Origin of the sequence: uncultured Roseobacter sp. (assembly GCF_947499265.1) — a bacterium.
Taxonomy (GTDB): domain Bacteria; phylum Pseudomonadota; class Alphaproteobacteria; order Rhodobacterales; family Rhodobacteraceae; genus Roseobacter.
Window position 1 is genome coordinate 1 of the sequence record NZ_CANMNK010000007.1, and the last position, 56101, is coordinate 56101.

A 56101-nucleotide genomic window follows, 5' to 3' on the forward strand; every position below is an offset into this window, starting at 1 on the left:
CAGAGGCCGCGGCCTGAAACACACACCCCCGCCCCGCCGCTTCGCGCGGGGCAGGGGCCGGGGGGCTAGAGGGTGATCACCTCACCAGACTTTGAGACCAGGGTAACGCGACCGAGATCGGTTCGCGGTTTTTGTATTTCCTTGATCTGATCGGTTTTTGCCAGGGTCAGCGCGGTGGATAGGCTGTCGGCAAGCGTGGCTGTTTGCGCCTCAACAGAGACGGTGGACCATTGCGGATCTGCAATGGGGTGCAGGATGTGATCCGCGCGCCCGAGCGACATCGCCCCGGGGCTGGATGTTGCAATGGCCGCATCGGTCAGCGTGCGGGTGCCCAGATGCCCCAACGCGGGATCGCTCAGCCCCAAACGCCAGGGACCGCCCATGGCACGGTATTCGCCGATGTTGACCATTACCTTCTGCAGACCCTGGTCCCGCAAAAGCTCGGTGACCAGATCGGTCGCAAAACCTTGGGCGATGCCGTTGAACGTCAGTGCCTGCCCAGCGTCCAGCGTGATTTCACCCCGGTTAAAGCGCACGCGCTTCCAGCCAACGGCGTCGCGGGCTGCTGGAATGCCCTCGCCTGAGGCAAAGGCCCGCCAGAGCGGTTGTACCGTTGGGTCAAACAAGCCGCCCGTCAGATCAAAGGCCTGATCCGCCGCCTGCATCAGCGCGAAAAAACGGGGATCGGGGTTGCGCAACACGCCGCGCCTGTTCAGGTGCGAGAGTGCGGAGCCTGGATCGTAGAGGTTAAAAAGTTTTTCAATCTCCACTATCTGGGCGCGGGCCCTGTTCAGGGCGATCTCAGTATCTTGCCGCGGGCCGCGTAGGGTGATGGCGACATCGGACCCAAAAGCGCGGCCCTGCCATGTATTGGCCTGCGCCAGCCTGGGCGCACAGGCAAATCCGGCGGTGATGGTGAGAAAGCGGCGGCGGGTCAGGGTCATTCTGCGGCCACCTTTTGCAGCGGACGGCCTTTGCCGGCGAGGATGAGGGGCACGCATTGGTTGCGGTCATCATGGATGGTCACGCACTCCAGGCACTGGAAACACTCGGAATACTGGATTTCGCCGGTTTTCCTGATGGCGCCGTAGCTGCATTTCACGCGGCAGAGCTGGCAGGGTGTGCCACATTCCGTGCGCCGGGCAATCCAATCCCGCCCGCGCAGCAGCCCGCCGATGGCCATAACCGCCCCGAGCGGACAGAGGTAGCGGCAGAACCCTTTGAAAAGCACCATGGACAGCACCAAGAGCCCAACCGCATAAGCGACATAGTACCATTCGCGGATGAAAAAGGTGGTGATGGCGGTCTTGAACGGCTCCACCTCAATGGCCTTGTCGAGTCGGGCGGGGGTGGTGAAAAGAAGCGCGATCAACCCCGCGAGGACGACATATTTCAACAGTTTCAGGCGATCATCCCAAACCGCGTTGGGCTCGATCTGGGGCAGGCGCAGGATGCGGCCCAGATGGGCGGTGAATTCCTGCAGGGCGCCAAACGGACACAGCCAACCGCAAAAGAGACCGCGACCCCAGAGGACGAAACCGAGGATCGTGACACCCCAGAGCGCCAGTGAGAAGGGGTCATAGAGCAGGAATGCATAGCTGCCACCTTCAAAGGCGGTGCGGATAACCGCAAGTGGCGTGGCAATCGACAGCTGCCCCTGACCCCACCAGCCGATGAAACCGGTGACAAAAGCCAGAATGCCGAGACGGATCGGCGTGAAATACCGATGCCCGGCCAGCCGGTTGAGCGAAAGACCCAGCAGCATCAGCAGGCCGGCCAGAAAAACACCCAGAACGATCAGATCACCCGCGCGGTTGCGCAGGGCATCCACCCAGGGTGGGGCGGGTTTGATCACGTCCTGACGGGCAAAGAAACGGTCAGGCGCTTGGTAGGGTACCTCAAAGGTGACCGAGCCGATCTCGGGCTGGAACACACCGTGCGCGCGCAGCGCCTTGACCTGCAGCTTCCATTCTGCAGTGGGGTCAAAGCCCAAACGCCGGTCGGTACGCAGGATCAGTGCCGTCCCATCGCGGATTTCTTCCGGCACATCCGCGTTCATTTCCACGTAGATATCTGCATCCCGGAAGGCGATGGGAAAGCCGCCCTGTTCGGCGCTGATCAGATCCGGTGCGGTATTGCGCACGAAGTCATCCGTGATCAGCCCGTGACGCGCGGTTTCCACCACCAGCACCGGCTCGTCCATGGTCGAGATTGACATGAATTGCTGCAGCTCGGCCAGGCTGTCCTCGGACAGCACTGCGCGGGCAATCGACTGGGGGCCAAGGTCAACGACCCAGAGATCGAGGTATGTCTCCTCTGGATAATCCTTGGCGTCAGGGTCGTCGTCCTCCCAGAGCGTGCCGTCGAAGGCTGCGTCGACCTCTGCGTTGGTGACCACCTTGCGCACGGCGATGCCCTGCGTCACCAGACCCTCCCAGGTCAGCTCTTCGGTGACCTCCTGATCGGGGTAGGCGGGCGGGCCGGTGGCAATCCCGCTCATCTTTTCGCGCGCCACTTGCAGGGTTGCGGCAAGCACGCTCTCATGCGCGATGCGCACACTCGCCGTGGCTTTGGTGACGCCGTCCAGATAGACCAGCGCCGAGCCATCGCCGCCTGACCCGTAGGGCGTGCCAACCACCAGACTGTCGGTGATCGAGTGGCCGCGATATTGCTCAAAAAATTTGTGGAACGGCGCTTGCCCCAGACCGGAGACAAAGATCGGCTCGTTATGGGACAGAAGTTGCACGTCCAGAAACCGACCGTTCAGATCAAGCACGACCAGCACGTTGATCGGGGCGCCGGAGAACCCGGGCAAAGGGGCCATCGGTTCGGTCTCGAACACATAACCGGCCTCGGCCCCGCCGGAATTCAGCAGCTGCCAGACACCGTTTTCACTGATCTGTTCGCCTAGCGACATTGGCGGCACGATATAGGGCGCAAGGATGTCCCGCGACAACGGCTCGGCCAGGCCCTGAATAGCACCTGCCACCCAGAACGTGAAAACCGTCAACGCCTGCACTGCGCGTCGTAGCGCCGTCTCTCTCCCTGTCATATGGGTGATCCTAGGCCCGGGTCTGCGCGCGTCCTATGGGACTAAGGTATGACGTGTCGCTGGCACAATATTTCGCCGCGCACAGGCGTAAATTGGCTCGTGAATGCCAGACCATGGACCGACGCAAATTCTCTTGCAATACTTCGCGCGTCTGGCAGGGCCTTGAACCGGGCCGGGCATACGGAATTGCGAAGGTAAAGAATTGGAATGGCACGTTTGAAATCTGCGCGGCAAGACAGACAAAACAGGCGTCTGATGGTGCTGCTATTTGGCTGTCTCTTTCCGCTTTTCCTTATGTTTTCTTTCGCCGTTTCAGCGCAGGAATTCTTCACCCTGAAGGGGCACGGCGGTCCGGTCAAAGGTATTTCGGCAGGCGAGGACGGTACGATCCTTACCGCGAGTTTCGACAATTCGGTGGGCCTCTGGCGCGATGGCGCGCCGCAATGGCTGGAAGGGCATACGGCGGCGGTAAATGCCGTTGCCTATCTGGGGAAGGGGCGGGTGGTTTCCGCTGGTGATGATTTCACGCTGCGCCTCTGGGAAGCTGCAACCGGTGACACCCGCGTGCTTGGCAATCACACCGCCAAGATCATTCAGCTGGCGCTTTCTCCTGATGGGCAGCGGGTTGCCTCTGCAAGCTGGGACCGGACCATAAAGATATGGTCGCTGGAGGAAGGCGCGGCGCCGATTGAGATAACCGGCCACGCCAATATCGTGAATGACGTCGCCTTTTCACCTGATGGCAAACGGCTTTACAGCGCATCCGCGGATGGGACACTCCGCGTTTGGGACGCGGGCACCGGCGAGGCCCTGCGCCGGTTGGTCAATCACGGGTTCGGGATCAACACTCTGGTCGTCAGTGCAGATGAAACATGGATCGCCTATGGGGCTGTGGACGGCACCACACGTCTGGCCAGCTTGCCGGAGGGTGACCCGCTGCGGGATTTCACCGCGGATCGGCGGCCCATTCTGGCGATGACCTATCACGCGGGCGCGGCGCGCATAGCAGTGGGGGACGCGCAGGGCTACATCATGCTGATCGACACCGAAGACTGGCGCATTTCCAACGATTTTCGGGCCACCCTGTCGGGTCCGATCTGGGCTCTGGCCTTCGCGCCGGATGGTCAGAACATCCACGCGGGCGGGCTTGACGATGCCATGTACAGTTGGCCCGTCAAGGACCTTGGCGCGGCACCGCAAATGGCCAACACCGAGCGCAGTTTTCTAAAAGCGCCCGAAGAAATGACCAATGGCGAACGGCAGTTCCAACGCAAATGTTCGATCTGCCATGCGCTGGGGCCGGATGGTCAGCGGCGCGCCGGGCCCACATTGCATGGGCTTTTCGGGCGTGCGGCGGGCACTGTGGACGGCTATACCTACTCACCGACATTGCAGACATCTGATATCGTCTGGTCGGATGACACGATTGATTTGCTGTTCGATCTGGGTCCGGATCACTACGTGCCGGGCTCGAAAATGCCGATGCAGCGGATCACCAAACCGCAGGACCGCGATGATCTGATCGCCTTTCTGAAGCAGGAAACCAGCCCCTAGCCCTTGCATCATCTGTCAGCTGCGACGCCCATCGAATTGGCGCACGTTGATGTCCGCGGATTCCAGCGCGCTGCGGACGGACGCTGCGATCTGAACGGCCGTGGGCGTGTCGCCATGCAGGCAAATCGTATCGATATTGGTCTCGATGCGCTTGCCAGTCTCGGTGATGATGGCCCCGGCCTGCACCATCTCCACCATGCGTTTGCCGGCGACCTTCGGGTCATGGATCACCGCGCCCGGCAGGCTGCGGTCTACCAACGTCGCGTCGTCGTTATAGGCGCGATCGGCGAAGATTTCTCCCGCATAGGCGCAGCCCAGCTTGCGCACGGCGTCTTCCTGCGCTGTGGCGCAGAGCACCATGACGATCAGATCAGGATCAACGGAAAGCGCTGCTTCGTAAAGGTCCCGCGCCAGGCTCTCGTCCTCCGAGGCCATGTTTGCCAAGGCGCCGTGCACTTTGAGATGACGCACCTTTGCGCCCAGCGATTTGGCCATGCCAAGGGAGGCGGCCACCTGATAGCGGATCGAGTTTTGCAGCGTCCCACCTGGCACCTGCATGCGGCGACGCCCGAAGCCTTGCAGGTCGGCAAAGCCCGGGTGCGCCCCGATGCCAACACCGTTTTCCATCGCCAGACGCAGGGTCGCGGCCATCACATCCGGGTCGCCCGCGTGCGCGCCACAAGCGACATTGGCCGAGGTGACCGTTTTCAGCAGGGCCGCGTCATCTCCCATTTTCCAGGGGCCGAAGCTTTCACCCATATCTGCATTCAGATCTACGCGGGTCATGAGACGTCTCCTTTTTCAGGCAAATGGATCGGCAGTGGCGGAAACTGCGCCGCTGATCAACTGATAGCTCAGCAGGTCGGCAATGTCAGAGGGATCGCGCACCAGCGGTTGTGCTTTTGTGGCGAGCGCCTTGACCTCGTTGCGGGCGCGTTTTTCGATCTCGATCGCCTCTGCATGCGAAATGAACTCGAATTGCACGGGCGCGCCCACAGGCGCCTGCGCCACCTTGGGCAAATCGCAAGGGATCACGGTCCCGATCCGGGGATATCCACCCGTCGTCTGGCTCTCGCACATCAGAACGTAGGGCGCACCATCGCCCGCGATTTGAATGTCGCCGGTGGTGATGACCTCTGAGACGATGCTCAGACCATCGGTGGCATAAAACCCGTTTTCATCGGTGTGCATGCGCACGCCTTGCCGGTTCCCACGGGCATCCCGCTGAAACGATGTGGCGGCGAACCGGTTCCGGGTCTCTTGCGCAAACTGATCGGATTGAAACGATGTGATGATGCGGATCGTGCCGCCCTGCAGTCGGGGGTCTGGCGTCAGGAAGTAACCGCTGCGGGCGCTGGCGTTTGCACTGATCGGAAGGGTGTCGCCGATGTGACACAAAGCGCCGATCTGCGCGTTGAGGTGGCTGGCGCGCGCGTGCATGACCACGGGGGTCTGGAAACCACCCGCGACGTGCAGATACCCGTAGGTTCCGGCCTGTGCCCCGCCAATCACCAATTTGGCCCCGGCGGGCAACGCATGGGACGCATGCCATGTCAGCGGCGCGCCATCGAGGGTTGCGCCCATGCGTGCGCCCGTCAGGGCGATGACCGTATCGACGGTCGCCTCAAACGTGCCTCCCATGCCAACCATTTCAAGCGCCGCGCAATCGGGAGATTGGCCCAGCAGCGCCGCCCCTTCGTGCAGGGCGAGCCGATCGGCCGCCCCGCCGCGTGTCAGACCATGCGCCAGATAGCCCTCACGGCCCATGTCCTGAAGGCTCATCGCAGGACCCGCGGAGAGGATTTTGAGATGGGCGTTCATGCCAGGCTCTCACGGTCTGCGCCACCATAGCGGTCATCAGCGCCGATTTTATCGAAGGCGCCGCGGTCGATGGCCGGGAAGCTCAGCTCATCGCCGGGCGAGAGCGCGAAGGGCTTTGCCGCATCCAGAACGAAGTTGCGAAAAGCCGTCTGGCCGACGTGGCGCCACCCCGTTGGCGTCGGCGCGGTGAAGATGATCAGCTGACGGATGGCTAAGACCAGCGCGCCGGACGGCACACTTTTAGTCAGGTTTTGCTGACGCGGGATGTTCCAGACCTCGTCAAGTTCGCCCAGATAGGGCTGGCCCGGCGCAAACCCGAGGGTCAGAACCCGCACCCGGGCGCTCGAGAGTTGCCGGATCGCCGTGTCCGGATCGAGGCCCGTAACCTCTGCCGCTTCCGCAAGCTGTGGCGCAAGGTCGGTGCCGTAGACCGTTGGCACATGCCACCTGGTGCGGCCACCGGGCAGGGGGGCTGCGGTCCAATCCTGCTTGCCGAGCAGATCACGCAACCTCTCCTCGACCTGTGCGGCGGGAATGCTCACCAGATCCACCGCGACAAACACAGAGACAAGCGACATCATGGTTTCGCTGACCTCTGGCCAGTTTTCAGCCTCCAGCGCTGCGCGAAAAGCAAGGGCGGCGCGATTGGCAGGCTCGCTCATCGCGGTGCCAAAGCTGACCAGCAGGCCGGAAAGACCGACGGTTTTGATGGTAGGCCCGTCGGTCATTTCAAGGCCCCGCTTTGTACAACCAGCGCAACAGGATGGGCGTCAGGTACATCGGCAATTGCCAGCAGCCGACAAAGACCATCAGCGGCGCGAGTACCTCTGGCGGCAGCGCCACCAGAAAAAGTGCGATATTGCGATTCCCCGCACCGATGGCCAGTGGCCCGGCGACATGCGCGAGTGGTGATCTGCGCAGGATCAGATAGGCGAAGATCTGTGCGCCGTAGCTGATGGCAAAGGCCAGGAGCGCCCAAAGAGCGACGCTGCCGGGATCGCTGCGCAGGGCCGGGTTCAGAGCTGCCATCAGCCCCACGACAATGGCCGAGAAGGCCAGAACCGACAGCCCATCGAGAGCTTTGATTTGCCGCTCGGAGGGGGCGGGGAAGAAAAGCTGGCGCAGGCTGAAGCCGATGATCGTGGCCACGGCGATGACCACTAGCAGGGTGAGCGCCGCGCTGGTGATCGCGGCTGGTGTACCGAGGTGTGGCATCAACCACAGAACCGGTAGCACCGTCAGCGGAAAGGTGGCGGTGCCCAGCACCAGAATTTGCATCATGCGACCGGCATTCTGGCCCAACAGCAACGCCAGATTGGGCGAGCCGGAAATGGCGGGCGCTGCTGTCGCCAGCACCATCGCGGTGACGGCGGGTGCCTCCGCAAGGCCGCAGATCCAGCACAGCATGAACAAGGCAACCGGGAGCATCAATTGCAATACCGCAACCGATCCCAGCCCCCAGCGCAGATCCGACAGCGCCCCCATGGCCGCACGGTGCCCAATGCGCAGCGCGGTGATCGTGAGCAGCACCGCCACCATTTCCGGCAGCCATGGCTGCATCGTGGCGGCCAGACCGGGCAGTGCCAGCCCGGCCAGCAGACCCACGATCAGGCAAGCGCGCGCATTGTCGGAGATGAACCATAGCAGTCTTGTCACTTCCGCTAGCTCGGGGTTTGTCGCAGGTTTTCAGGCAGCCATGTTGCGATCTCGGGGAACCAGATCAGCACGAAAACCATCAGCACCATGATCAGGAACATTGGCAGTGCGGCCTTGGTGATGTAGCCCATTTCATGGTCGGTCATCCCCTGCAGGACAAAGAGATTGAACCCGATGGGTGGGGTGATCTGCGCCATTTCCACGACCACCACCACAAAGATACCGAACCAGATGAGATCGATACCGGCCTCGCGCACCATCGGCTCGACAATGGCCATGGTGAGCACCACGGCGGAAATCCCGTCGAGAAACATGCCCAGGATGATGTAGAAGACCAGCAACGCCATCAGCAGCTCGAACCGCGCCAGTTCCATCGCTGCGATGCTGTCGGCCAGCGCGCGGGGCAGACCGGTGAAACCCATCGACAGTTTCAGAAAGGCCGCGCCCGCAAGGATCAGCGCGATCATGGCCGAGGTCCGCATGGCCCCCATCAGGCTGGCCCTGAACGACGCGGGCGTCAGCGAGCCCTGCGCGGTCGCCAGCAGGAGCGCGCCGATGACACCGATGGCGGCAGCCTCGGTCGCGGTCGCGTAGCCTGCGTACATCGATCCGATGACCACGGTGATCAGTGTCAGCACCGGGATCAGGAAACGGGAATTGCTCAGCTTCTCGCCAAAGCTCATGCCCGTCTCCATGCTTGGGTTCCAGGAGGGCGACACCTTCGAGACAATGGCCACATAGGCCATGAACATCGTCGCCAGGATCAGACCGGGAAAGACGCCGGCGAAAAAGAGCTTTGTGATGCTCTCGTTCACCGTCACCCCATAGACGATGAGCGCAATGGATGGCGGGATCATCAACCCCAGCGTGGCAGCACCCGCCAGTGTGCCGATGACCATATTCTCGGGGTAATTGCGCGCGCGCAGCTCCGGGATGGACATCTTGCCAACGGTGGTCAGCGTTGCAGCGGAGGACCCGGAAACCGCGGCAAAGACCGTACAGGCCACGATGTTGGTATGCACCAGCCCGCCCGGCAAACGGGCAAGCCATGGCGAGAGGCCTTTGAACATGTCTTCGGAGAGCCGCGTGCGGTAGAGGATTTCGCCCATCCAGATGAAGAGCGGCAAGGCGGTCAGCGTCCAGCTGCTGGAGGAGGCCCAGATCGTCGTGATCATCGTGTCGCCGACGGGGCGTGTGGTGAAAAGTTCCATACCGACCCAGGCGACCCCCATCAGGGCCAGCCCGACCCAGACGCCGGTGCCAAGCAGCAGGAAAAGAACGACGAGAAAGAGGATGATGGCGTAAACTTCGGTCATCTGCTCACACCTCGAAACTATCGTCGACGGTATCGCGGGTGATCCGGTGATCGCCTTTGAAAATCACGTGCAACAGGTTGTCGGTGAGGGCGATGGCCATTAGGCCGCCACCGATCACCATGACCGATTGCGGGATCCAAAGCTGCAGGGCGTCCTGCCCCTGGCTGACCTCATTGAATTTCCAGGACCAGTAGACGAACCAATAGGCGTAATAGGTGAAATACCACGCGACCGCCGCACCCACGGCAAAACACCAGATTTCCAGCAGTCGTTTTGCGCCCGCGGGCACCGAATTTAACAGAATGGAAACGCGGATGTGCGCGCCCTTGTTCAAAGCGTTGGCGAAGGCCAGAAAGCTCGCCGCCGCCATCGCGTAACCTGCGTAATTCGGCGCACCGGGGAAGATTTCGCCCGTCCAGCGGGCCACCATCTGTGCCACGATCAACGCAAGGATTGCGATCAGGCACAAAGCTGCGGCAATCCCGGCGATCAGGTACAGAAAATCAAGCGTCTTGCGGATCGCAGTCACGGCACCACTCCCACTCAAATGAATGATATCAAAAGGGCGGTCCCGACAATCGGGACCGCCATTGCGCGATTATTGCATCGCTTTGAAGTCGTCGACGAGGGCCGCGCCGTCGTCTCCGGCGGCGTCAAGCCATTCGGACGTCATGGTCGCACCGATCTCGCGCAATTCACCCATAAGCGCATCGCCTGCGGGCTGCACGGTCATGCCCCCCGCGGCCAGCCCGTCCATTGTGAATTGGGTGTAGGCTTTGGAGGCTTCCAGCCCACGCGCCGCCGCTTCGTCGGCGCAAGCGCGGATGGCGGTTTTGTTTGCATCGGATACATCTGCCCAGACGTCCTGGTTCACCATCACGTAATTGCGCGGCAGCCAGGCGTCGACTTCGTAGAAATGCGTCAGGCTTTCCCAGACTTTGCGGTCATAGCCCGTGGCGCCGGACGAGACCATGGATTCAGCAACGCCCGTGGCAAAGGCCTGACTGATCTCGGCGGCTTCAACCGTCACCGGCAGCATGCCCGTCAGCTCGGCCAAACGGCTGGTGGTGTTGTTGTAGGAACGGAACTTGACACCGGCCATGTCGGCGACGCTGTTCACTTCTTTCTTGAAATATAGACCTTGTGGCGGCCAAGGCACCGCATAAAGCAGCTCCAGGTTCTGTTCATCCAGCAGCGCTTCGATCTTGGGCTTTGCCGCTTTGTAGAGCTTTTCGCTGTCGTCAAAGGAGGGCGCGAGGAAGGGAATGCTGTCGAAACCAAAGACAGCGCTTTCGTTCTGGTGACCTGAAAGCAGACGTTCGCCAATCTGCACCTGACCGGTCTGGATCGCGCGTTTGATGTCGGCGCCCGCAAAGAGCGACCCACCGGCATGCACTTCGATGGTGATCTCGCCGTTGGTGCCCGCGCCCACGCAGTCCGCAAAGGCCACACCGTTTTCCGAATGGAAGTTCGACGCGGAATAGGCCATGGGCATATCCCATTTTTCGGCCGCGAACGCGGGAACGGCCGTGCCTGCCGTCAGGGCGAGCGTGGCGGCACCCGCCAAAAATCTTTGTGTCAGTTTCATTGGTCTCTCCGTTGGTTGGTTCTTTAGATAGGCGCGGGTCTTGTGCCCGCTGGCGTTTGGTATGCTTTGAGATCTGGTCTCAGGCGCATTGGACCTGCCGCGAATCTTCGTCAGATTGATTCCCTGGCGTCAATACTGCGCAACTTTTGCAATACGTCAACAAAATGTTGACAAATTATCAGTATTGCGCAGTCTATAGGGTATGTCTGATCCTTTTCTTGGCCCCGTCGTCTCCTCTGCACATCTGGCAAGTGGCTCGTTTGCGGAAATCTCCGAGTTGGAGTTTGGCCTGACGCTGGCCAACAACGCCTTCCACCGATGGATGGTGCGCGCCATTGCCATGGCTGGGTATCCCGAACTGGGGGCGTTGGATGTGCTCGTGCTGCATTCCGTCTATCATCGCGACCGGCCCAAGAAATTGGCGGATATCTGTCTGGTGCTGAACGTCGAGGATACCCATACCGTCAACTATGCAATCAAAAAGCTGATCAAGGCGGGGTTGGTAAAAGACGGTCGTCAGGGCAAGGAAAAGACTGTGGCCGCGACGCAAAAGGGGGCGGAGACCTGCGTGCGCTACCGTGAGATCCGCGAGGGTCTGCTGCTGCGTGCGGTGGGGGAGTTGGGGTTGGAGCCCGAGCAGGTCAGCCATGCGGCATCGCTTTTGCGTCTGATGTCCGGGCAATATGATCAGGCGGCGCGAGCCGCCACAACCTATTGAGGCGCGCGCAACCAGCCGTCCTCAAATGACAATTTGCTGACGTCCGCCAGCCGAACGATCCGCGCAAGTTCGGCCTCAAAAGCCGCCACGCGCCCCTTGCCCCATCGCACCTTGGCTTCCGGCCAAAGCGCCCGCACGTGAAGCGTATCACGGTCGCGAAACGCCTTCATATCGACGCGACCCACCAACCTGTCCCCCTCCAGTATCGGGAAGACGTAGTAGCCATAGCGACGCTTTGCCTCGGGCACGAAAATCTCGATCCGGTAGTCAAAGCCAAAGAGCCGTTCCGCCCGCTTCCGGTCGCGCAGCGCCGGATCAAACGGGCTGAGAACCCGCAGCCGGGACGTCGGCTCCGAGCTCAAAGCCGGATCAGAGGCGATATCGGGTCGGGCAAAACCGGGGCGTAAGGCGCCACCGACGCATTCGATTTCAACAGGTTGCAGCCGACCCGCCGCAAGCTCTCCCGCACACCAGTCTTTGGCTTCGGCGATGGTGATGTGATCCCAAAAGGCGGCAAGCTCGGTCGGTGTCGCGAAACCCAGCCGGTCCAGCGCGCCAGAGCAGCACCAGTCAATCGTTGCCGCCGTATGCTCGGGCTCTTGTCGGGGCTGGCAAAGGGCATCATCAATCACCCGTTCCGTCAGATCATAGCGCTTGCGAAACCCATCGCGCCCGACCACGCAAAGGGCCCCGCTGCGCCACAAGTATTCCAATGCGGTTTTCGAGGGGTGCCAGTCCCACCACCCGCCGGAGCCACGTTTTTCGCCCGCGCCGACATCAGAGGAGCACAAGGGCCCTTCCTCGCGGATCTGGTCCAGAACCGGTTGGAATTGCGCCTCGAACCCATCCCGCCGCCAATCCCGCCATTGATTGCGCAGCTTTGCCGCATCCCGTTCGCGCCGCAACTGCCACCAGTGATAATAGTCCATCGGGATCACGGCGGCATCATGCGTCCAGTGTTCAAAAAGGGCACGATCCTTTTCGTAAAGACGTTTCAGCGCCTTGGGCCGATAGCGTGGCCGTCGGGAAAACAGGATCAGGTCATGGGCGCGGGCGACCGTATTGATGCTGTCGAGCTGCACAAACCCAAGACGCGCGATCAAGGAGAGCAACTCAGCGCCCTGTGCCACGCCTTGCGGCGTTTCGCTGAGCGCATGCCGATCCAGAAACAGCCGGCGTGCGGATGTGTTGCTGAGGGTGAGTGTATTCATCCGCGTTGGTTGCGGCGCAGCGTTTCCCCATAGGAAATCTTGGGTGTCAGGGTGATGCGTGCGGGCTCCCCCGGGTCTGCATCTTCGGGCAGTGCGCTGCGTTCCAATATGATCTGCGCAGCCGCCGCCCCAATCTCTGATCGGCAGGCATCCATCGTGGCCAATTTCCGCGGCAGACCTTGCAGCAATTCAACGCCGTTAAATCCGGCAAGTCCGATTTGCCCTGGGATATCAACGCCCTGGTCAAGCAGGTAGAGCAGGCCCCCGGCACCAATCATGTCATTGGAATAATATAGGAAATCGAGATCAGGCGCACGTTCCAGCATCGATTGCGTCATCTCGCGGCCCTTTGCCAGCGCCGATCCGCCGGAATAGAAATCGCGGGCCTCGATCTCGATGCCCTCTTTGGTCAAGCCTTCGGTCAGCCCCTCAAAGCGTTTGCGCGCCCGGTGGTCGAGCGGCATCTTCGTGCCCATGAACCCGATGCGGGTATAGCCTTCCTTGAGGATCGCCGCGGCCATCATCCGACCGGCCCGGCGGTGCGAAATACCGACCATCGCATCCACTGGATTGCCATCGGTGTCCATGATTTCAACAACGGGAATACCCGCGTTTTGCAGCATCGCGCGCGTTGCATCGGAATGCTCCAGCCCGGCAATGATCACGCCAGATGGCCGCCAGGACAGCATTTCGTACAAGACCTGCTCTTCCTTTTCGGGCATGTAGTCGGTCACCCCGACAACCGGCTGCAGTGGCGTGTCTTCAAAGGCCTGATTGATCCCGGTCAAGACTTCTGGAAACACCATATTGGACAGGGAGGGGATGATCACCGCCACGAGATTCACACGCTGCGAGGCAAGCGATCCCGCGATCTGATTGGGCACATACCCAAGGGTCTTGGCGGCTTGCAGAACACGTTCGCGCGTCGTAGCAGACACATCGCCGCGGTTGCGCAGGACCCGGCTCACCGTCATCTCCGACACCCCGCAGGCTTCTGATACATCACGGAGGGTCAACGGGCGCTGCTTGGGTCTTGTCACAATATATTCCCTGTACTGTCGCTCCTTGGTAGCGCAGGTGAACCCTGCCTATCAAGCATCTGTCGCACAAGCATTTAGACCAATGACAAGCCGGAAAACTTGTTCTAAACCCATCCGGGTCGGTCCCGTGGCTCAACTGGATAGAGCAGCCCCCTCCTAAGGGGCAGGTTGCAGGTTCGAATCCTGCCGGGGTCGCCAAATTCTTTTAACTATCAATGATATACAACTCAGCTTGACTGGGGAGCGATAGGAAAATACCCTTCCACAAAGCTTACACATTTACACATTTTGGGGCGTTTGGACGTTGGCGACCGAAAAGCACACGATTCTTGGCGGAAAGGTTCACGTCTACCAGCGGGAAAACAGTCCATTTTGGCAGTGTTCATCGTACCTGAACGGGAAGAACCGCCGCACTTCCACCAAGGAAGAAAGTCTCAAGCTTGCGAAGGAATTCGCCGAGGATTGGTACCTCACTTTGCGTGGAAAACAGTCTCGCGGAGAGCTTACGAATGAGCGCACGTTTACATTCGCCGCCGATAAATTCCTTCAAGAATTTGAAGCCGACACTATGGGAGAACGCAGCGCAAAGTGCCTGACCAATCACCAAAATCACGTCCGACTGCACCTGAACCCGTTCTTCGGAAAACTAGGTTTGTCCGAGATTACAACGACAAAAATTCAAGAATACCGTCTGGCAAGGATGCAATCGACCTACCGGGGGAAGCACCCAGCAGCGGCAACAATCCAAAAGGAGACGGTGACGCTGCGTATGACATTAAAGGCGGCGGTACGGCATGGTTGGCTGGCACATATGCCCGATATGTCTGCTCCGTACCGCACGTCAACCAAAGTCTCGCATCGTGCTTGGTTTTCGCCTGATGAATATAAGCAACTGTACACGGCCACGCGGGCCAATATCAAAGCTATGATCAACGCAAAGCATCGCCACCTTGCCGAGCAACTGCACGACAAGGTTTTGTTCATGGCAAATACTGGTATTCGTCCTGATGAAGCCAACTGGCTTGAATACCGGGATGTCGAGATCGTCGAAGATGATGCCACCAGCGAGACGATCCTCGAGATCGAAGTGCGCGGCAAGCGCGGTGTTGGATATTGCAAAAGCACCACCGGTGCTGTTCGTCCATTTCAGAGAATGGTTGAGCGTAATCAGCCGGAGCCGACCGACCGTCTCTTCCCTGCTGATCACAAAAAGCAGTTCAACCGAATTTTGGATGAGCAAGGCTTGAAGTTCGACCGACAAGGAAATCGACGCACTCTCTATTCCTTGCGGCACAGCTACATCTCATTTCGATTGCTTGAAGGGGCGGACATCTATCAGATTGCCAAAAACTGCCGGACAAGTGTCGAGATGATTGAGAAGCACTATGCGGTGCATCTCAAGAACAGTCTCGACGCATCGGCCATAAACGTTCGCCGCACCAAACAGTCTGGCGCAAGTCGCCGCTCGATCTAGTTCGCCAAGTATCCCATCAACCGACCTTTCCATCTTCCTTTTTTAAAAAGTCTTATGAGTATTAATTTTGGATATTCTTCAATTCGTATTCTTAGTGTCAAATTTTTGGACAACTGGCCGTCCAATATCTTTACATCTAGATGTCCAAAATTTTGACATCTGAATGTCGTCGCTACCGCCTAAGGACTTTTGCTTTGAGGTTGAGTTCGTAGAGGTTCGCCCGTCCTTGACCTCGACGCTTGATCACAATGAATCCCTTGCGCTCAAGCTCTTTGACATGGGTGTTGACGCTCTGCCGAGAGATGCCGATATCCTTTGCCAGACGTTCTTGCCCAGGAAAGCAAAAATCGTTGTGCCAAGCGTAAGACAGGAGCAGGGCGTAAACCAGTTTTGCTCCCGCCGAGATTCCGTCGCTTTTCAAAATTGCGTTAGGAACTTGAGTGAACCCAGCTTGCGAAAGCGCATCGCTACCCTTGATGACAATGTTCTTTTCACTAATGACAGCGCTGATGTGTCGAGATTTCATAGGCGTTTAGTATGCCTAGAGTATACCCCGTAGGTTCGCTGTTAGCGAAGCGGATGTGAACAAATAGGCTTTACTGAGATTGAATATCAGGGCGTACAATATCCTGCCGCCTCTCCCCTACCCAGCTCGGCTTTTCCGATCTGCTAGCTTCTTTGATCGCTTGGGCCTGCCCATTCTCGGCATTCAAGCGAAATGCTTCGATCACATTTGCTAGCGCCTCATCAGTCGTCCTGCGATGCTTTAGCTCCTCACGTAAGAACGTGATCTGTTCCTTTGCATCTTCCAGCTGTTCACGTAATTGCGCCTCGATTAGATCGCCCTTGTTCGAACTGACATGCGCTGGTTCGGGCTGGTGCGACCCGGGTTGGTCTTTGTAAATATCGCTATCTCGAACGGTTTTCGGAGTGAACAGGTTAGGCGTGGTTTGAACCGGTTCGGAACCGTTCCGTGCCTCAAACTCAAGCTCTTCATCGATCTTTCGATCTAGGGAAGTGAGTTCAATCAGCCAACGATGACCGGTTGCGATATCCTCACGGCGCGCACAGATATCTCCGTTATCAGGGTCTTGGTGAGATCGCTTGGCCCACTTGCGGACAGTTTTTGGGGTTCTTGTAAGTCCACGCATTTGGCAGTGATCCACCGCGGCCTGGACATCCAGCCATTTCTCTTGAAGTAAGGAACCGGTCTGGGATGGTTCGTACTGGTGCAAATGTTCGAGTTCATTTGACATGTGCAAATAATAGCACGAGTTAACGAATGGGAGGGCCTAAACACTAGCGGCCCAAAGGAGGCTTCCGACGCGGGTGTTCGGTGCTGCAAAGTGGCCCGTTCAACCTGCCGTTTGTTGCGTTTGCAAAAAAGCGGGCTTTTGCAACTCTCATCGTTTTGGCGCTTAACCTATGCCAGCTGCTAGTTGTCACCGAGAAACCGGGAAGCCAGAAAGCTGCCGCTGTTCAAAAATCACCCTCAGCACATTGAAGACATGTGATACCATTCCTGCGCCACATGTTTACTACTGAATTACGATCATCGACCACAAAGGATATCTGGGCACCTTCCTTCTGAAGTTGATCTAACAGTTCTTGTTTGATGACGACATCTGACCGAAAATCGCCTTTTGGGCGCATCAAAAGTCTATCAAACGGGATTGAGTTCCAAGTAAGCCAGGTTTCGGTTATCTTGCGGCTTTCTTCGCCACGACCGGAGACAAGAATGATCTGGAAATTGTGGCTTTCCCACAGTGTTCTGTACAGACTGACTACAGGCCGGTTAGGGGTGTCATCGCCCATTTTCGAATTGAAAGACCGCCAATCTGGGTTGGCACCGTCAAGAAAATGCCGACGATGTCGTATGTCAGCGATTGTACCATCAATATCAAACAGAATTGTCGGCTTCATTTACTTCGCCAAAGGTGGTTTTCATAAGGCATCCATCAGCCCCTCTTCTATCAGCACTTCCTTAATGGCCACCAGATTTGTGAGGTGCTTCTTGATGTTAGAACGAATTTCGTTCTTCCAATCATCCGTAAAATGAATTGGCGGATCGCTGTTTATTGAAGCGAGTACCAATACCCCATCTTCAAATTTTTTCTTGGAATGAGCCAATATATTCCTTTGATTGACGACCTCTTTCATCATTTTATTAAAAACATCTTTGATTGCCGTGATCCGTGCGATCTTCGGCGCATCAGGCACTTCAACAGCCTTCAGTTCCTCAAGTTTGTCTCTTAGCAGGCCATTTACAAAGCCATGCTTCTTGCCAAAATCTAATATAGGCTTATTCAATATACGGTCTCTGAAAAGGTCGGACTTTGTGCCGAAAAGAGCTAAAATTATTTCAGTTAGCTTGTTTTCAAGGTCTATCGCCTCAGAGATTATCATTCCCCGCATGATCGCGACGTTTTTGCTTCGCTCATGGAACCGATTTATCACAGACTTGATTTTTTCGTCGGCCTCTCCTTTCACGCAGGTGTGGACTCCCATGATTTCCTTGCAGTTTTCTGTAACTGTCTCATCTTGAGAATAGAAAATGATCTCTGTGAGTTCACCTGAAGCTCGGAGTTCATCTATGAGTTGGCGGCCATCACGATCTCCGTTGATGTTCCAATCTAGAACCAAAAGATCAATTGGTTCAGATGCAAGCTTTCTCTCTAGGTTTTCTCCATCACCTTCGACCTCGATGTCGAAATTGAACAACTCAGCATATTCGATTTCCAGCTGTTCGCAAAGGGATGCTGGTAAGTCATCGTCATCATCGATCCAGAAAATTCTATAGTCTAAGCTCATCTTGAAAACCTCAACTTAAATACCGCGCCAGACAGTTGGCTAGCTTTAACCAACTCAATGCTCCCCCTGCGCTTTTCCATTAGCTTTTTGGTCTGCCCAAGCCCAAGCCCAGACCCCGAAGTGGTTGTGAAGCCGATCTCGAAAATCCGATCCACGGATTTCGCCACGATGCCCTTGCCGTCATCTGCAAAAGTAACAGTCAAATTCTTTTCGTCCCCTTCAATCACATCGATGAGAATTTTCTTCGCCTTGGCCCGTTTGGCATTGCTTATGAGATTATCAAAAATAATGGAAATTTCGAGCGGTTGAAATTTGGTCTGAAACCCAATAGCGTTTCGATTTCTAAACTCAAAAATCATATTCTCACCATCTTCGTTTTTGATCACCCCGGTGCATATATTCTCAATGTATTCTTCCAGATATTCGCACAGATCAGCCTCAACGTTCGAGCCTTTCAAGCTGAAGTTAGCCTTTGTGACGAATTTTGATGTTGTGAGTATTTTGCGTGCTTGAGAGCTGATATTGCTAAGGGTCTCAAGAATTGTATCTTCAGAATACGACTGGCCCTTGCGAATTCTTAGAGAGAAGTTTTTCACATAGTTTTCTATAGTCTCTGCTGCGATACCGATATGGTGTACGAAGCTCACAGTGTCAGTAATGTCAGTGTTGGCCATTGACCTGAGGAATAAGTTTTCCGAGTAGGCCTTTTCGGTTTCTTTACGTGCTTCTTCAGCTTCTTCTTTGGCCTCGTCAGCTTCCGCTTCCGCTTCACGCCGGGCTTCCTCAGCCTCCTTAGCCTCCTTTTCTGCCTTGAGACGCTCTTTTCTAGCTTTTTCGGCCTCGGCTTCCGCCTCGCGTCTTGCTTTGTCGAGTTCTGCTAGTCGCGCTTCTGCCCGAATAACTTCATTTTCGATGTCTTTAGATGAATTACGCAATGCGATCTTTTTGAAATTCCGCAATAGACCTTGAATGCTTTTCTCCGAAAGCTCTTCAAAAATATCTACAACTGCTGGATCGTAGTGAACGTCCAAAATTTCATCTGACTTCGTCAAATCTTGAATGAGCGCGATGATTTGGGACTTAACGTCGGTACCCTCTTGTAGGGCGCTATCAAAGTCGGTGCCAAGGTTACCGTACTTGACGATATCGACTGCATAGGCCTCCAATCGTTTCAAAACATGTTCTACGAAAAACTCTCGCAGAAGCTCTGTGGCTTCGTTAGCGACAAGGCCGCCATCGCGACTAGACGCTTCTTGAAATTCTGGGTTGTCCCCGCTGATTTCAATTCGTCCAAAGACGTCTCTTGAACCCAGAAATCGCGAGGTCCCCTGCGTCTTTCGGCTATCTAACTGAAAGTTGTCATGTCCCGGGTCACCCATGGGGTTTATGCGAAATCCGTTCTTGTAGACGAAAACTGACCCAAACCTAACAGGCTGAGTCCCCATATATTTAGTGAAGGCAGACTTCGCGCCTCTATTAAGCGCAAACAAGCTTACTTCGATGTCGTGAAGTGTATACTCATCGAACTTGTAGGGATTTCGCTCCGTCAGTTCGAAGATCAATGTTCCTCGGTCTTCCAACCGAGTTTTGATCTTTTCTCCATCCCCAGAAATCGCGACATTAATAAATGTCGTTTTGATGCCTATTTTTTCAAAAAGAAAGTTCTCAATAGGGCCGTTGACTTTGTTCCACGGCTCGTCATCTTTGACGCTCTTGTCACTTTCCTCATAGTCCGGTGCATATAGATTGATGGCAAAGTTCTCTGCATCATTTTCTTGGTTCGGATTAACCAGTTTCTCCAATGACCGCCTAAGTTTCAGAACACGCTCTCGGTCCCAATTTTCGCGCAAATCGTTGATTTCCAAAATGGTGCCGCTGGTCAATTTGTAAGGCGCGGAAGTTGCAGTTTCGTATGAAACACCAACTTCTTCGAACTCTTCCTTAGCATCTTGCTCGAATGCTTCCCAGTTTACGGACAGAAGGTTGATCGTCGGCGCGGTCTTCTTTTTTGTGTAGATCTTTAGAGACTTACCCAGCCGGTCGCACGAGAACCGTCCTATACCTTTGGCTCCAGCGTGAATTCTGGTGCTTTGAATCGCGTCTCTGTAGTCTTCGGTTCCGTCCTTCTTTGCTGAGTAAGCAACAAAAAGCCACTTGTTCTCCAGATCAGGGAGGTCCATACCCTTGCCGTCATCTTTAATTATGAGTTTTGGGGACGATGTTCTTAGATCTTTGAACGTGACGTCGACTTGTTTTGCATGGGCGTCGAACGAGTTCTTGACGAGTTCAAAAACAGCGATGAATTCGTTAGTAATTAGGTCTTTTCCGATGATGTTTTTGAGAGCTGAACTGACTCGAAACTTTTTTTCAACCATGTGTCTTTGCCATTTCGATAATCTTTAAGCCAAGCGCTTCAGCCATCAAGGGAGGGACAGCATTCCCGACTTGTGTGTAACGAGGGCATTCCTGCTTCCGCCTAACTCCACCAGTTGTGTATTTCCCCAAAAACTCGAACCAATCAGGGAAAGTCTGAAGACGGGCGCACTCGCGAACCGTAAGGATACGCGGCTCGCTGTAGTGTAGTAGATCATCAGGAAGTGTTGTGATGGTTTTTGACAGTTCATCGGGGTGGAGCGGCGTGAAGCATTGTTTCTTGATGTTATATTTTTCGCGAAATTCTCTAGGTAGAGATTTACCTTTAGGACAACTCTCCAAAATTTCCTTGAATCTCAAAAGTGTTTTGGGCCGATGTCTCGCCAATCTGAGGCTATTGGCCCTCTTTCCTGCAGGTAGTCCCTTTCTCATTAGCTTTTGGAATTCCGAATGAGTCTCAGCTCGGTAGTTGATCTGTTTGAAGCCATTGGTGTCTTCGCTGCTGTGAACACCAGAGGATTCTACTTCTAAGTCTGAGATAGCTTCCTTCGCACTAATTTTGTGACCATTTAGTTTTTTTCGCGCCCTGAAATTCGCAGCGTACTCACTGATGTTTTGGAAAGGATCCTCGATGCCAGAGTTTTCGTCGGCAAGATCGGCTCGTACAGCAACAAGAATGAAGCGTGGTCGGGGTTGAGGGACACCAAAACTAGAAGCGTTTATGACGGATGAGAACGTGCGGTATCCACCCCAACTCAAGCCCTCCAGCTGCTCAACTACTTGCTCTGAGTGGGTTTGCTTCTTCGCACCTTGGAACTTCGCAGTGAAGCCTTTGACATTTTCAAAGACTAAAAATTTCGGGCGGATGATGTTTACGATTTCAAGGTATTCATTTTTCAATTGATTACGTGGGTCGCCTTCTTGCCGACGGCCAGCGAAAGAGAAACCCTGACAAGGCGGGCCGCCTGCAATGAGGTCAATTTTGCCTTTAAGCGCAATCAGTTGTACTCGGTATTGTTCGAGTAACTCCGAGGTGCTGATTGGCTCGTGAGGCAACCATTCCGGCCAGTCGAACTTCAGTGCTTTCTTACGGTTGAAATTATGGGCGAACGTCTTGAAAGCATCCTCGCTTTTCTCGATGGCAAACACACCTTTCCATCCAGCCTTAGTCAGGCCAAGTGATAGGCCGCCACAGCCAGAAAAGAGATCGATGAATCGCATACTAAAACCCGTTTTCAACTGAACTAGCATGGATCCCTTTTATGCGCCAGGTACTTCTCGTTTCCCTGACTTGAGTATCGTGTGAGTCGGGACACTTGCTGTTGCTAGGTGAGGCACTTGAGGTCCGCTTTGATGGTCAACCGCCAGCTTATCGCAATCGTAGCGAACGTCCGAAATCCACTCTCAAGCCCGCGATACAGTCTGCTTGCTTACCCCAAACAAACGAGCAATCTCTCCAAGTGATCGCTTTTCCTCATCCCGCATTTGCCGCACAGCCTCCTTCTGTTCAGTATTTAAGACGGGACGTCGGCCACCAATTCGCCCGCGCTTTCTTGCAGCGGCCAAACCTTCTTTTGTCCGCTCGACAATCCTCTCCCGCTCAAATTCAGCAATCGAACCAAAAACATGAAACACCAAGCGTCCTGCTGGGGTCGTCGTGTCGATATCTTCTCCAAGACTTCGAAAACCCGCACCTCTCTCACGGATCAGCTCGATTATATCTATGAGATCGCGAAGTGAACGCGCTAACCGATCATATTTCGTTACGATGACCACATCGTCCTCGCGCAACTGTTCAAGTAAACGCATCAACTCAGCGCGCTGTCGCGTCTTGCCAGTTTTTTTCTCTGTGAAGACTTTGTGTACACCGGCGTCTCTCAACGCATCGATCTGCGCATCAAGTGCCTGATCGTCGGTTGAGACACGCGCATAGCCAAAAATCATGCGTCAAGTGTATCAAAAACCGTTCCAAAACCAAATGCGTTTGGTACCGGTTTGTGGAACGGAAATCTTCTTGTTCCGGCGTTGCTCCGTCAAGCGTTCCAAAAACGACCGTTTTTGGCGCATAGGTTGGGTCCACAGGTTTTTGTCCAAGCAACTTCCGTGTTGCATAGCCCCAGTATCCACGCGAACATTGACAAGGATAGGGGTATGAGTTTTGAGCGATAAGGCCAGTGAAATTCCAGAATGTCATGAAGCGCGCGTCCTATTGATGCTCAACTGGCGACGCCGAGCTATTCGAGCGAGCAACGGACATTACCGAGCATCAAATAGCTGTCGGCAGTGGAGCAACTTCATGACCTGCTTCAACATCATCTCTGCAATCGCAGTACTTTTCTTTTCGAACAACCGGTTTTTCGGGAACGGCGGTCAAGCTGATGAAACCATAGGGTTGCTAGGGAATAGTGACCTATACACCGCGATTGCGGGATTACTCGTCGTTCTTACGACTGCGTTGCAATACGTTCTTAAACTCGAAACCAAAACCAAGGATGCGAAGAGCGCGGGCAATGACTTCACAAATATCAAAAGAGAAATCGAGCTTCTTCTTTCTGAGAGTTCGATTTCGCTTGAGAAAGCTCGTTCAATCCAAATTTCACACACCCATGCCTCAAGAAACCATGAACTAGTACCTCGGCGTATCTGGCAAGCAGCATCTGAGCAAACGGCGACCGCATTCCTTGAAGATGCGGCTTTTGAACAGTCAGTGCTTCGAAAGTTTGGTTTGTCTGAATCGACCAACATCGAGAACTAAAGGCAACTTAACGGCCAAAACTCATGCTTTTTGCCCCCCAAACGGAGACGACCGTTGTGGGTGCGTTGGTGTCGGCATAGCGTGTTTGACCAACCGCAATGAAGTGCGGCTTTCCAAGAAAGCTGCTTTTGCCTTGATCGTTCATCCAACCATGGCCACGATAGGCTCATTACCGCGTGGAAAAATTTCCAGTAGCTAAGAGGAGGCACTATTTTGACCACCGAGACCGCAACGTCCTGGAGCCATTTGTATGAGCTTCTTTTTCAGGACAGCAAAAACGACAGACTTGGTCGGTTCAAATCGCGGTACGCGTTTCGAGGCGTATCGACCGCACGTTACAAGATGGAAACTTCGCTAATGCGTCAGGGCGGCGAATTCGCAAAGACCGAAAACCATATACTTCGCCAGTTCAAGAAGTACGCCTATCAGCATTTAGGCGACCACCATAACGAGTGGTATTGGCTGTCTGTAGGACAGCATTACGGCCTACCAACCCGGTTGCTTGATTGGTCTTATTCGCCAGACGTCGCGCTGCATTTCGCAACTTCCAACACGGACAAGATGAAGGAGGATGGCGCAGTTTGGATGGTGAATTATAAGGAATTACATCAAAAAGCCCCTCCGAAAATTCGGGGTGTGATGGAGGCAGAAAAAACTTGGATACTTACAACTGACCTAATGTCTGAAGGACTCAATAACCTCGCTGAGCTGGATGAGTTGGGTCACAAAACGGGAGACTTCGTTCTGTTCTTCGAGCCACCTGCGTTGGATGCAAGGATATACAATCAGTTCGCATACTTCTCGATTTCCTCTAGGCCGGATTTGTTGATCGATGATCATCTTGCCACTAGCAGCGGCACGCCATGGCGAAAAATTATCATCCCAGCTGACTTGAAGTGGGAAGTTCGAGACAAGCTTGATCAGCGCAATATCAGTGAAAGAGTGCTCTTCCCCGGTCTTGGCGGGCTGTCCGAATGGTTGAAACGGTACTATTTACCTACAGGAAGCGCTGCTCCTAAGCCTTAAAATGGTCAAAACTCATAGGTTTTTGCCACTGGCGAAAACGACCGTTTTTGACAATGCACTTCGGCGCGCTCATGTGAGCGTAAGCGCGCCGAGTTGATAGCTAAGCTCATGGGTTATCGACCGAAAATGAAATGGTGAGGGACGGTCTTCTGGCGGTGCTGCCGTCTCTCGCAAAGCAAGAGGCCATCATTATAAGCGAACAAACAAAGGCCGGATGAGAAAGGGCTAAGGCAAAAGGCAAGACGCTCGGCCGAACAAAGATTGCGCGATCGGTACTTTCAGCGATAAAGGCCGATGAAGCCAAACACCCGGGCAAAAGCACCAAGGCCCTGGCCCGTGAACATGGAGTATCTCGGGAGGTCGTGCGAAAGGCGCTCCAGAAGTAAACCTCTTTGCAGACAGGACAGAATCTGCAAATGTCTGATCATTATGCCAAAGTCTGTTGTTGCCGGAATTTGTTTGTTGCTTGCTTTAGGATTTGCAGTGTCTGGACTGCGATTGGTCAACAATATTGAGAAGTACGTCCGACCACCAGGCCAACCGGAATACAACAAGGGTTATGGAGAAGTATCGCTAAGGAGCGGCGAACAATTCACCCTCCAAGGCCGCCAGGGCAATGGGAACTATTTCTACTGTCTCGTTTGGCAAACCCAATATGGTGGCCGCAGCGTTGAAGTAACAGGTCTTGTGCGCCAGTACGATGAAAGCAGACTGCAAGCTGTAACACCTGGTGATATTTGCGTTCGGGGTGGCGACTACAACGTGACTTTCAAAAGCTACCGCGATCAGGTGGTGCGCTGGTCACTGGTTCTGCAACGCGCCTGGCAGAGAAATGAAGGAACAACCCGTCCGGTTTGCCGTGACTGCGGCTCAGTTCCAACCTTCAACGAGGTTTCTTCCGAAAAGGCTGTACAAACGCGTGGCATGATAAGGCTGGTCATTGCTGGCACTCTAGCTGCAGGAGCCTGGACAGCCTACGTCGGCCTCGCCACTGCTATCGGCATTTTATACAATTTCGGACGAATATTTCTGCCGTCACGGCGCGCTCAGAAAGTGCAGCAGGAGTTCGACCGGGCAAGAAAAGGAAACACCTTCGATACGCGGAAAACCCGTAGCTATGATCAGCCTGCAGAGAATGCGTTTCGCCGTCAACAAGACATAGATGACATGAGCGACCTGACGGAAATGATCCGCTGGGAGACAGAACGCCTGCGTACAATGGAAGCCCGGCTACGCAAGAAGCACCAACAGAACTATGAAGACCGAGAACAGCTCGTACGCGAGTACGAGGAGGCTGTAGAACGGGTCAAAGACCTGCAGAGACAAGCCGCCCAGGCGACACAAGATGAGGCGTAGACCGATGGCTACAGATGAAGATCAACGCGAACTCGTATATTGGCTCCTTCTGATAGCATGCGGCCTTATGCTCCTATCGCATCTAGCTTGGTACACCGCTCTAGCGGCAACCTGCGAGGTCAGCTACCCTGTATCAAATAGATGTTTCTTAGGTTCTATCGTTGGCGCGATCTTTGGTCTGCTTTCGATCCCAGCAGGCATCTTTTGGTGGATAACGAAGTATATATTCGGTGGAGCTAGTTACGGTTTCAACACATTTCTATTTGGCATAGCTACCGCAGCACTACTCGGCACTGGAAACCGGGCGCGAGTGTTTGACGGACTGATTGGCTTTCTGTCCTTCTTCTCCAAACCTAAGGACTCAGATAACCAATCATTTTCTTCCTTCGCCGAGTCTGCGATGGACAACAAGACCATGGAAAAAGAGACCGAACGCCAAAAGTCACGGGGCGACATGGAGGAGGCCATTAGAGAGATGGAAGAGGCCAAGGCTCGCTTGGACGAACACAAGCGACAGCGCTAGTCGTAGCCATCGCCTTCGCCAAGAAGGTCGCCAGGCCCTTGATACCCAAGTTTGGTCGCGCGCGCGGCCACCTCATTTTCAACCTCTGTTGACAGTTTGGTATATGGCTCGCGTGAGCTAACGGTCTCAAAAAAGCTGTCGATCTGTTCAAGCGTAGGGTGAACCGGAAACACATCAGGGGTCGCAAACTGAACGGCCTTTCGATCATCAGCCGTATAAGCATATGCTTGGCGGGCTTGCAGCATCCGCACCTTGATTTTTGCTTCATGCTTTAACTCATCCAGCGAGTACGTGCCTCCAGGCAAGTCCTCGAAGATCGGCACCAAGGTTTCAGATGTTCCAGAAGAATAAGCCTCAGATACACCCCAAGACGCACTTTCTCCCGCCGAAATACTCGTCGAACTGGTTATGAAGGCTGAGTCTTCGCCGTCTTCCACCAATCGCTCGGCCAGCGCGTCATTTAGGTTAGAGCTAGTCCCCTCTGATTGGCTAGTGGCCCGCGCATGTCCTTCTCGCCGCAACCATTCTCGGGTGTAGCCAACTACCGTTGGCTTGATCAAGATCTCCTTCGGTCGCTCAAGGTTGAACTCTTTCTCAAAAAGAAACTCACCCATAGCTGACGCCGACGCCGGGTCTTCCTGCAGGAAGACCACCTTGTTTTGTGCGCCGCCAATAACGCCTTCTCGGATCGCGCTGTCGGGTTCGCCAAGCTGTCGCAGTCGCTGATGAGATAGAACGTAATGTAACCCAAACTTGGCAGTTTCATCTAAACCAGCGACGATGGTCTCATTGATGAACCGGCCGCACTCGTCGATGTAGCAATAGAACGGGTTGTCCTTGGCTTCATGTATGTCCCGGCTTTGCGCCCGGTAGTGCAGATCGGCAATTAGAAGCGACCCCAGAATGTCAGCTACTTGCGGACGAATTTCGCCCTCATGCGCCAGGTTCACCAACACAATATGGTTGCGCTCCATACACAGCTTGAAATCAAGTACATCCTCGGTCTGGCCAATCATGGACTTCACACCCGGCGTACGTGTCATTTCCCACAGCCGGTTATTCACCGCGTCCATGACCTGGCTCTGTTCGTTATCCTTGAGGGCGTCAAGCTGACCCCACTGAGCAATTAGATCTGGATCGCCGGTAGCTTCGACCAGCTCTTGCCGAATAGCTCTATTCTCAATGGTTGAGAGAAGACGCGCCTCACGCAAACTGAGGCGATGATGCGCCAAGGTCATAAAGACCATATCGAGCAACTTTCGGAGGGTCTTGAACCCCTGGCTCTCAGCATCCTGCCACACCTTCTGACAAGCATCGAGCATCGCGCCAACCCGTGTTTCAAGCGGCTCGTCGCCACGACAAAGCGGGTTAAGTCCCACTGACCACTTGCCTTGTGCGGGGTGGATCAGATGAATCCGCCGTTTTTTGTGAACATCATTTGCCGCTAGCCACTCAACCAAGTTGGTATACAGCTCGCCGTGCGGGTCGATCACACAGACACCCGCCCCTTTTGCGATGTCTTGCCGGATCATATGTTCTAAGAAATACGACTTCCCCATTCGGCTTAGGCCAATGACCTGCATATGCACGTCACGGGCTTTCTTGCTCATCCACAGCTCGCCGTCTTCGGAGTATCCGAGACCCATTGAACCCCGTTCAGATTTCACTTGAGTTCTTCGGCGCGCTGTCGCAGTTCGGCCAGCTCTTTCTGTATTGTAGCCAACTCAGCTTGTACTCTTTTCAACTTGAATGGCTGACTTGGGTCATTATCCAATACAGGGTTTTGTAGGTCTTCCTGCTCCGCGAGCAGCTCGGCTTCGCTGGCCTCATACTCTTTAATCTTGGCTTGAACAGTCGCCAACACGCCAGTCCGATTGTTCCTAACTTGATCAAGCTTGGCCCGCTTCAACTCAATAGCAATCTGAGCATCTAATGCATCAGCTTCGGCTTTTAGTCTTCCCGCTATAGCCTCATTTTCTCTTCGTGCTTCTTCTTCCTTATCGGCCCTATGACCTTGTATCGCGCGGTCTGCTGCCGCCTCGGCTTCTTTCTCGCGACGATTAAGCTCAGCCATCTCCGTCGATTGCTGTTGTAACTCTCGCCTGATCTCACCTCGGGCGGCAGCGGTGTATTGCTCGATGTCTTTGTTCTTATCAGTTTCAATTGCCGTTCGCCTTTGAGCCGCCGTCAAATCAGCTTTAAGCCCCTCGTTTCGAACCAACGCCTTACCAAGCTCATTCTCTTCCTCAACTACCCGCCTCCTAGAACGGGTCGCCGCTGCCTTACCTAGGTTTGCAAACACACCCCGACCAGGCTGCGGCGCATCTGACGGCACAATTTCACCGTCTAACACTTTTGGGTTTTTATCGTTGGTCATTTCTCGCCACTCCCCTTCTAAACGTACTAGGTCAGAAAATTGACAAATTCCAATTATTACGTTAAAAAACAACAAGTTGATCCTGTTGTCAACTCATCCCGCGACGGTCGTTGGATGACAAACAACAGGAGAATACATGTCCTTTAGTTTTGACCTCGATTCTGAAGATGTCAAAGTTCTAGTTTGCCCAAACACAGACAAAGCACTGGCGTACCTCAGCAAGTGCCACGCTGTGTGCGAGCAGCTCATGGTCACCAGACTGGAAATTCACAATCTGAAATTCAAACGTTGGCTCATCAACCCTTTAGAGTTTGAAGCGCCTCCAGTGCCGACGGTCGTGATTGATCAGATGCTTGCTGAAACAAAGGGGAGTTGGAATAACTTCCTCACAATCTCAATCGAACGCTTCGGCGAAACTGCCACGATCAACGCTCAGTTCCTTCTTGGCGATCCACAACTGCCGCCCGCCTGACCACATAAGGCCCCCACCTAACAGTGGGGGCTTTTACAACTCCACCCGCTCACCGGCACCGTTTGTCCAAATATCGCCAAACACACCATGCAGGCGCACCGCTTCGACGGTGGTGTACAAGAAGACACCAGCCGCGATGCGTTTCGCAACCGTATCTTTGTAGACTTGCTGCATCTTCTTGACCCGCGCCAAGGTGTCGTTGACCACGAACAAAACTCGGAAATTGTCGCGGTCGTAAAGCTTAGTGTGCAACTTTCGTTGGTAGGCATAGGTATATGCTTCGTGCTTCTGTTTGATCGAGCTAGCGAGCGCATCCGACTTAATGAAATCTTCCGTGTCGTTGTCATACTCAAGAAAACAAAGACCCTTCGCAGTTCGGCCATTGTCCTGCTGCTTGTGGATCTCAAACGTGTAATCGGGATCAGTGGCTCGATCCACCAGTGATCCCTTCCGGATGGCTTTGGTCGGCAGACGCCCCAACTTCCCAATCAATGGGAGATTGTTTCGGGCCAGCAGTTCAAGTTGGTGAACCACCTCCACTCCCGGCATCCTGGCCGCGTCTGCTTCAAGGGCTAAGACAAAATCAACCACTCCAAGGTCGTGCTCAACATTCTGCCCTTTGAAATTCTTTGCTGCTGCTGTCCAACCCTTCTTCTGCGGAAGTTGCACTCCCTCGACTTTATCTAAATGGTTAGCACCCTCCTGCCCCAGCATGTGTAGGGTGTGACGCTTCTCTGCATGAGAATAGTGTTTGCGCATAAATTCTTCTGGGCGAGCGAGATAGTCTTCACCCCATAACCTTCGCAAACGGGCATTGACTGACGACCGGCTCTCGTCGCCACAAATAACCATCATCTGATCTGTGGTAGTCACTCGAAACTTGTACACTGCCCTGATCCATCGCTTGTCGCGTTCGGTCAGTTTCAAGTCGCCTCGTTTTTCTGGCTTTGTTGCTGCTCGTTCCATACGTCTATTGTGAATCAATTGGTCTCGGAAAGACCATCTAAAAACGCCTCAATCTTCCGCTCAACAGGCTTTCGCGGCACACCTAGGATATTTTCAGAGCGGCGTAGTACATGCTCACGCGCCCCAAATTTGGCTGGGATAGCATCCACCGCATTCAACTCATGTCTCCAATCGGACAGGGCCAGCCGGTTCTCTGATAAAGTCATCAAGGACGTTTCAGATTTAGCTATCGGAAACCGCGCAGCCACTTTGCGGGCATCGTCTGGTGCCAGCCGGAAGGCCACTAGACGCTTAGCGTTCAGCAAACCACTCTGGTGATCCCGGTCATAGCTGGCAAGCTGATCAACCGACGTCACAAACCCACCATTTTTAAATTGGCTTGTGATAGCCCGAGCAGCTAGGGACACATGCACATGCTGTGCGTCAGGCAGGTAAACATAGAAGGGCCACCCGCCTGCCCGCGCCTCTAGGATAGTCTGCATCCTGGTGAGCAACAGGCTGCCAAACAGTTTAGCGGTCTCAGCCCCCAAAGTATGGCGCGGCAAGTCGGTAATCAAAACTTGTCGCTGCTGTACAACGCGCTCCAAGTCGAGCGTGCTTTTGGTTTGTCCCAGCACACAACGCAGGTGCGGATCAGACAAAAAAGCTTCAAGCCGGGTAAGTACTGGCTGTGGCTTGTCGCGCTTGTCGTCTGCGCTCCACGTTTCAAAGTCTGCCCAGAACCGGCGCGCCATCGGATCATGGCACTGACGCACTACCCGCTGCCGGTACTCAGTGTTGGTCAAAAGCGCGTACATCCCGAGCAACGTTCCCTCCTGGCTATCGAGCAACGCCCGAGCCGATGCCCGCATCAGACGCAGCATGAGGGGGTGGCTGTCATCGGACAGCGACCAAATCGCGACAAACAAGGCCATAAAGCTTTGTGCTGCCCGTGAACGTTCGGCTTCGGGAACACCATAGAACGGATTGAACCCGACGACCCGGTTGGTGTTACCCAAGTGAAAATACAGAGCATGGTTCGCTCGTGACGCTGGCATAGCATCTAAGATCGGCCGAGCATACTTTCCGGTCACATCGATAACACAGACCCCCGCACCTTTGGCGATATCCTGGATCATCATGTTCCACAAAAGCGCTTGTTTGCCGCGCCCATCAGCCCCGAACACCAGCACATGCCCACTACGTTCGCGCGGGTGAATACGATAAGGACGCGGTTCACCCGCGTCTGTTTGTTCGCCTACGAAAATCGCCTGATCGTCATACGCTCGATCTGTAAATGATTGATCTGCCATACCTCTAGGCCGCTTCCGGCCAGAACTTCCCACTTTGGTGTGTCTGAATTCACCTGCGCGGGCTTCCCCTCAAAAACAGAGGCTTGGGCAACTATCGAATGGTTACGGTTGCCAATAGCTGCATGGCAGCTCGGGTACGGACGCGGCCTAGAACTATCGAGACCCGCACCGGCTGGCAGCCAAGCTGTCAGACCCTCGCCTGTCGGCTCAGCAGTTTGGCAGCCAGAATCGGTACGCGCTCGAAAGAACCAGAGTGGCTTTAGTATACCTCGTCAACTTCCGGCTTTTCTGATTTTTTCTATAATATTTTCAGATGTTTATAGTTCTGCTATAGGAGAAACAGCATGTCAAAAACCGGCCTACTCGATCTAGTCGCGATCAGAAACAACACTCCGTTTTCGGACGTGCTGGCGCACTACGGTCTCACCCCCGAAAAACCGGGCGGCAAACAAGTGAAAATTCGCTGCCCCTTCCACGACGACAAAACACCGTCTTGTTCGATCAACCAGGAACGAGGTATTTTCAAATGCTTCGGCTGCCCGGAAAAGGGTAACGTTTTGGATTTCATCGCTTTGATGGAAGAGATTACCGACAACCACGCCTATCAAGCCGCCCTGGTGGCGCTCGACATTATCGGCGCAGCCCGAGAAGACTTTGAGAAGCCACAGGAGGGCCAGAGAACGCCAAAAGGGGCAAAAAAGAAGCCGAACCCATCTAAGGGACGAAAATCGCCTCAACGGGCGAAATCTGGCGCTACAGAGGAAGAAAAACCGGCACCTAAGAAATCGGTGAACCCGGTGATCGACATCTCACTGACCCTGGATCATGAACATGAGTTCTTAACTGAGCGCGGAATTGATCCCGAGACGGCCGAAGCCTTTGGCATCGGCTATTGCGGCACCGGCATTATGAAAAGACGCATTGCCATTCCAATCCATAATCCGGCTGGTGAATTGGTTGCATACTCGGGCCGATGGGCGGACGGCGATCCGCCAGACGACGAACCCCGGTACAAACTGCCCAAGGGATTTGAAAAATCGCTTGAGCTGTTTAACCTTCACCGCGCAGCATCGATGCAAAAACAGTACGTGGTTGTAGTCGAAGGCTACTGGTCAACTCTCCGTCTTGATCAGGCCGGTATCCCGGCCGTAGCCCTCATGGGTACGGACATCTGCGTAGTTCAAGCCAAGCTGCTAAGCGAGGCCGGCTTCAAGTATGCGATCCTGATCCTGGATGGTGACGAAGCCGGCCGGCTGGCCACTCCCCCATTGGTACACGTTCTGTCGCAAGAACTGTACGTCAAAACCTTGGTTTTGCCTGAAGGGATCAAACCAGACACCATGGATGAATCCATGATCGACCGTTTGCGGCGATAACACCACCTAAAGGCAGGCCTCCGGGCCTGCTTTTTTCGTGGCTCTCTGCCCTAGCATTCATACCCCGCTTGCACCCGCGCGCAGTCAACGTCCAAAATCTGCTTGGTCTCGATTTCGTAGATACGGTTACCTGGCTCATCCGCCCGCACCGTCCAAGTATCGTCGGCGTGACGAGCTGGTCGCAGGACATCGGCCGCAAAACGTGTGCCGTCTGTGTCTTTAACCAGCACCATCGGTGAACAGCGGCCGGTGGTGAACGCCTTGTACTGATAAATACGTCTCAAATAGCGCGGCCGAAACGGCCACCACTGGACTGGTGGTCGTTCATATTTGACCACTTTGTGCCACGGTATTTCTTCTGTTGTCATATCCTCACCCTTCCCTTTGCAGGGATACGAATATGACGAAAGCGCTTCGGTGAAGCAAGACCAACTCCGGCCAAACAGCAGATGTCTGCCAACCTTAGAGAAAGTGCTTTCGCAGGAACACAAAAAAGCCCGCCAGATCGACGGGCTTTTCGCTCGGCTACTTAGCCGAAGATCGCATACAGTGACGCCAGTATGGCGACCTGTGCGCCTGTTTGCAGCAACAGGGCTTTATATAGGTCAGCCCGCGTCTCTAGACGTAAGGCGTTCAAGTCAGACTTGGTTGCCAAAGTCTCCAACGCCTCAGTGCGAGAGAGAATTTCTTTGGCCAGTGGCTTGGCCTTTTCTGCATCAAGACCTGCTTTGACTAGTAGATCGTGAATGTCGAGCGTGGTAGTGTTCATACGCAGGTTGATGATACCACAGAATGGTCATTTTGTCCTGTCACCACGCCGTCTCCGAGCCAGGTGACGTAGGAGCAAGCGACGATTAGCTCGGCTATGTCCTGCAGCTCCATGCAGCGATGTTTGACTGCATAGCTCGTCAAAATGTTCTGGACTTTGCGGGTAAGAACTTCGCTTCGGTACGCAGCACTCGCCTCCGGCATAGCGCCTTGGGCGTCGAAGCGAGCGGCAGCGTCCATCGCCGCCGCCACCTCAGCCTTGAGATCGCTCAGTGTCTGAGTCTTGGTTGAATCCGTCATAGGTTAATTGCAATTAAGCTTGTAACGGCAACTAGCGGAAGGCCGGTCGCCTGACAGGCAGCGCGCCAGCAGAGAGGCTCGGCTGTCACACCCCGGCACAACGTAGAGCGGGTTGACGGTTGAGGGTGGCTGGTAAACTGCGTGGCAGTGACTGGCCTTCTTCTTGACCCTTAAAAAAGTATTTGAGCCTGCGTATGCAGGCACCTTTTTCCAGGCGAGGCTTTGCCTGCCCGCAGCGCGACGGCGAATAGCCGGAGCTGCTAACCAATCGTAATTCCCCCACGTGTTGCCCGCCGTATTTGGCCGACCATCCCGAAGGCGAATGCCGAAGGGTGGTCGAAGCCAAATCGAGCGAGGCGACCAACCGTGTTTTGGCGGTGCGCCATTCCAGCGCAATTGGCAGGCCATCCTACGTAGGTGGCCGTAGTCCAATAGACAGAACACGGTTGGTCGCCTCGCAAAGAGGCGGCAACACGTGGGGGAAATCTTTTGTTTTCAATGCTATATTGAAAACAACACCTCTTGTTCTTAAGAACAAGACCCTAAACAGTACTAGTCTTACGATGGATGACCATCGCTTCGCGGTACTTATAATTACACATTAACTTACACAATACAGCTAAAATTGATTACAAAATATTTAATAACAACAGTTTGTGTATTTAATTAGCCCCCTCCTAAGGGGCAGGTTGCAGGTTCGAATCCTGCCGGGATCACCAAAAACACTTTCAAAAAGAGTGCTTAGAGCTGCAAGGATTGTCGCGGGGTGCTCGCGAGGCGTCTCGGTGGCGTGAGCGATGTTGAAAGGTCCTCGTCTTTTTGTTTCAGGCATTCTGCTTATGTCGATTGGCGAGGCGGCGCATATCGCTTCGTCGGAACGCCATGAAAGGGAACTGTTGTGAACAGCTTCATCAAAAAGGTTGCTGTGGCAGCCATTACCATCGTCACGATAAGTGCCGCGACGACGTCTCAGGCGCGGGCTGATACATCAAACCTGGGCGTTTTCGCTTTGGGTGCGATCGCAGGTGGGATCATTGCCAAGGAGCTCAATGGCAAACGCCCGAACCATGCCATAAGCCGCAAAAATGTGCATCAACCCAAATATGGGCATGGGGTCCATCGCTCTCACAAAACGCACCGCAAGCACGTGAGGCATCACAAACGTTTTCACCGTCATGGCAAATTTGGTCACGCACACGCTTATCGGTACAAGCACAGTCACTGAGACGTATTGTGGATATGAGGAGTTAAGGATTCGTCTTAGTGGCGCTCGATACGCCCTGGGGTCTGTGGAAGTTTCTGGAACCCCTGCCGCGCGTGGAGTTGTCACTGCACTCCATTCACTATCTCGACATGGTGCGCGCGCTTTTGGGGGAACCGCTGGGCATTCATGCCAAGACAATCGGCCATTCCGACAGCAAGATCGCTCAGACGCGCACGGCGGCCGTTCCGGCGTTGGCTGATGTTAACAAGTTGGGGACTCGCTATTCTGATGTTGTTGGAACCACTGGTTCAGGCACGTCCACCACGATTGTTAGCTTGATGAATGCGCTACTCGGGGTCTTTTTCGCGGTTAATGAAGTGTGATACGCGTGGTGACGTGCCGGTTTCCGGGCGCGAGCGGGTGCGCAGCACCGGTTGCTCAGATCCTGGCGCTTTGCTTTCGCGTAACACGATGAAAAGTCCACTGGCGATGATGATGGCGGAGCCAATGATGGTCGCATTGTCCGGTGTCTCGTCAAAAAACATCAAGCCGTAAAATGAGGCCCACAGGATTTGCGAATACTGCATCGGTGCGACCACGACCGCTTCGCCGGTGTTGTAGGCGGCGATCAGGAAACGGCCCGCAGTCCAGGCCAGCAAGGCAATCACGCCCAGTTTGCCCAGGTCAGCCAGCGGTAGGGGTTGATAGACCAGGGGCAACAGCGCCGCCATCACGATGAAGTTCGCCATCATCGGGTAGAGCATGATCACGACTGTGCGCTCTTCCCGCCCGATTTTGCGCACGATAATGGATGCAATCGAGCCACAGATGGCAGAGATCAACGCGGCAAGGTGGCCGAGTTCCAGTTCGGCCTCTCCCGGCCGCAAGACAACCAGAACACCGCACAGTCCAACGGCAACCGCGATCCAGCGGCGCAGTTTCACCTGCTCCCCCAGTATCGGGATGGCAAGGATCGTGATCAGTAGCGGCGAGGCAAAGAGGATTGCGTAGACCTGTGCCAGGGGGAGCACCGAAAAGGCGTAAAACGCGCAAAACCCGGTGATCACCGCCGCCACGGTGCGCGCTGCCATCCACCACGGATGCTTGGGGATCAGGGTGCCGTGGGTCGCATCGCGCAACAGATACAGCATCGCCAGCGGGAAGCTGAACAGAACGCTGAAAAACACGATTTGCACCGGGGAATATCCGCCGCCCAGCACTTTGATGATGACATCATGGCTGGCAAAGATACCGAAAGCCACCAGCGCCATCAGCGCGGCCTTGAGGTTCGGATGCATCGGTTTCTTGGCCATGGTTTGCTCTCATCGAGAGAAAAAGGAGATGGCCAAACAGGGCCGTTACATCGAATTGTTCACACCCCGGCGTCGGATCATATCTAACCGGCGGTCGCGCCTGAGCGCGCGGGGCTGTTAGAGGCTTGCGTCAAGCGCTGCGAGGATCGCATCACCCATTTCCGTTGTGCTGATCGGCATGCCGCCTTCCTCGCCCATCAGGTCGGCCGTGCGCGCGCCATCGGCCAGCACCTTTTCGATGGCGGCCTCCAGCCGGGCGGCTTCATCGCCCTGATCGAAAGAGTAACGCAACGCCATGGCAAAGCTGAGGATACAGGCGATGGGATTGGCCTTGCCCTGTCCTGCAATGTCTGGCGCTGATCCGTGCACGGGCTCGTAAAGCGCCCGGGGCGGGCCGCCATCCTTTGGCGCGCCAAGGCTGGCCGATGGCAGCATGCCCAGCGACCCGGTCAGCATCGCGGCGCAGTCCGACAGGATGTCGCCAAAGAGGTTATCGGTCAGGATCACATCGAATTGTTTGGGCGCGCGGACCAGCTGCATCGCACCATTGTCCGCATACATATGCGACAGCTCGATATCCGGGTAATCGGCGTCGCGCACCTTCTGGACAACCTCGCGCCACAGGATGCCGCTCTCCATCACATTGGCTTTCTCCATCGAGCAGACCTTGCCCGAGCGGCGCCGTGCGAGCTCAAACGCAGACCGCGCCACGCGGTCGATTTCGCCTTCGGTATAGCGCTGTGTGTTGATGCCAACCCGCTCGTTGCCTTCTTCGAAAATACCGCGGGGCTCGCCAAAATAGACGCCCGAGGTCAATTCGCGCACGATCATGATGTCGAGGCCGGCGACGACGTCCTTTTTCAGCGAGGAAAAATCCGCCAGCGCGTCAAAGCACTGTGCCGGGCGCAGGTTGGAAAACAGGTCCATCTCCTTGCGCAGCCGCAACAGACCGCGCTCCGGTTTCACGCTGAAATCAAGGTCATCGTATTTCGGGCCACCCACGGCGCCCAACAGTACCGCGTCTGCTTCGAGGGCGCGCGCCATGGTGTCGTCGTGCAACGGCGTTCCGTGCGCGTCATAGGCGGCACCGCCCACCAGATCTTCGCTGACATCAAAGGCCAGATTGCGCTTGTCACCGAACCAGCCGATCACGCGTTTCACCTGGGCCATGACCTCAGGGCCAATACCGTCGCCAGCGAGAATAAGAAGGGAAGGGTTGGCCATGATGCGACTCCTGCAACTTTTGTTGCACGCGGCCTACCCCGCGACCCGGTCAGGGTCAAGAAGCCGGTCAGTGGAATGCCCGTTCTTGCGGCCCTTTAGCTGTTTTCGCGGGCCTGCATCGGTGTCATGCCGGTCCAGTTGTGAAAGGCACGGTAAAACGAATTGGGATCGCGATAGGCCAGCAGATAGGAGATCTCCTCGACGCTCACATCCCCCTGTGCCAGCAGGTCCTTCGCCATCGACGCGCGGGTCGCATCCAGCAGGGCGCGAAAGGTCTGTCCCTCCTCGTGCAGGCGCCGCTGCAGGCTGCGGCGGCTAAGATGCAACCGCGCGCAGACGTCATTTGCCGAGGCTTTGCCCGAGGGCAGGATTTCACGCAGCGTCGCTTCCACCCGCTCGGCCATGGTGTCGCGCGATGTACGTTGGGCCAAGCGGCGTTGCAGGGTGGGGATGAAATCATTGAGCAAAGCCGCATTGGCGGAGATCAGGGGCAGATCGGCATCTTCTGCGCGCAGGATCAGCTCGGCATATGGGCCCACCTCCGGCATACACTCAAAGTAAGCTTCCAGGGCGTGCCGCAGCGGCGCGATGGACGGACCCTTCACAGAGAGCGGCACGATTTTTACGCCAGTGTGCACCCGTGCGATTTCGACAAAATAAACCAGGTCGAACAGTTCGAAACTGTCCGGCATCTTGGCCATCTCATCCGAGACGTCGAACCGCAGGGAGAGGCCCTGAGGCACCCTTTTGATCGTCAGTTTGATTGGGGCCACAAGTGGTTTGAACAGGGCCAGCCGCTCCAGCCCTTCGCGGTAGGTGGCGCTGCTGGTGAAGGCAATCATCGGCGAATTGCACGGTCGGCTCGCGGCCTTCTGAGCAAAGACTATGGGTGCATTCTCGAAATCGCATTCATCCGACACCGCGCGCCACACTGCAAAATATGTCGGGCCATCGACGCCGCGATCTTCGGTGTCAATAAAATCGGACGGCAAGCCGACCCGCTCCAGCACCCGCTGTTCTGACAGCTCCAGCATCGTGCACATCTGCCGAATTTGCTGGGCAACGGGGTAAAGGGCTTTGCGGCTCATATCTTGTCCTTGGGGAAGTTGATCACTCTCATTTGGTTCAATAACGGGCGATGGGCTACTGCGCGGGTGCGAATTGGCGCATTTTGCTATAGGATTGGCGCGTATTGCAAGTCGCGCCGGTTGCCGCCGTCCCTTCGTGCTCTGGGTACCAACTACATGCAATCGATGCTACGCAACGGACCATGGTGTCCATAAAACAGCGCCCCCTCGTGACCGGGATTGGCATTGGGTTCCTGATGCTGATGGTCTTGCCCTTTGCGCTCTATGCCGCGCGCTCCGGGGTGGGTGGCCTTTTCACACCTGGCATCGTGGATAGTCGGTTTTTCGTCGCCGGACGGGGGGTCGGCAATCACGCGATCTTTGGGCATATGCTGTTGGGCGGTGTGCTCACACTCCTGATCCCGCTGCAGCTTTGGGGCGCGTTGCGGCATCGGTTTCCGGCGTTGCACAGGTGGAGCGGGCGGCTGCTGGTACCTTTTGCAATGATCACCGGGCTCGGGGGGCTAATTTACATCGCGCTGCGCGGCACGATCGGTGGCTTTTGGATGGACGCGGGCTTCACGCTCTATGGCGTTTTGCTGGTGTTGAGTGCGACACAGGCGATCAGATTTGCGCGCGCGGGGCGATACGGCGCGCACCGCCGCTGGGCGTTGCGCTTGTTTGTGCTGGCCATGGGATCATGGCTCTACCGGGTGCACTATGGGATTTGGTACGCGCTAACCGGTGGCGTGGCATCGACCCCGACGTTTGAAGGCACCTTTGATCTTGTCCAAAACGTCGCCTTTTACCTGCCCTATCTGCTTTTGCTCGAAGTCTGGCTGCGCAAATCTGCGCCTCGTTAGCGGGTGATGTCGACCCAAACGAGCCTGTGACGACTGGCGGTGGCCGCGATTTGCCCCATTTCCGTTTCCGGATCCGGCCATAGCACACCGGCATCAACGACACGCCAGTCTGACGATGGCAGCACATAATCTACGCGCAGGTTGCCTGGCACAGGGTCGGTCCAATCGACGGTATCGAAGGCGTCATCCGACACCAGAACGCTGCCCATGCTTTCCGGCATCGGATCCTGCAGCCGCGGATCATCCAGCGTAGCAGTGATCGCCGCCTTGATCCCCTCGCCGCCGCGTCGGTCCTGATTGAAATCGCCCAAAAGCACAAAACGGTCCGAGGGGGCCGGCCCAAAGGTGCCGTCCAGATAATGGTGCCAGAACATGATTTCATCGTGGTTGCGCTTGCCGTTGCGATCTTCTGGCCCATCGAAGACGGGCGGGCTGGCGTGGAAGGTCATCAAGGTCACGCGCCCCATCTCGGGGACATCGACAGGGACAACCCAATGCCCCGTCGTGGACAGGCGTTGCACGGCTTGCACCGCCTCGGAAGGGAAGGGGCCTGCGTCGGTCTGGGGGAGCAGCGCTCCTGGCACATCGCGCCAGAGCATTGCGGAAAAATCCTGCACCATGTCGTGATCGATAGGATGGCGCGACAGTACCGCCATACCGCCTTGCCCAGAAAACTGGCCATAGCTTTGGCCATCGCGCGGGTCACCAAGGTAGCCATCGCCATCCATATCGAGTCCGGTCGGCATGCCGGTATTGGGTCGGGCCGCAAATTGATAGGGGTAGTCGATGCCAGTGGCGGCAAGCGCGTCCACATAAGCCGAGAGCGCCGCCCCGGTCAGATCATAGTCAAAACCCTGCAATGCGATGATATCGGCGTTCGCCTCGGCAATCACCCGGAGGGTCGAGATGATCTGATCGTCTTCGCCACGCGCAATGTCCCGGAGCAATAGCCCGGGACCTTTACGCTGCAGTTCCGTGTTGAATGTCGCGACGCGCAGGACCTCTGCACTTGCACCTTGGCTGAGCCCGAGCAGGGCGGCTGCGATCAGGCCGCCTGCAAATCGGCCTCCTCGGATGCGCTTTGATATGCACGCCGCCGCTTTTCTTCGATCATGCTGGCGATCCGGGTCATTGCAATGCCACGCATGATCATGCTGGCAGGAAGGAAGGCCCATGAAGTCATCGTCCAGATAAGGGTTTGCGGGTTCTCCAGTGAGATCGGGTCTATCAGATCAGAGGTCGCCTTGACCACTGCCGGGATGATAAAGGGCAACAGAAATCCCAAGGCGATGTTCACGCGCGCATCGCGCTGCAAACGGTAGAGCACGTCGCCGCCTGCGGTCGGGTCAAAGAGCGGCAGGTTCACCCAGACGTTAAATGCGCCGTTGCGCATCGGCCATCCCCAGATCCGCACCAAGGACACAAAGACGCACATCGCCATCAGCGAGATCAGGTAGGAAATTCCGGCGGCGGACCGCACGTTGTTGATGGTTTCCACGGTCGAGTCGTAGGGCAACATCAAAACGATGAGCCGCACCGGCGAATAGGGGAAATCAATCGCATTGCCGATGATCGTACCCAACGAGGTGATCGCGTGGGTAAAGGAGGTTGGCTCCGAATTCCCCTTGGCTATGGTCGTCAGGAGGAAGACGGTCAGGAACAACGCAACAAAACGCAGCCGGTTGAACGGTGCTGCGTCTCTGAATTCTACGATGCTGGGCGCGTTCGAGTTATATTCAACAAAAGTCAGAAAGGCAGCGATCAAAGCCATAAGCACGACAATCTGGGACTGGCTGGTCGCTGAATCTGGTAACAACAGTGCCGGAGTGGCAATTAACAACGCCACCAATAAACCGCGCATTGCTGCGCCTGACATACGTACAAACATTCGTTTTCCCTTCAAACTGGCCAGGAGCGATACGTTGCCGCGTCCTTGTTCCAACTTGATGCCACCGGGGCGGTGGTTGCTGCCTCATTCTTGCCCCATTTGTGACATCATTCGTCTAAGTTTCGCAAGTCTCGTGGTTAACAAGACGCAATCCATTGGGCGTTTTGAGGGAAGAGGTGGTGCCATCTTGCATCAATACTGTGGCAGAAAACTGGCACCACTCAACATGTTGTGGGCGCCCGGGAAACGCCCACAATAAAGGTGTTAACTCTGTGTCATTATCGCTGAATTGGCAACGCGCCGTTTTTCAGATCAAACCCAGGGACGGGCCTGCGACGCTGCGGTCTCAAAGCTGTCAATCGCGGCGGATTTTTCCATGGTCAGGCCAATGTCATCCAAGCCGTTCATCAGGCAGTGCTTTTTGAACGGGTCCACGTCGAAAGTGAACACCTCGCCATCCGAGGTGGTGATGATCTGTGCATCCAGATCGATGCTCATCCGCGCATTCGATCCCTTTTCCGCATCCTTCATCAAAACATCGACCTGTTCCTGTGGCAGCGCGATGGGCAGGATGCCGTTCTTGAAACAGTTGTTAAAGAAGATGTCCGCAAAGGACGGCGCAATCACACAGCGGATGCCAAAGTCCTTGATGGCCCATGGCGCGTGTTCCCGCGATGAGCCGCAACCAAAGTTATCCCCCGCGACAAGGATCTCCGCGTCGCGATAGGCATCCTGATTCAGCACGAAAGTCGGGATTTCGGCGCCATCGTCGTCATACCGCATCTCGTCAAAGAGGTTCACACCCAGTCCGGAGCGTTTGATCGTTTTCAGGAACTGTTTCGGGATGATCATATCGGTGTCGATGTTGATCATCGGCATCGGGGCCGCAATACCGGTGAGGGTGTCGAATTTGTCCATTTGGTGCCTCCTGACCCTGATCGGGACGTCAGTTTATCTGCTGCGCAGTACGGCCTCGCCGAACCTGCTGAACTCTCGCCTCTGATGCCGTATTTTTCAGTGACATTCAATGTCTGCTGGTCCTTGCACACAACATAACAAAAGAATGGCGGCACCGGGGTACCGCCATTCTTTGTATTGCATGTTTCACCCCTCGGGTGACCGCTGGCAGACCCGCACCGCGGGCGCAGCGGTTTACCACAAAGCTCAGGCTGCTTTGTTGCTCCGGCGGCGCTTCAGCGCTGCGAACCCAAGCACACCGGTGAGGATCAGAGGCAGGCCTGCTGGTACTGGCACGGTGTTTGGGGGCGGTGCGACTTCGCGGATGATCTTGGCACGAATGGCGCGCTCGAAATCATCAAACCCGGAGGCTGCAACGACAAACGAGCCTGGTCCACCGATAACGTTTGTCTCACCGTAGAGGATCGAGTCGACATTTTCCGAACCGGTATCGCCAAAGAACGGTGGGTCATTCACGAACAGCGCGTTGATGACGTCGGTTTCGCCCGCCAGCGCCGCATCCCGTGCGTTCTGAACTGCGGCACAGTCTGTTTCGTTCTGGCCACACTGCACGTTTTCGTTGCCGTCGCCGGTAACATCGATCACCTGACGTATGGATTCGAAGTCATTCGACGCGAAAGAAGCAGCCGCGCCGGTGATGCCTGCGGCAAGACCTGTCGAGCCGCTGCCAAGACGGTTCATGTTCCGAAGCGTTTGCGCATAGGCGTTGGCGGATGCAACTGAATCGATCAGCGTCCACGCTGTCCCCAGACCCCTATAGAAGGTGTCAAAGAAGCTGACCGCGACGGCAATGCTGCCGGTCGACGAATTCAGGATCTTTTGCTGCACTTCGCTGTCTTCGAATGCGGCGGCATAGCCGTTGCGGATGAGGTTGTAATCAGTGCTGCTGACCGAGCCGGACGTGTCTGTCAGAAGCATCAGCTCCAGACTGACGGGCGCGGATTGGGCACTCCCTGTTGAAAGAACGAAGGCCGCAGAGAGGCCCCCAATGAATGCTTTGATCGTCATAAGATCTGTCCTTACCAAATTTTAACTCATAGAATTGTTATTCAAAATTGAACAACGCATTAACGATATCTTAAAATTGATCAATTTTCAAACTTTTAGCGATTGTATTATGGTATTTTTTAACAATAACAGTTCACCTATGCGGTAAATTTTTATCAATACTACTCTTAGGGTTGTGGTGGCTGCCCCCAAGTGTCAGGCTGAAAAATACGAAAAAGCACCTGAAAAAGGGAAAAATGGCCGCGGTTTTCTGCACCGCAGCCATTAATCGGATCTTACATCAGATCGCGCACATCTGTCAGCCGGCCTGTGATGGCCGCGGCTGCCGCCATCGCCGGGGACATCAGGTGCGTTCTACCGCCGCGACCCTGTCGGCCTTCGAAATTGCGGTTGGACGTCGCCGCGCAGCGTTCACCCGGCGCGAGTTGATCGGGGTTCATGGCCAGGCACATGGAGCACCCCGCAAGACGCCACTCGAATCCGGCTTCCTTGAAGATGTCGGCCAGACCCTCTTCCTCGGCTTGCGCGCGCACGAGACCGGAGCCCGGCACAACCATGGCCCGCAGCCCGTCTTTCTTCTTTTTGCCCTTCAGAATTTCCGCTGCGGCCCGCAGATCCTCAATCCGACCGTTGGTGCATGATCCGATGAAAACAGTGTCGATTTCGACGTCCGACAAGGGGGTGCCAGGTGTCAGGCCCATGTAGTCGAGCGAGCGTTGCGCGGCCCCGACCTTGCCACCTTCAAAATCATCGGCTGCGGGGATGGCGGCGGTGATCGGCAGCACATCTTCAGGCGAGGTGCCCCAGGTCACAACCGGTGCGATGTCTTCGCCTTTCAGCGTAACGACCTTGTCCCAATGCGCGTCCTCGTCGGAAAATAACGTCTTCCACCAGGCCAGAGCGGCTTCCCACTGGGCACCTTTCGGCGCATGCGGACGCCCCTGACAGTACTCAAATGTCTTCTCATCCGGTGCGATAAGGCCCGCGCGCGCGCCGCCTTCGATCGCCATGTTGCAGACGGTCATGCGGCCTTCCATCGACAGATCCCGAATGGCTTCCCCACAGTATTCAATGACATAGCCGGTGCCGCCCGCGGTGCCAGTGGCCCCGATGACGCTGAGGGTGATGTCCTTGGCGGTCACGCCGGGGCGCAGCTTGCCGGTGATCTCCACCTTCATGTTCTTGGATTTCTTCTGAATCAGCGTTTGCGTGGCCAGCACGTGCTCGACCTCTGAGGTGCCGATGCCATGCGCCAGCGCCCCAAAAGCGCCGTGGGTCGCGGTGTGGGAATCCCCACAGACCACGGTCATGCCGGGCAGGGTCCAGCCCTGTTCGGGGCCGACAATGTGCACGATGCCCTGCCGTACATCCGACACCGGGTAGTAGTGGATGCCGAAATCCTTGGCGTTGGTGTCGAGGGCGGCGACCTGGACGGCCGAATCCTCGGTCATGTTCGACGGGTCTTCGCGGCCCGGCGTGGTGGGCACGTTGTGGTCCGGCACGGCGATGGTTTTCTCCGGCGCGCGCACCTTGCGACCCGTCATGCGCAGACCTTCGAATGCCTGTGGCGAGGTCACCTCGTGCACAAGGTGACGGTCGATGTAGAGCAGGCAGGTGCCGTCGTCCGCTTCGTGCGCCACATGGGCATCCCAGATTTTGTCATAGAGCGTTTTGGGGGACATGGGTCCTCTCCCGTAAATTGGAATTGATCAGATGGGGTCGGCTGCGCGCTTATAGTCGTGCAAGCACAGCATGCGTTGCCCCGAAGAAGCGTTCGCGCAGGCGTGCGCGGTCGTCCATATCAAAGACACGTACCATGGGCATCAGATACAGTGCCGCAGCACTTGCCGCAAGGGCGGTGGGTTGAAGGGGGTGCCGGTCTGTGCCAATTTCAGGCCAAAGGAGCGCCGATGGAGACCGAACAACAACCTTTTGCGCAGGCATTGATGTCGGTCGACGAAATCTGGTTCCTTTTCATTAGCTTTATCGAGAGCGTTGTCACGCCCGGATGGCGCCAGAATCAGGTGCTGATCGTGCTGGGGCTGGCGGCGCTGTGCTACTGTTTGCACATCGTCTCCGGCAGCGTCATCGACAAGCAGGTGCGGGCCCGGGAGGGTTGGTCAAAATGGCAGCTGCGCATGATCGTGCAGATCAAACGGCGCATGGGGCTCATTTGGTTCGCGGTGCTGGCGGGCGGGCTCTACATGATCATGCAGCAGGTCACATGGCCGTCGCGGTCCTATTTTATTGGGCTGGCGGCCACGCTGGCGGTGGTCTGGACCGGCATTGCCTATGCCACAAGGCTGGTGCGCAACCGGTTCTTGCGCCGGTTGGTGACATGGGGCCTGTGGATCTACGCCACGCTCTATCTGGTGGGCGTATCGGACGAGGTGTCCGCCTTCCTGGATGGGCTGGCGCTGGAAATTGGCGACTTCCGGATGTCGGTGCTGACCCTGCTGTCCGCTGCGGTGGTGATTGGCGTCTTTTTCACCGTGGCCCGGCTGATCAGCGGTACCACGGCCTCCAGCATCCGCAAGAACGAAGACATCAGCCCCTCAATGCAGGTGCTGGCCGTCAAGGCCGTGCAGATCACGCTTTACGGTTTTGCCTTCTTCATGGGTGTGAAGGCAGTCGGGATCGATCTCACCGGGCTCGCCGTGCTGTCGGGTGCCATTGGTGTGGGCCTTGGTTTCGGTCTGCAAAAGGTGGTGTCCAACCTTGTGTCGGGTGTCATCATCCTGCTCGATAAGTCCATCAAACCCGGCGACGTGATCTCGCTTGGCGAGACCTTCGGGTGGATCAATTCGCTGGGCGCGCGCTATGTCAGCGTGGTTACCCGGGATGGCAAGGAATATCTGATCCCCAATGAGGATCTGATCACGGGGCAGGTGGTCAACTGGTCCCATTCCGACGCTTACGTGCGGCTCGATATCTATTTCGGCACCTCCTACGGTTGCGATCCGCATCAGGTGCGCAAACTGGCCATTCAGGCGGCAACGGATGTGGACCGCGTGTTGTCCCACCCAAAACTGCCGGTGTGCCATATCGTCGGTTTTGGCGACAGCTCGGTGGACTACATCCTGCGGTTCTGGATCAAGGATCCAACCGGTGGGCTGACCAATATTCGCGGTAATGTCTATCTTGCCCTGTGGGACGTGTTCAAAGACAACGATATCTCCATTCCGTTCCCGCAGCGTGAAGTGCGGATGCTCGCAGAGGAACAGGACATGCTGAGGGACGGGACGGAAGGTTAACCGATCTACAACGCTGTCATTGAATTGTTGCAGCTGCGTTGTTACCCTGTACATACCCCAGCGCCGGGGGTCCGGCGGCGCGTTCAAAGGAGGACAATGTCCTGTCAATCCATGCTGACGCAGCAGATGCTGCTCAAAACGGGCCTGCAGTAATGGTCACTGCGGCCGACACAGCCACCAGCGAAGCGCTCTTGGCGACCATCCTTTCATCCCTTTCCGACGACAAGGCCGAAGACATCGTGCAGATTGATCTGCGCGGAAAGACTGAGATCGGTGACTACATGGTCATCTGCTCGGGGCGGTCGACGCGCCAGGTCTCTTCCATATCGGAGAAGCTCGCGCAGAAGGTCAAAGACGAATTTGGCCGCACCGCGAAGATGGAAGGTAAGGACACCGGAGACTGGGTGCTGATCGACACAGGCGATGTGATCGTGCATGTTTTCCGCCCGGAAGTGCGCGAATTCTATCAGCTTGAGAAGATGTGGCAGCCCATGGCGGGTACGGAGACGGCAACCAACTGACTTTCGGTCAGGGGTGGCCCGAACATGCGTGTGCATATTGTTGCGGTTGGCCGTTTGCGTGCCGGACCGCAGAAAGACCTGATCGACGATTACCTGCAGCGGCTCGACCGTACGGGCCGTGGCCTCAGCCTTGGCCCGGCGCGCGTCGTTGAGGTGGACGACCGCAAGGCCTCGGGTATGGCGGCAGAGGCTGATCTGCTGCGCCGTGCCATTCCCGACCATTCCTTGACCGTGGTGTTGGATGAACGCGGGCGCGTTGAAAGCTCACCGGATTTTGCCAATCGTATTGCCGGGTGGCGCGATGCCGGGCGCAGCGATCTGACGTTCATCATCGGCGGTGCGGACGGCATTGCACCAGAGCTGCGCGCGCAGGCGGATTTTTCCCTGTCCTTCGGCAAGATGGTGTGGCCGCATATGCTGGTGCGGGTGATGCTGGCAGAGCAGCTTTACCGCGCGGCTTCGATCCTCGCGGGCACGCCCTATCACCGGGTGTGACGGACCTTAGCGCAGTGTTACGATGGTTGCGGTCGGGTTCCAGCCGCCGGGCAGATCGCGGGCCTGTATCTGCACCTGGGTGGTCCCTTCGGGCAGGCGCACGCCCGACAGCGATCTGGTAAAGGGCTGTTCCTGCACATGCGGGTGCGCCAATTCACGAATGGCGATTTGATTGCCCTGCATGTCCAGCACACGCCAGGCATCTGCATAGTGGTCCCAGCCGGTATCGGGGTGTGAAATCGTCACCTCAAATCGCCAGGTGTCGCCGGAACGGATTGCCTTGACGTTGTCAATCTGCGGCGGTTCGGCCAGCGCGGGAGCCGCCACCACAAGAAGCGCGAAAATTACATTTTTCATATCAAAACAAACCAAACTGTTCCCCGTACTCTATTTAAGGGGTCAGGAGAATTTTGCGAGAGTAAGATGCAAATTCCCTGCGCCAGATCACGATCACGGTAATGAGGGAGGCGAGGATCAGCGGAATGGGTCCGGCAAGCCAGGCGGCCGAAGCGAGCGCGAAATAGAGCGCTCTGAGGCCGCGGTTGAAGCTTTTCGCCCCGGTGATGTTAATTTGTGCCGCTTTTTCGGCGCATTTATAGGCATCGGGATCCTTGGGATCATTGGGGACGGCGGCCATCAGGACAGCACAATAGCCAAACAGACGATTTGCCCAGACGAATTTGAGGAATGAATTGGTCAGAAACAGCGTCAGGACCATCAGTTTCAGTTCCCATACGATTGTTGGGTGATCGATCAGCGTGATGTCCTCCGCCACACCGGCAAGTCGTTCTGCATTGCCGATCACTGCCAGCGTTCCACCGATGGCGATGACCGATGTGGAGGCGAAAAAGGCCGTTCCCTGCCGCAGCGTGCCCAGAACCTGCGCGTCAAAGATCCGCGGCTCGCGGGTGACCATCTGGCGCATCCATTCCTGTCGGTAGCCTGCCATGATGAGCGACGTGGACAGATGTTTGGCCGAAGGGTGTTCAATCCGAAAGCCAATGCCGATCCACAGCAGAAACAATAGTGCCACCGCGGCGAAATCCACAGGCTGAAAGAGGGCGATCCGGTCCATGAGTGTCATGGCAGGACGCATCGCATCTCAGGTAAAGCTTGCCAATGGGTGAAATTGGTAATATTAATTTACCAAATGGAGGAATGATCATGGAAATGCCGATTCCCGATCAGGCTGTTCTTGCGCGCAAGGATCGCGTGGTTGCCCGGTTGCAAAGCGTATTACCTACCGATGCGGTTATTCACGAGGTGTCGGAAACGCGGGCCTATGAGTGTGATGCGCTGACCGCGTATAAATGTCCGCCGATGGTGGCGGTGCTGCCCTCGACCACGCAGGAGGTTTCCGATGTTTTGCGGATTTGCCACGAAGAGGGTGTACCGGTTGTGCCACGCGGGTCCGGCACCTCGCTGGCGGGCGGCGCGCTGCCGACAGCCGATTGCGTGATCCTGGGCGTTGCCCGGATGAATGACGTGCTGGAAACCGATTATGACAACCGCATCATCCGCGTGCAGACCGGCCGTACCAACCTCAGCGTCACCGGCGCAGTCGAGGAAAACGGGTTTTTCTATGCGCCCGATCCCTCCAGCCAGCTGGCCTGTGCGATTGCGGGGAATATCGCGATGAATTCCGGCGGCGCGCATTGTTTGAAATACGGCGTCACCACCAACAATCTGCTTGGCGTCACCATGGTGATGATGGATGGCGAGGTCGTCGAGATTGGCGGCGCGCATATGGACAGCGGTGGCCTGGATTTGCTGGGTCTTGTCTGTGGGTCCGAAGGCCAATTGGGGGTGATTACCGAAGCAACCCTGCGCATTCTCGCCAAACCCGAAGGCGCGCGGCCCGTTCTGATGGGGTTTGATGACAGCGAAGTTGCAGGAGCTTGCGTCAGCGACATCATCAAGGCGGGTGTTTTGCCCGTGGCCATTGAGTTCATGGACAGGCTCTGCATCGAGACCTGCGAGAATTTTGCCCATGCGGGTTATCCGATGTGTGAAGCGCTGTTGATTGTTGAAGTGGAAGGGTCGGAGGCTGAGATCGACCATCAACTGTCCCTGATCATGGAGATTGCCCGGCGGCACAATCCCGTCGAACTGCGGGAAAGCAAATCCGCCGAAGAGAGCGCGCTGATCTGGTTGGGTCGAAAATCCGCCTTTGGCGCAATTGGTCAGATCAACGACTACATGTGTCTGGATGGGACGATCCCGGTCAGTTCGCTGCCTTTCGTGTTGCGCCGCATTGGCGAGATGTCGAAGGAATACGGTCTCCAGGTGGGGAATGTCTTTCATGCGGGCGATGGGAATATGCACCCGCTGATCCTGTTTGATGCAAATAAACCCGGTGATCTGGAGCTTTGCGAGGCCTTTGGTGCGGAAGTGCTGAAGCTCTGCGTTGAGGCCGGGGGTTGTCTGACCGGAGAGCATGGCGTTGGCATCGAAAAGCGCGATCTGATGACCTATCAGTATGCGCCCGAAGATCTCGAAGCGCAGATGGCGGTAAAGGACGTTTTTGATCCGCAATGGTTGCTGAACCCGGCGAAGGTTTTTCCGCTGGCGGTGTCAGAGCCGCGCCGTTCTGTGGCCTTGGCCGCGGAATAGGGGCTTTGCCCCCGCGCCCTGAGGGCGCTCCCCCAGGATATTTGGAGCCAGAAGAAGATGATGACACCTGACACGGAAGCGGGTTTGGCCGAGATGATCAAATCCGCGAAAGGACCGTTGGCCATTCAGGGGGGCGGCACGCGGGGCATCAAACCCGAGGGTGACGTGCTTTCGGTTGGTGGGCTGTCTGGCATTACGCTTTATGAGCCTGGCGCGCTGACGATTGTTGCACAAGCTGGTACGCCGCTGTCCGAAATTGACGCAGCGCTGGCCGCCGAAAATCAACGCCTTGCCTTTGAGCCAATGGATCATCGTACTCTGTTGGGCATGGTGGGCGAACCGACCCTTGGTGGCGTGATCGCCGCCAATGTGAGCGGTCCGCGCCGCATTCAGGGCGGTGGCGCGCGGGACTACGCATTGGGCGTGCGGTACGTGGACGGCGCTGGCACCATCGTCAAAAACGGGGGTCGCGTGATGAAGAATGTGACCGGCTATGATCTGGTGAAGCTGATGAGTGGTTCCTTTGGCACGCTTGGCGTGTTGACTGAGGTATCGCTGAAAGTGTTGCCCACGCCTGAAACCCAAGGCAGCTTGATGCTGCGCGGATTGGATGATGTGCAGGCTGTCCGGGCGATGGCTGCGGCCATGGGGTCCCCATTTGAGGTCAGTGGTGCGGCGCATTGCGCCAGCATCATGGATGACGGTCCGGTGACGGTGCTGCGGGTGGAGGGGTTTGAAGCCTCCGTGGCCTACCGTCTGGACCGCCTCAAGGAGCTGCTGTCCCCGATCGCAAGCGAAATGATCATCGCAGATGCCGTCATGACAGATTGGGTCTGGAAAAGTGTCCGGGACGCGGAATTGTGGAAGGATGTGCCCGAAGACATCTGGCGTGTGTCGTGCAAACCCTCGGACGCGCCCGTGCTGATGGCAAGTTCTGGCGCGGTTGGCTGGTATTTCGACTGGGCAGGGGGGCTGATCTGGGTGCGGATGCCGGAGGGGGTCGATCTGCGCGCGAAATTGGGAGCTTTTGATGGCCATGCGACAGTGGTGCGCGCCTCAGACCGTACGCGCCGGGCCCTGCCGGTATTCCATCCCGAAGCGTCGGGCGTCGCCAGGATCACGGCCGGTCTGCGTGCGAAATTTGATCCAAGGGGCATTCTCAATGCCGGGTTGATGGCCGGTGTTTGAGGCCTTTCGCACCCTGTCCGCAATGACCTGCGCCGGGTGATTTCCATGATCCCGCACCACGCGCACCCCTTCTCCAACCGATAGGCCCGCTTGAAATGCAAACGACCTTTACCCCTGAGCAGCTCAAAGACCCCGGCATCCAGCGCAGCAATGAAATCCTGCGGACCTGTGTGCACTGCGGTTTTTGCACCGCGACCTGTCCGACCTATCAGGTGCTGGGAGATGAACTCGACAGCCCGAGGGGGCGCATCTACCTGATCAAGGACATGCTGGAAAATGACCGTGATCCGGATGCGAAAACCGTCAAACATATTGATCGGTGCCTCAGTTGCCTGGCTTGTATGACGACCTGCCCGTCGGGAGTGCATTACATGCATCTGGTGGACCACGCGCGTGACTACATCGAACAGCGCTACAAGCGGCCCTTCAGTGACCGCGCCTTGCGCTGGATATTGGCGCGAATTTTGCCTTACCCAATGCGGTTTCGTCTGGCATTGGTGGGGGCCAAGCTGGGGCGGCCCTTTGCGCGGTTGATGCCCGATGCGCGGTTGCGCGCGATGCTGGAGATGGCACCAAAGAAAATCCCCCCCGTCAGCCGCAATGATGATCCACAGAGCTTTGCGCCCGAAACGCCCCGCAAGAAGCGGGTGGCGCTGATGACGGGCTGTGCGCAAAAGGCGCTGAACACGGATATCAACGATGCCACAATCCGTCTGTTGACGCGGTTGGGATGTGAGGTGGTCGTGGCCGAAGGCGCAGGCTGTTGCGGGGCCTTGACCCACCACATGGGCAAAACCACCGAAAGCCACGCGACCGCCGCGAAAAACATCAAGGCCTGGGCGCGCGAAATGGATGGTGATGGTCTTGATGCAATTGTGATCAACACCAGCGGCTGTGGCACCACGGTCAAAGACTACGGGCACATGTTCCGCAACGAAGCGCTGGCTGAGGATGCCGCGCGGGTTTCGGCGATTGCCATGGATGTCTCCGAGCTTTTGATGCAGCTTGATCTGCCAGAGGGAGAAGATCAGCGTATGGTCGTCGCCTACCACGCCGCGTGTTCCCTACAGCATGGGCAGCAGATCAAGACCTACCCCAAGGATCTTTTGAAACGTGCGGGGTATACCATCGTTGAACCTGCCGATCCTCACCTGTGTTGCGGCTCTGCGGGAACTTACAACCTGATGCAGCCAGAGATTTCCAAGAAGCTGAAAGACCGCAAGGTGCGCACGTTGGAGGCCAAGAACCCGGATGTGATCGCCGCAGGCAACATCGGTTGCATGATGCAGATCGGATCGGGGACGCATCTGCCGATCGTGCACACTGTTGAACTGCTGGATTGGGCAACAGGTGGGCCGCAACCTCCCGCTTTGATGGACGGGTTCGACCCTAGGTCTGAAATCCCCATGCTTCGTTGACCCCTCATTAACCAAAAAGCCGCCTATCTGGCCCGCGCCGCCCTATTTCTGCCGCATCTGATCCGTAGCCTCGTCAGATCAGATGCGAAGGAAGTATTTTGTGAAAAAGTGGTTGGTTTTGTTCTTTTTGGCCGCGGTCTCCACAACAGGTGTGGTCGCTCAGGAAGGCCGCCTGAAGTCGCTGGAAGACGGGAACGACGCGAGCCCCTGGGAGGCGGTTGGCCGTCTGGACATCGGCGGCAAAGGGTTTTGCACGGGCGCCCTGATCAGCCCGGATCTGGTGCTGACGGCCGCGCATTGCCTCTTTGACAAAGCCACCGGCACCCGGATCAATCACGAAACGGTCGAATTCCTGGCGGGCTGGCGCAACGGCCGCGCCTCCGCCTACCGCAATGTGCGCCGCGCTGTGGTGCATCCCGATTATACCTATGCCGAAGATGTCTCGTCCGCGCGCGTCCGCAACGACATCGCACTGCTTGAATTGGCGCGGCCCATTCGCAACACCACCATCGAACCCTTTGATACCGCGCCGCGCCCCAGAAAAGGGGATCGTGTGGGCGTGGTGAGTTATGCGCACGACCGCTCCGAAGCGCCATCTCTGCAGGAACTTTGCACCGTGTTGGCGCGGCAGCAGGGGGTGCTTGTCACGTCCTGCTCCGTGGATTTCGGCTCTTCCGGCGCGCCGATTTTCGTCTTCGCCGAGGGCAAGGCCCAAATCGTCTCCGTGGTGTCCGCCAAGGCCGAAATGAATGGCACCAACGTGTCGCTCGGCACCGCATTAGGCGCGCCTTTGGAATTCCTGCGTGAAGAGCTTGCGGCGGGTAAAGGCACGTTTCAGGCCAGCGCACCCCTCGCGGCGCGCATCGGTGTCGGTGAAGGGCGCAACACCTCCGGCGCCAAATTCGTCAAGCCGATGAACTGATCTGATATGCGTATCTTGCTTTCCCTGATCACCGCCCTTTTTCTGGCCGCGCCGAGCAGCGTCGCAGCACAGGCGCGCACGTCTCTCACCGGATTGGGCGGGGCGAACGAAGCATTGGCCTGGCAGGCGGTCGGGCGGCTGGACGCGGATCAAACCGGCTTTTGCACGGCGACCCTGATCGCGCCGGAACTGGTGTTGACCGCGGCGCATTGTGTCTATTCGTCCAAAACCAACCAATTGCTGAAAGCAGAGGACCTCACGTTTCGGGCAGGATTGCGCAAGGGCAAATCCGTGGCTGAACGCAAAGTGGCACAGATCGAAGCGCATCCCGGATACGATCCCAAGCAGGGCGTGACAGCCAAGAACGTGCGATACGATGTTGCGTTGCTGCGCCTTGCCGAACCGATCCCCACACATGTGCTGGATCCCTTCATCGTGCATAACGCGGAACTGTCCAAGGGCCCGGTCAGCGTTGTATCTTATGGCCGAGGCCGCGCGGAGCTACCGTCACGTCAGAGCGTTTGTCGCATGTATGAGGAATATCGCGGCGTGATCTTCATGGATTGCGATGTGACATTTGGCTCCTCAGGCGCGCCGGTTTTCAGCCATAAAAACGGTCGGGGACAGATCGTTTCGGTCATTTCCAGTATCGGCGTCAGCCAGGGTAAACGCGTGACTTATGGCATGGTTTTGCCACCTCTGGTCGCGGATCTCAAACGCCAGATGCGCGCCAACGCAACGCAACCCGTGGCCGCGGCCCGCAGGATCAGAATCGGCAATGGCCAAAGCAATCGGGTGAACTCGGGCGGCGCCAAATTCGTCCGTCCCGGAGGGTCTTGAAAGCCCCAAATCCATCCCCACATTAGAGCTGTTCGGGGTGCCTGATGAGGGCCCCGGCATAAACCATTGTCGGTTGCGTCCAAGAGGAGCAGCTGACGCGTAATCGCTCAAATAGAGGATAACACTATGCGTACTTATGATTTTGCACCACTTTACCGCGCCACCGTCGGCTTTGATCAAATCGCCGACCTGATGGACAGAGTGCTGACCACCGAAGGCACGCAGCCTTCCTATCCGCCCTACAACATCGAAAAACTGGACGATGATGCCTATCGCATTTCGATCGCCGTTGCCGGTTTTTCGGATGCCGATCTGTCGGTTGAAGTCCGCGAGAACGCCTTGATTGTCTCGGCAAAGAAAGCCGATGAGGACGCGACACGCAGCTATCTGCATCGTGGCATTGCGACCCGTGCGTTTGAACGCCGGTTCCATCTGGCCGATCACGTGCAGGTCACCGGCGCGGCCCATGTCGACGGCATGCTGAACATCGATCTGGTACGGGAAGTGCCCGAAGCGCTGAAACCACGCCAAATTGCGATTTCATCGGCCAAACGGATCGAAAAAGACGTGGTTGACGCGAAATCCGTCAACTAACCCTCACGACCTCGCTGAAGGGAAGGCCCGGGCATCGCTCGGGCCTTTTTGCTTCAGTCTTTCGGGAAATTTCTAAATCCGGCGTCTACCAGATCGTGAATATAGGGTCGCGCAACGTCGGGTCCGATCATGGCGATGTTGGGTCGGCAAGCCAGCGAGACCAGACCGTGCACCGAGGCCCAAAGTAGCAGGAAGAACTGCCTGTGGCGGGTGTTCTCAGGATCCCCGCCGCCAGCGGTCACCAGCATTTCCAGCAAACCCTCCTGCAGGTTTTGTGTTTTGAGATCGAGCTGCAGATCGGAATCGCGTTCAAAGAGCATCCACCACCGACGCGGCTCAGCTATGGCAAAATCGAAATAGGCCTCGCCGATGGCAATGACCCGGGCGCGGTTGTCATCGGGGGCGGCGGCCACCGCGGCACGCAGGTTTTCCGAGAGTCTTTCGGCGCAACGTGTATTGACCGCGCGCACCACCCCGTTGAGGTCCCCAAACGCGTTGTAGAGCGATCCGACAGAAATCTTCAGCTCTTGTGCAAGGCCACGTGCGTGAAGCGCATCGCCCCCTTTTTCAAGGACGATGCGCTCCGCCAGTTCCGTGGCCTTTTCGCGGATTTCAGCAAGATTGCGGTCGCGCCTGGACAGTTTTTGTTCCGTGTTCATGACCCGATTTCTTGTGGTATCAGGCTGTGGTTGTCAATTTCAGAACCGCTCCGCCTGATGCGGTGTGTAGCGGTAGATCTGATCCGACAGGTCATTTTCCGCCATGAACCGCGCGATTGAGCCGAATGTTGCGGTGCCGATTTGCGCACCGTGATCGGCGGTGGTCAGCGCCGCAGATGCCGCTGGCGCAAAGAGACGCTTGAGGCCGCCGATTTTCACGGGTTGCG

Annotated in this window: 58 protein-coding genes and 1 tRNA gene (1 of these 59 cut by a window edge); 21 read left to right on the forward strand and 38 right to left on the reverse strand. The window is 56.3% G+C overall.

The genetic code is table 11. The features are described 5' to 3' along the window. Positions 1-65 precede the first annotated feature (65 nt). Both Q1A63_RS18365 and Q1A63_RS18370 read right to left on the reverse strand, forming a co-directional pair. Entirely contained in the window at positions 66-944 is an 879-nt protein-coding gene (locus Q1A63_RS18365; protein WP_298974393.1) for an FAD:protein FMN transferase, read from the reverse strand. Next, positions 941-3052, reverse strand: a complete 2112-nt coding sequence (locus Q1A63_RS18370) for a 4Fe-4S binding protein (RefSeq protein ID WP_298974396.1) — start codon at positions 3050-3052, stop codon at positions 941-943. Before Q1A63_RS18370 ends, Q1A63_RS18365 begins: the two co-directional genes overlap by 4 nt. 294 nt (positions 3053-3346) lie before the next feature. Between Q1A63_RS18370 and Q1A63_RS18375 the strand changes: the two genes are divergently transcribed. Continuing rightward, a complete protein-coding gene (locus tag Q1A63_RS18375) occupies positions 3347-4606 on the forward strand; it encodes a c-type cytochrome (protein ID WP_298974989.1) in 1260 nt (419 codons plus the stop codon). A 15-nt stretch (positions 4607-4621) separates the two neighbouring features. Here the strand turns inward: Q1A63_RS18375 and Q1A63_RS18380 are convergent, their stop codons facing one another. From Q1A63_RS18380 to Q1A63_RS18410, 7 genes are all read right to left on the reverse strand, one after another. Continuing rightward, positions 4622-5392 (reverse strand): 5-oxoprolinase subunit PxpA, encoded by a 771-nt coding sequence (locus Q1A63_RS18380; RefSeq protein WP_298974397.1) that lies wholly within the window; start codon positions 5390-5392, stop codon positions 4622-4624. A 15-nt stretch (positions 5393-5407) separates the two neighbouring features. After that, the gene (locus tag Q1A63_RS18385; RefSeq protein WP_298974399.1) at positions 5408-6427 is read right to left on the reverse strand and encodes a biotin-dependent carboxyltransferase family protein; all 1020 of its coding nucleotides are present in this window, start codon (positions 6425-6427) and stop codon (positions 5408-5410) included. Continuing rightward, entirely contained in the window at positions 6424-7155 is a 732-nt protein-coding gene (locus Q1A63_RS18390) for a carboxyltransferase domain-containing protein (RefSeq protein ID WP_298974401.1), read from the reverse strand. Before Q1A63_RS18390 ends, Q1A63_RS18385 begins: the two co-directional genes overlap by 4 nt. 1 nt (position 7156) lies before the next feature. Continuing rightward, a complete protein-coding gene (locus tag Q1A63_RS18395; RefSeq protein WP_298974403.1) occupies positions 7157-8083 on the reverse strand; it encodes a hypothetical protein in 927 nt (308 codons plus the stop codon). Positions 8084-8088: 5 nt separating this feature from the next. Beyond that, positions 8089-9399, reverse strand: coding sequence for a TRAP transporter large permease subunit (locus tag Q1A63_RS18400; protein ID WP_298974405.1), 1311 nt, complete (start codon positions 9397-9399; stop codon positions 8089-8091). Positions 9400-9403: 4 nt separating this feature from the next. After that, positions 9404-9928, reverse strand: a complete 525-nt coding sequence (locus tag Q1A63_RS18405) for a TRAP transporter small permease (protein WP_298974406.1) — start codon at positions 9926-9928, stop codon at positions 9404-9406. Between the two features lie 69 nt (positions 9929-9997). Beyond that, positions 9998-10987 (reverse strand): TRAP transporter substrate-binding protein, encoded by a 990-nt coding sequence (locus Q1A63_RS18410; RefSeq protein WP_298974407.1) that lies wholly within the window; start codon positions 10985-10987, stop codon positions 9998-10000. Positions 10988-11189: 202 nt separating this feature from the next. Here Q1A63_RS18410 and Q1A63_RS18415 point away from each other — a divergent pair, with 202 nt between their 5' ends. After that, positions 11190-11705, forward strand: coding sequence for a winged helix DNA-binding protein (locus tag Q1A63_RS18415; protein WP_298974409.1), 516 nt, complete (start codon positions 11190-11192; stop codon positions 11703-11705). On the opposite strand, the gene Q1A63_RS18420 is transcribed toward Q1A63_RS18415, so the two are convergent. Both Q1A63_RS18420 and Q1A63_RS18425 read right to left on the reverse strand, forming a co-directional pair. After that, a complete protein-coding gene (locus tag Q1A63_RS18420; protein ID WP_299632345.1) occupies positions 11699-12916 on the reverse strand; it encodes a crosslink repair DNA glycosylase YcaQ family protein in 1218 nt (405 codons plus the stop codon). The genes Q1A63_RS18415 and Q1A63_RS18420 overlap by 7 nt on opposite strands. After that, a complete protein-coding gene (locus Q1A63_RS18425) occupies positions 12913-13956 on the reverse strand; it encodes a LacI family DNA-binding transcriptional regulator (RefSeq protein ID WP_298974413.1) in 1044 nt (347 codons plus the stop codon). Before Q1A63_RS18425 ends, Q1A63_RS18420 begins: the two co-directional genes overlap by 4 nt. Positions 13957-14077: 121 nt before the next feature. Here Q1A63_RS18425 and Q1A63_RS18430 point away from each other — a divergent pair. Both Q1A63_RS18430 and Q1A63_RS18435 read left to right on the forward strand, forming a co-directional pair. Further along, positions 14078-14154 (forward strand) — tRNA-Arg (locus tag Q1A63_RS18430). 106 nt (positions 14155-14260) lie between these two features. After that, positions 14261-15430, forward strand: coding sequence for a hypothetical protein (locus tag Q1A63_RS18435; protein ID WP_299632346.1), 1170 nt, complete (start codon positions 14261-14263; stop codon positions 15428-15430). A gap of 172 nt (positions 15431-15602) precedes the next feature. On the opposite strand, the gene Q1A63_RS18440 is transcribed toward Q1A63_RS18435, so the two are convergent. From Q1A63_RS18440 to Q1A63_RS18470, 7 genes are all read right to left on the reverse strand, one after another. Then, complete coding sequence (locus Q1A63_RS18440; RefSeq protein WP_299632347.1) at positions 15603-15956, reverse strand: helix-turn-helix domain-containing protein; 354 nt, start codon at positions 15954-15956, stop codon at positions 15603-15605. A gap of 70 nt (positions 15957-16026) precedes the next feature. Next, entirely contained in the window at positions 16027-16686 is a 660-nt protein-coding gene (locus tag Q1A63_RS18445) for a hypothetical protein (RefSeq protein ID WP_299632348.1), read from the reverse strand. 223 nt (positions 16687-16909) lie between these two features. Next, on the reverse strand, positions 16910-17353 hold the full coding sequence (locus Q1A63_RS18450) for an HAD family acid phosphatase (protein ID WP_299632349.1): 444 nt from the start codon (positions 17351-17353) through the stop codon (positions 16910-16912). Between the two features lie 21 nt (positions 17354-17374). Then, positions 17375-18241 (reverse strand): response regulator, encoded by an 867-nt coding sequence (locus Q1A63_RS18455; RefSeq protein WP_299632350.1) that lies wholly within the window; start codon positions 18239-18241, stop codon positions 17375-17377. Beyond that, positions 18238-20616: an ATP-binding protein gene (locus Q1A63_RS18460; RefSeq protein WP_299632351.1), complete on the reverse strand. Its 2379-nt coding sequence runs from the start codon at positions 20614-20616 to the stop codon at positions 18238-18240. The genes Q1A63_RS18455 and Q1A63_RS18460 overlap by 4 nt, the downstream gene beginning before the upstream one ends. Continuing rightward, positions 20609-21835 (reverse strand): DNA cytosine methyltransferase, encoded by a 1227-nt coding sequence (locus Q1A63_RS18465; protein WP_299632352.1) that lies wholly within the window; start codon positions 21833-21835, stop codon positions 20609-20611. The genes Q1A63_RS18460 and Q1A63_RS18465 overlap by 8 nt, the downstream gene beginning before the upstream one ends. Before the next feature lie 183 nt (positions 21836-22018). Further along, positions 22019-22558, reverse strand: a complete 540-nt coding sequence (locus Q1A63_RS18470) for a recombinase family protein (protein WP_299632353.1) — start codon at positions 22556-22558, stop codon at positions 22019-22021. 214 nt (positions 22559-22772) lie between these two features. Here Q1A63_RS18470 and Q1A63_RS18475 point away from each other — a divergent pair, with 214 nt between their 5' ends. From Q1A63_RS18475 to Q1A63_RS18490, 4 genes are all read left to right on the forward strand, one after another. After that, positions 22773-23369, forward strand: coding sequence for a hypothetical protein (locus tag Q1A63_RS18475; protein ID WP_299632354.1), 597 nt, complete (start codon positions 22773-22775; stop codon positions 23367-23369). Positions 23370-23582: 213 nt separating this feature from the next. After that, on the forward strand, positions 23583-24395 hold the full coding sequence (locus tag Q1A63_RS18480; protein WP_299632355.1) for an FRG domain-containing protein: 813 nt from the start codon (positions 23583-23585) through the stop codon (positions 24393-24395). A gap of 429 nt (positions 24396-24824) precedes the next feature. Next, a complete protein-coding gene (locus tag Q1A63_RS18485) occupies positions 24825-25751 on the forward strand; it encodes a hypothetical protein (RefSeq protein ID WP_299632356.1) in 927 nt (308 codons plus the stop codon). A 310-nt stretch (positions 25752-26061) separates the two neighbouring features. Next, a complete protein-coding gene (locus tag Q1A63_RS18490; RefSeq protein ID WP_299632357.1) occupies positions 26062-26274 on the forward strand; it encodes a hypothetical protein in 213 nt (70 codons plus the stop codon). Here Q1A63_RS18490 and Q1A63_RS18495 read toward each other — a convergent pair. Beyond that, positions 26271-27884 (reverse strand): DUF87 domain-containing protein, encoded by a 1614-nt coding sequence (locus tag Q1A63_RS18495; protein WP_299632358.1) that lies wholly within the window; start codon positions 27882-27884, stop codon positions 26271-26273. The two genes, Q1A63_RS18490 and Q1A63_RS18495, sit on opposite strands and share 4 nt — an antisense overlap. Positions 27885-27937: 53 nt before the next feature. Continuing rightward, entirely contained in the window at positions 27938-28651 is a 714-nt protein-coding gene (locus tag Q1A63_RS18500; protein WP_299632360.1) for a hypothetical protein, read from the reverse strand. 136 nt (positions 28652-28787) lie between these two features. Here Q1A63_RS18500 and Q1A63_RS18505 point away from each other — a divergent pair, with 136 nt between their 5' ends. Continuing rightward, on the forward strand, positions 28788-29123 hold the full coding sequence (locus tag Q1A63_RS18505; protein ID WP_299632361.1) for a hypothetical protein: 336 nt from the start codon (positions 28788-28790) through the stop codon (positions 29121-29123). A 33-nt stretch (positions 29124-29156) separates the two neighbouring features. On the opposite strand, the gene Q1A63_RS18510 is transcribed toward Q1A63_RS18505, so the two are convergent. Both Q1A63_RS18510 and Q1A63_RS18515 read right to left on the reverse strand, forming a co-directional pair. Beyond that, the gene (locus Q1A63_RS18510) at positions 29157-30050 is read right to left on the reverse strand and encodes a replication-relaxation family protein (RefSeq protein ID WP_299632362.1); all 894 of its coding nucleotides are present in this window, start codon (positions 30048-30050) and stop codon (positions 29157-29159) included. Between the two features lie 53 nt (positions 30051-30103). Continuing rightward, a complete protein-coding gene (locus Q1A63_RS18515; RefSeq protein WP_299632363.1) occupies positions 30104-31381 on the reverse strand; it encodes a hypothetical protein in 1278 nt (425 codons plus the stop codon). A gap of 344 nt (positions 31382-31725) precedes the next feature. Between Q1A63_RS18515 and Q1A63_RS18520 the strand changes: the two genes are divergently transcribed. Next, the gene (locus Q1A63_RS18520; protein WP_299632364.1) at positions 31726-32757 is read left to right on the forward strand and encodes a CHC2 zinc finger domain-containing protein; all 1032 of its coding nucleotides are present in this window, start codon (positions 31726-31728) and stop codon (positions 32755-32757) included. Positions 32758-32807: 50 nt separating this feature from the next. Here Q1A63_RS18520 and Q1A63_RS18525 read toward each other — a convergent pair whose 3' ends face one another. The 4 genes from Q1A63_RS18525 to Q1A63_RS18540 form a co-directional block, all read right to left on the reverse strand. Next, positions 32808-33125: a hypothetical protein gene (locus tag Q1A63_RS18525; protein ID WP_299632365.1), complete on the reverse strand. Its 318-nt coding sequence runs from the start codon at positions 33123-33125 to the stop codon at positions 32808-32810. 161 nt (positions 33126-33286) lie between these two features. Continuing rightward, positions 33287-33526 carry a hypothetical protein gene (locus Q1A63_RS18530; RefSeq protein WP_299632366.1) on the reverse strand — a complete coding sequence of 80 codons (240 nt, stop codon included), beginning with the start codon at positions 33524-33526 and terminating at the stop codon, positions 33287-33289. After that, positions 33523-33825: a hypothetical protein gene (locus tag Q1A63_RS18535; RefSeq protein ID WP_299632367.1), complete on the reverse strand. Its 303-nt coding sequence runs from the start codon at positions 33823-33825 to the stop codon at positions 33523-33525. The genes Q1A63_RS18530 and Q1A63_RS18535 overlap by 4 nt, the downstream gene beginning before the upstream one ends. Positions 33826-34813: 988 nt before the next feature. Continuing rightward, positions 34814-35017: a hypothetical protein gene (locus tag Q1A63_RS18540; protein WP_298974416.1), complete on the reverse strand. Its 204-nt coding sequence runs from the start codon at positions 35015-35017 to the stop codon at positions 34814-34816. A 71-nt stretch (positions 35018-35088) separates the two neighbouring features. On the opposite strand from Q1A63_RS18540, the gene Q1A63_RS18545 reads away from it, so the two are divergent. Further along, positions 35089-35412, forward strand: a complete 324-nt coding sequence (locus Q1A63_RS18545; RefSeq protein ID WP_298974418.1) for a hypothetical protein — start codon at positions 35089-35091, stop codon at positions 35410-35412. Here Q1A63_RS18545 and Q1A63_RS18550 read toward each other — a convergent pair. The 3 genes from Q1A63_RS18550 to Q1A63_RS18560 form a co-directional block, all read right to left on the reverse strand. Further along, positions 35377-36327, reverse strand: coding sequence for a DMT family transporter (locus Q1A63_RS18550; RefSeq protein WP_298974991.1), 951 nt, complete (start codon positions 36325-36327; stop codon positions 35377-35379). The two genes, Q1A63_RS18545 and Q1A63_RS18550, sit on opposite strands and share 36 nt — an antisense overlap. 132 nt (positions 36328-36459) lie before the next feature. Further along, positions 36460-37566 carry a 3-isopropylmalate dehydrogenase gene (gene leuB / locus Q1A63_RS18555; RefSeq protein WP_298974419.1) on the reverse strand — a complete coding sequence of 369 codons (1107 nt, stop codon included), beginning with the start codon at positions 37564-37566 and terminating at the stop codon, positions 36460-36462. 95 nt (positions 37567-37661) lie between these two features. Beyond that, positions 37662-38654 (reverse strand): AraC family transcriptional regulator, encoded by a 993-nt coding sequence (locus tag Q1A63_RS18560; RefSeq protein ID WP_298974420.1) that lies wholly within the window; start codon positions 38652-38654, stop codon positions 37662-37664. A gap of 182 nt (positions 38655-38836) precedes the next feature. Between Q1A63_RS18560 and Q1A63_RS18565 the strand changes: the two genes are divergently transcribed. Beyond that, complete coding sequence (locus tag Q1A63_RS18565; RefSeq protein ID WP_298974421.1) at positions 38837-39496, forward strand: DUF2306 domain-containing protein; 660 nt, start codon at positions 38837-38839, stop codon at positions 39494-39496. Here Q1A63_RS18565 and Q1A63_RS18570 read toward each other — a convergent pair. The 5 genes from Q1A63_RS18570 to leuC all read right to left on the reverse strand — a co-directional run bounded on the left by Q1A63_RS18570 (position 39493) and on the right by leuC (position 45052). Further along, entirely contained in the window at positions 39493-40530 is a 1038-nt protein-coding gene (locus tag Q1A63_RS18570; RefSeq protein WP_298974992.1) for an endonuclease/exonuclease/phosphatase family protein, read from the reverse strand. The genes Q1A63_RS18565 and Q1A63_RS18570 overlap by 4 nt on opposite strands. Before the next feature lie 11 nt (positions 40531-40541). Then, positions 40542-41384, reverse strand: coding sequence for a hypothetical protein (locus tag Q1A63_RS18575; protein ID WP_299408416.1), 843 nt, complete (start codon positions 41382-41384; stop codon positions 40542-40544). Positions 41385-41696: 312 nt separating this feature from the next. Next, positions 41697-42302 (reverse strand): 3-isopropylmalate dehydratase small subunit, encoded by a 606-nt coding sequence (gene leuD / locus Q1A63_RS18580; protein WP_298974425.1) that lies wholly within the window; start codon positions 42300-42302, stop codon positions 41697-41699. A gap of 246 nt (positions 42303-42548) precedes the next feature. Next, positions 42549-43370, reverse strand: coding sequence for a DUF1194 domain-containing protein (locus tag Q1A63_RS18585; RefSeq protein WP_298974427.1), 822 nt, complete (start codon positions 43368-43370; stop codon positions 42549-42551). A gap of 275 nt (positions 43371-43645) precedes the next feature. Beyond that, positions 43646-45052, reverse strand: coding sequence for a 3-isopropylmalate dehydratase large subunit (gene leuC, locus Q1A63_RS18590; protein ID WP_298974429.1), 1407 nt, complete (start codon positions 45050-45052; stop codon positions 43646-43648). Positions 45053-45280: 228 nt separating this feature from the next. Between leuC and Q1A63_RS18595 the strand changes: the two genes are divergently transcribed. The 3 genes from Q1A63_RS18595 (at position 45281) to rlmH (ending at position 47640) form a co-directional block, all read left to right on the forward strand. After that, positions 45281-46624 carry a mechanosensitive ion channel domain-containing protein gene (locus Q1A63_RS18595; RefSeq protein WP_298974430.1) on the forward strand — a complete coding sequence of 448 codons (1344 nt, stop codon included), beginning with the start codon at positions 45281-45283 and terminating at the stop codon, positions 46622-46624. Between the two features lie 152 nt (positions 46625-46776). Next, positions 46777-47145 (forward strand): ribosome silencing factor, encoded by a 369-nt coding sequence (gene rsfS / locus Q1A63_RS18600; RefSeq protein WP_298974432.1) that lies wholly within the window; start codon positions 46777-46779, stop codon positions 47143-47145. 24 nt (positions 47146-47169) lie between these two features. Then, the gene (gene rlmH / locus Q1A63_RS18605) at positions 47170-47640 is read left to right on the forward strand and encodes a 23S rRNA (pseudouridine(1915)-N(3))-methyltransferase RlmH (RefSeq protein WP_298974434.1); all 471 of its coding nucleotides are present in this window, start codon (positions 47170-47172) and stop codon (positions 47638-47640) included. A 6-nt stretch (positions 47641-47646) separates the two neighbouring features. Here rlmH and Q1A63_RS18610 read toward each other — a convergent pair whose 3' ends face one another. Together Q1A63_RS18610 and Q1A63_RS18615 are read right to left on the reverse strand one after the other, a co-directional pair. Next, positions 47647-47997 carry a hypothetical protein gene (locus tag Q1A63_RS18610; protein ID WP_298974435.1) on the reverse strand — a complete coding sequence of 117 codons (351 nt, stop codon included), beginning with the start codon at positions 47995-47997 and terminating at the stop codon, positions 47647-47649. A 34-nt stretch (positions 47998-48031) separates the two neighbouring features. Continuing rightward, positions 48032-48724, reverse strand: coding sequence for a DUF599 domain-containing protein (locus tag Q1A63_RS18615; protein WP_298974436.1), 693 nt, complete (start codon positions 48722-48724; stop codon positions 48032-48034). 80 nt (positions 48725-48804) lie between these two features. Between Q1A63_RS18615 and Q1A63_RS18620 the strand changes: the two genes are divergently transcribed. The 6 genes from Q1A63_RS18620 (at position 48805) to Q1A63_RS18645 (ending at position 55215) form a co-directional block, all read left to right on the forward strand. Beyond that, complete coding sequence (locus tag Q1A63_RS18620; RefSeq protein WP_298974437.1) at positions 48805-50253, forward strand: FAD-linked oxidase C-terminal domain-containing protein; 1449 nt, start codon at positions 48805-48807, stop codon at positions 50251-50253. A 60-nt stretch (positions 50254-50313) separates the two neighbouring features. Beyond that, entirely contained in the window at positions 50314-51441 is a 1128-nt protein-coding gene (locus tag Q1A63_RS18625) for an FAD-binding protein (protein ID WP_298974994.1), read from the forward strand. Between the two features lie 95 nt (positions 51442-51536). Beyond that, complete coding sequence (glcF, locus tag Q1A63_RS18630) at positions 51537-52859, forward strand: glycolate oxidase subunit GlcF (RefSeq protein ID WP_298974438.1); 1323 nt, start codon at positions 51537-51539, stop codon at positions 52857-52859. A 100-nt stretch (positions 52860-52959) separates the two neighbouring features. Further along, positions 52960-53781 carry a trypsin-like serine protease gene (locus Q1A63_RS18635; protein WP_298974439.1) on the forward strand — a complete coding sequence of 274 codons (822 nt, stop codon included), beginning with the start codon at positions 52960-52962 and terminating at the stop codon, positions 53779-53781. Between the two features lie 6 nt (positions 53782-53787). Continuing rightward, positions 53788-54621 carry a trypsin-like serine protease gene (locus tag Q1A63_RS18640; protein WP_298974440.1) on the forward strand — a complete coding sequence of 278 codons (834 nt, stop codon included), beginning with the start codon at positions 53788-53790 and terminating at the stop codon, positions 54619-54621. Between the two features lie 126 nt (positions 54622-54747). Continuing rightward, positions 54748-55215, forward strand: a complete 468-nt coding sequence (locus Q1A63_RS18645; protein ID WP_298974441.1) for an Hsp20 family protein — start codon at positions 54748-54750, stop codon at positions 55213-55215. A 53-nt stretch (positions 55216-55268) separates the two neighbouring features. Here Q1A63_RS18645 and Q1A63_RS18650 read toward each other — a convergent pair whose 3' ends face one another. Continuing rightward, positions 55269-55874 (reverse strand): TetR/AcrR family transcriptional regulator, encoded by a 606-nt coding sequence (locus Q1A63_RS18650; protein ID WP_298974442.1) that lies wholly within the window; start codon positions 55872-55874, stop codon positions 55269-55271. 39 nt (positions 55875-55913) lie between these two features. Further along, a protein-coding gene (locus Q1A63_RS18655; protein WP_298974443.1) for a DUF2145 domain-containing protein crosses the window boundary here: on the reverse strand, positions 55914-56101 show its final stretch. It continues 613 nt past the right edge of the window; the window shows 188 of its 801 coding nt (coding positions 614-801); its start codon lies off the right edge, out of view — the gene reads right to left on this strand; it ends in the stop codon at positions 55914-55916.

Bases quoted from the DNA above. Each gene is read 5' to 3' on its own strand.
- Q1A63_RS18365 (WP_298974393.1), bottom strand. From the start codon at position 944: ATGACCCTGACCCGCCGCCGCTTTCTCACCATCACCGCCGGATTTGCC.
- Q1A63_RS18370 (WP_298974396.1), bottom strand. From the start codon at position 3,052: ATGACAGGGAGAGAGACGGCGCTACGACGCGCAGTGCAGGCGTTGACG.
- Q1A63_RS18375 (WP_298974989.1), top strand. From the start codon at position 3,347: ATGTTTTCTTTCGCCGTTTCAGCGCAGGAATTCTTCACCCTGAAGGGG.
- Q1A63_RS18380 (WP_298974397.1), bottom strand. From the start codon at position 5,392: ATGACCCGCGTAGATCTGAATGCAGATATGGGTGAAAGCTTCGGCCCC.
- Q1A63_RS18385 (WP_298974399.1), bottom strand. From the start codon at position 6,427: ATGAACGCCCATCTCAAAATCCTCTCCGCGGGTCCTGCGATGAGCCTT.
- Q1A63_RS18390 (WP_298974401.1), bottom strand. From the start codon at position 7,155: ATGACCGACGGGCCTACCATCAAAACCGTCGGTCTTTCCGGCCTGCTG.
- Q1A63_RS18400 (WP_298974405.1), bottom strand. From the start codon at position 9,399: ATGACCGAAGTTTACGCCATCATCCTCTTTCTCGTCGTTCTTTTCCTG.
- Q1A63_RS18410 (WP_298974407.1), bottom strand. From the start codon at position 10,987: ATGAAACTGACACAAAGATTTTTGGCGGGTGCCGCCACGCTCGCCCTG.
- Q1A63_RS18415 (WP_298974409.1), top strand. From the start codon at position 11,190: ATGTCTGATCCTTTTCTTGGCCCCGTCGTCTCCTCTGCACATCTGGCA.
- Q1A63_RS18420 (WP_299632345.1), bottom strand. From the start codon at position 12,916: ATGAATACACTCACCCTCAGCAACACATCCGCACGCCGGCTGTTTCTG.
- Q1A63_RS18440 (WP_299632347.1), bottom strand. From the start codon at position 15,956: ATGAAATCTCGACACATCAGCGCTGTCATTAGTGAAAAGAACATTGTC.
- Q1A63_RS18445 (WP_299632348.1), bottom strand. From the start codon at position 16,686: ATGTCAAATGAACTCGAACATTTGCACCAGTACGAACCATCCCAGACC.
- Q1A63_RS18450 (WP_299632349.1), bottom strand. From the start codon at position 17,353: ATGAAGCCGACAATTCTGTTTGATATTGATGGTACAATCGCTGACATA.
- Q1A63_RS18455 (WP_299632350.1), bottom strand. From the start codon at position 18,241: ATGAGCTTAGACTATAGAATTTTCTGGATCGATGATGACGATGACTTA.
- Q1A63_RS18460 (WP_299632351.1), bottom strand. From the start codon at position 20,616: ATGGTTGAAAAAAAGTTTCGAGTCAGTTCAGCTCTCAAAAACATCATC.
- Q1A63_RS18465 (WP_299632352.1), bottom strand. From the start codon at position 21,835: ATGCGATTCATCGATCTCTTTTCTGGCTGTGGCGGCCTATCACTTGGC.
- Q1A63_RS18470 (WP_299632353.1), bottom strand. From the start codon at position 22,558: ATGATTTTTGGCTATGCGCGTGTCTCAACCGACGATCAGGCACTTGAT.
- Q1A63_RS18485 (WP_299632356.1), top strand. From the start codon at position 24,825: ATGCCAAAGTCTGTTGTTGCCGGAATTTGTTTGTTGCTTGCTTTAGGA.
- Q1A63_RS18495 (WP_299632358.1), bottom strand. From the start codon at position 27,884: ATGAGCAAGAAAGCCCGTGACGTGCATATGCAGGTCATTGGCCTAAGC.
- Q1A63_RS18500 (WP_299632360.1), bottom strand. From the start codon at position 28,651: ATGACCAACGATAAAAACCCAAAAGTGTTAGACGGTGAAATTGTGCCG.
- Q1A63_RS18505 (WP_299632361.1), top strand. From the start codon at position 28,788: ATGTCCTTTAGTTTTGACCTCGATTCTGAAGATGTCAAAGTTCTAGTT.
- Q1A63_RS18515 (WP_299632363.1), bottom strand. From the start codon at position 31,381: ATGGCAGATCAATCATTTACAGATCGAGCGTATGACGATCAGGCGATT.
- Q1A63_RS18520 (WP_299632364.1), top strand. From the start codon at position 31,726: ATGTCAAAAACCGGCCTACTCGATCTAGTCGCGATCAGAAACAACACT.
- Q1A63_RS18525 (WP_299632365.1), bottom strand. From the start codon at position 33,125: ATGACAACAGAAGAAATACCGTGGCACAAAGTGGTCAAATATGAACGA.
- Q1A63_RS18530 (WP_299632366.1), bottom strand. From the start codon at position 33,526: ATGAACACTACCACGCTCGACATTCACGATCTACTAGTCAAAGCAGGT.
- Q1A63_RS18535 (WP_299632367.1), bottom strand. From the start codon at position 33,825: ATGACGGATTCAACCAAGACTCAGACACTGAGCGATCTCAAGGCTGAG.
- Q1A63_RS18550 (WP_298974991.1), bottom strand. From the start codon at position 36,327: ATGCATCCGAACCTCAAGGCCGCGCTGATGGCGCTGGTGGCTTTCGGT.
- leuB (WP_298974419.1), bottom strand. From the start codon at position 37,566: ATGGCCAACCCTTCCCTTCTTATTCTCGCTGGCGACGGTATTGGCCCT.
- Q1A63_RS18560 (WP_298974420.1), bottom strand. From the start codon at position 38,654: ATGAGCCGCAAAGCCCTTTACCCCGTTGCCCAGCAAATTCGGCAGATG.
- Q1A63_RS18565 (WP_298974421.1), top strand. From the start codon at position 38,837: ATGGTGTCCATAAAACAGCGCCCCCTCGTGACCGGGATTGGCATTGGG.
- Q1A63_RS18575 (WP_299408416.1), bottom strand. From the start codon at position 41,384: ATGTTTGTACGTATGTCAGGCGCAGCAATGCGCGGTTTATTGGTGGCG.
- leuD (WP_298974425.1), bottom strand. From the start codon at position 42,302: ATGGACAAATTCGACACCCTCACCGGTATTGCGGCCCCGATGCCGATG.
- Q1A63_RS18585 (WP_298974427.1), bottom strand. From the start codon at position 43,370: ATGACGATCAAAGCATTCATTGGGGGCCTCTCTGCGGCCTTCGTTCTT.
- leuC (WP_298974429.1), bottom strand. From the start codon at position 45,052: ATGTCCCCCAAAACGCTCTATGACAAAATCTGGGATGCCCATGTGGCG.
- Q1A63_RS18595 (WP_298974430.1), top strand. From the start codon at position 45,281: ATGGAGACCGAACAACAACCTTTTGCGCAGGCATTGATGTCGGTCGAC.
- rsfS (WP_298974432.1), top strand. From the start codon at position 46,777: ATGGTCACTGCGGCCGACACAGCCACCAGCGAAGCGCTCTTGGCGACC.
- rlmH (WP_298974434.1), top strand. From the start codon at position 47,170: ATGCGTGTGCATATTGTTGCGGTTGGCCGTTTGCGTGCCGGACCGCAG.
- Q1A63_RS18610 (WP_298974435.1), bottom strand. From the start codon at position 47,997: ATGAAAAATGTAATTTTCGCGCTTCTTGTGGTGGCGGCTCCCGCGCTG.
- Q1A63_RS18615 (WP_298974436.1), bottom strand. From the start codon at position 48,724: ATGACACTCATGGACCGGATCGCCCTCTTTCAGCCTGTGGATTTCGCC.
- Q1A63_RS18620 (WP_298974437.1), top strand. From the start codon at position 48,805: ATGGAAATGCCGATTCCCGATCAGGCTGTTCTTGCGCGCAAGGATCGC.
- Q1A63_RS18625 (WP_298974994.1), top strand. From the start codon at position 50,314: ATGACACCTGACACGGAAGCGGGTTTGGCCGAGATGATCAAATCCGCG.
- glcF (WP_298974438.1), top strand. From the start codon at position 51,537: ATGCAAACGACCTTTACCCCTGAGCAGCTCAAAGACCCCGGCATCCAG.
- Q1A63_RS18640 (WP_298974440.1), top strand. From the start codon at position 53,788: ATGCGTATCTTGCTTTCCCTGATCACCGCCCTTTTTCTGGCCGCGCCG.
- Q1A63_RS18645 (WP_298974441.1), top strand. From the start codon at position 54,748: ATGCGTACTTATGATTTTGCACCACTTTACCGCGCCACCGTCGGCTTT.
- Q1A63_RS18650 (WP_298974442.1), bottom strand. From the start codon at position 55,874: ATGAACACGGAACAAAAACTGTCCAGGCGCGACCGCAATCTTGCTGAA.